Raw genomic sequence first — 54849 nt, forward strand, 5'->3', positions numbered from 1 at the left:
AGGACGCCACCGTGTACGCCCCCGCCGACGACGTGACCGGCCAGTCCCGGGACGGGGCGCCGGCCCGCTGAGCCCGCGCATCCCGGCGGGTTCGTAGGATGCGGGTCCGTGAGACACGGCCGTCGCACCGTCGTCGCATCGTCATCGCATAGCGGATGTATCAACGCCGACGGGCACTCTGGTCTCACACCGGAACGACGAAGGAGAGCACGATGAGCAACGCATACGAGGGATTCACGGCCGAGGAGCGGGCCGCGATGAAGGAGCACGCCAAGGAGCTGAAGGCGGCGGCGCGGCGCAGCCCGGCGGAGAAGGCGGCACAGGCGGAGCGGGACGTGCTTGCGAAGATCGCCGAGATGCAGGACGCGGACCGGGTCCTGGCCGAGCGCGTCCACGCCGTCATCGCGGCCAACGCCCCGGGCCTCGCGCCGAAGCTCTGGTACGGGATGCCCGCCTACGCGCTGGACGGCAAGATCGTCTGCCACTTCCAGCCTGCGGAGAAGTTCAAGACGCGCTACGCGACGTTCACCTTCAGCGACCAGGCGAAGCTGGACGAGGGCGCGATGTGGGCGACCTCCTTCGCCCTGATCGAGATGACGGACGAGGTGGAGGGGTGGATCGGCACCCTGCTGAAGCAGGCGGTGAGCTGAGGCACGCCAGCGTGCCGCCGCGCCCGCCTTCCACGTGCAGCGGCTCCCGTCTCCCGCGTGCAGCGGCTCCCGGCTCCTCTCCCGCGGCTCCTGCGGCTCCCGCGGTGAGCGGTGCCGCGCTCAGGCGGTCTTCCCCACTCCGGCCACCGGCTGACCGGCCAGGTAGACGGCCAGGGGGCGGCCCACCGCGGTGACGTCACGGGTCGGGTCGCCGTCGACCACCAGCAGGTCGGCGTCGTAGCCGGGCCGTATGCGGCCCTTGCGCCCGCCCACGCCGCAGGCCTCGGCGGCGGCCGAGGTCGCCGTGGTCAGGACCGCGCCCGCCGGCAGGCCGGAGCGGACGTACTCCTCGAGGGTGGCCGGCAGCAGCCCGTGCGGCTTGGCCGGGCCGATGCCCGCGTCCGAACCGGCCACCAGGCGCACGCCGCCCCGGTGAAGACGGGCGAGGGCCTCCTGCAGGACGGCCTCGGTGATGCCTGCGCGCTCGGCCATCGCCACGACCTGCGGCGGCACCACGACCCGCGGATCGGACCCCAGGGTCGCGCAGACCGCGACCCCGGACTCGGCCAGCTCGGCGAGCAGCGTGTCGTCGAGCCGGACGCCCTCAGGAGTGAGGCACGTGCAGTGCTCGATCCCGTCGACACCCGCCTCCAGCGCCTGCCGTACCGCCGTGAGCGCGTGGGCGTGGGCGGTGATCGGCAGGCCGAGGGCGTGCGCCTCGGCGACCGCCGCCCGCAGTTCCCCGTCGGTGAACTGCGGGCGCATCGTGTCGGTGCCGGGGGTCAGCACGCCACCACTCGCCATGATCTTCACGACGTCGGCGCCGCGATCGGCCCGTTGCCGTACGGCCGCGCGCAGCCCGCTCGCGCCCCGGGCCTGGCCGCCCATCGGCCAGCAGTGGCCGCCCTCGCTGGTGATCGGCGCACCGGCCGCCACGACCGCCGGCAGACCCGCTCCGGCATTCGGCCGCCAGGTCAGTACGGCGTCACGGTAGTCGCCCAGGTCGCGCACGGTGGTGACGCCCGCGGCCAGGTGGAGCCCCAGCGACGCCTCGATTGTGGCCTCCAGCTGCTCCCGCGTGGCCTCGGTGAGCCGGTCGAGCGCACCGGGACCGCTGTCGGCGCACAGGTGCACGTGCGCGTCGATGAGGCCGGGCAGCACGGTGCCGCCGGGCAGGTCGTGGACCGGCCACCCCTCCGGCGCCGCCGGTCCCGCCTGCACGCCGACGACGCGGTCCTCCTCCACCAGCACCACGGTGACCCCGTCGAGCAGCCGCTCCCCGTCGAACACCCGTTCCGCGCGAATCGCCAGAATGCTCACCCGGATCACCATAGGCAACGGCGGAAAGCCGCGAAGAAGGATGGGCCGACAGTGGCGATGATCACATGGCGCCGAGGCCGGCGGGCGTCATGGAAGCGACTGCGGTGAGTGGCGGGGTGGCACGCCCGCACCCGTCACCGCCGCCCGCCGAACTCCCAGTCGTGGACCTCGATGCCGGCGTACCGGTCCGGGGACAGGAGGGCGCGTGCCGCATCCGGGTCCGGCGCCCGGACCAGCAGCGCCGTACCCAGCCAGGTCGCGCCGTCGTCGGACAGCAACGGCCCGTACGCGATCAGCTCCTCCCGGCCGGGCGGCGGGACGAGGTCGGCGGCCTGCCCGGAGCCGAGGCCCAGAACCAGATACCGGTCGCCGCCGTCCCGGCCGCCGGGGAAATCCCACATGGTGCGCCCCAGCACGTTGCTCCACCGGCGCAACATCACGTCCCGGTACACACCCGCCTGATAGTTGGGCTCGTCGAAGACGAACGCACGGGCGGCGGCGAGATCCGGCAGGTCGACGATGTGCACACTGCCGGTGGCCGTGTCGCTGCCACGGCCGAAGGTCGGGCCACGAGCGATCATCTCCGCCGCGTACCGGTCCATGTAGGACCAGTGCTCTTCCAGCAGTTCCTCGCGCAGTGCCGCGGAACCGGGCCGATCGCGGTGATAACAGAAGAACTCCATGTCGACAGTACCTACCACGGACTGCCGCGTGGTGCCGGACGCCGGCAGCGGGGTGCCCCTGCTGCCGCGGAGAGACCCCTTCCCCGAATCCACCGGTTCGGCGGATGGGAAATTGTATCCATCGGGGTGACTCTGAATGGTTTACATTTAGGCGACCCTGTCCTGGACCAGAGGGGTGTCCTTATGGAGCCGGTTCGCTATCGTCCTTCCGTTTTCGTCCTGAGTCGGCTGATGGAAATCTCGGGTTACCTGCGTGACCTCGGAGAGTTCAATATCGGCCCGTTCATGGCCCCTCACATTCCGGAGAACATCCAGGTGGAGCTGAGTGGTATGGGCAACGAGGCCGGAGTCCGGCGGATGCTGAAAGCGATCCACGCGGAAAGCACGGACGGCAGCATACGGCTGTCCCGCCGACTCGGGCACGCTCTCGACGCACTCAAAACACTACAAAGCAAGGCCGATACGGACAATTCCGCAGCCGAGATCCTCCGCGAAAAGCGCAAATACGAATTCAACGAATTCCTGCCCGGCGGGGCCAAGACTCTCACCCTGGAGGAGATGCTCAGAGAGCTGAGCACACCGGACCTGCTGGGGGTGACCGCCTGCATGAACTTCCTGGGAGGACAGCTTCAGGATTACGTAGTGGAGCTGTACAACCGGCCTCCGCTCCCGAAGAAGTAGGCTCTGCTCCGAGTCCGGACCCGCTCCTGGCCGGGCGGGCCGTTCTCCGGAGCCGGAGGTGGGGCCGGCCGGGGCCGGCCCCGACGGGTCAGTGCCAGTCGCCGATCCGCACGTCCCGTGGCGCCGGTGCGCCCTCGCCCGTCTCCACCAGGGACTTCAGGCTCATCAGGAACGAGCCCCACTTGGTGCTGCAGTGGTGCATGAACTCCACCGGTTCCTTCCAGTCCCGGTGCTTGAACAGCACGATCGTGTAGTCGCCGTTCTGGTGCAGGTCCCAGTCGATCGTCGTCCCGATCCATTCCTCGGGGCCGTCGACCACCCGCCAGGCCACCCGCTCGGACGGCCGCAGCTCGACGACCTCCATGTCGAAGCCGCCGACCGGGAAACGGAACTCCAGGACGCCGCCGACGTCGCCGCCGCTCCCCTTCGTGTCGTCGGTCCACCAACCGGCCAGGCCCTCGACGGTCGTCAGCGCGTCGTACACCTTCTCCGGTGCCGGGGTCTTGATTCCGATCCTGTGCAGGATGTCCGCCATCTCGGCTCTCCTTGTTCTCGTCAGTCCTGTTGTGCGCGCTGAATCGCCTCGGCGATCCGCTTGATGCGCTGCAGCCGGGCGTCCCACGCCGACCCGACCGACGCCAGCTGGGCCACCGCGCGGGTGAGCTGGGCCTCCTCCACCCGGTAACGCTTCTCCCGGCCCGCCGGCGTCGCCCGTACCAGGCCGGCCCGGTCCAGGACGCCGAGGTGCTTGGCCACCGCCTGACGGGTGACCGGCAGATGCCGGCTCAGCGTGGTCGCGGTGCCGGCGCCCTCGATGAGCAGCAGATCGAGCATCCGGCGCCGGGTCGGGTCCCCGATCGCGGACCACAGGTCGTCGTCGACCGTCTCGGCCGCCGCGGTGCTCACGACCGCACCTGCAGTGTCGCGACGTACGGCGCCAGCCGCGGCAGATAGAAGTCCCAGCCGGTGACGTGCTCCCGGTACTGCTGCTCCAGGAGGGCGGCCTCCCAGCCCATCTCGCGGAAGCCGGTCTCGGTCATCTTGAGCAGCGTCCCCCCGCCCGACGGGGTCAGATCGAAGGTGACCAGCAGCGAGTTGCCCTCCACCGCGACCTCTCCGGCCGGGTGCGTCCAGCGGAAGGAGAACGTCCGCGGCGGTCGCGCGTCGACGACGGTGAAGGACACCACCGTCCCGTCGGCGTCGCGGTCACCGAAGACGATCTCGCCCGCCGACCCGGGCGCCGGCTCGTACCGGGCGTCGTCCGGCCACCATCGCCTGAGGTGGTCGGGACTGCTGACCACCGCGAAGACGATCTCCGGCGACGCCTCGATGTAGATCTCCCGCTCGATGGTTCCGAGCTCCATGACACCCTCCTGCAACCTTTGGTTGCATATCAGGCTATGCGACGGACCGCCATTGCGCAACCATCGGTTGCATTAAGTCGTGTCCTGGCTCACCGAACCCGTAGGAGAGGACCGGGAACCTCCGGGGTTACTCGCTGAGCGAGCGATCGATCGCCGTCGAGACCGCCAGGGGGACGGCTGGCCGTAGCCCCAGAAGTAGAGGGCCAGCGCGAGCGAGACGAACCCCGTCGCGGTCGATTCGGAGGCGTTCGGGATCTCGGCCGCGAACGCGACCCCGGCCACCACGACGAGCAGCGCCGTCAGCCACCAGGCCGGATGCCAGGGAAGGCGCAGCGGGCCGATCTTCTTCCAGCCGGCCTCCGTCTCGCCGTGCGTGCCCGTCGGCTTCCTCCCCGTCCCGTCACCCGTGCCTGCGCGGCCTGTCGTCACCTTGCCGGTCATGCAGCGATCATGGTGATGGCGTCTTGTGAACGGCTTGAGCCCGGCTGGGCCCGGCCTGCCCGCCCGTCAGGGTCTCGGCGAGTTCGGGCCACAGGAACGCCATCGTGGCCGATCCCTTGAGCAGCGCGTCGATGTCGGCCCGCTCGTCGCTGTCGTGCCAGCGGTCCTGGGGCAGGCCGGTGCCGAAGAAGATCACCGGCGCCCCCAGGGCGCCGGACAGCAGGCTGGCCGGGCCACTGCCGCCGTTGCGCATCCACCCGGCCACCGGGGCGCCGAAGCCGCGTTCCATCGCCCGGCCCAGCGCGTCCAGCGCCGGATGGTCCGGCGGGGTGCGGTACGGCTCCTGCGCCGCATCCAGCGAGATGCTCAGGGCATAGGCGACCTTGTCGCCGATCCGCTCGGCGACCCAGGTCTTCAACTGCTCGGCCGCCTCGGCCGCTTTCTGCTCCGGCACCAGCCGCAGGTTCACATCCACCGAGGCCACCGAGGGGATCGCGCCCCGCGAGGGCCCGTCGGGGTCGCCGCCGACGAAGGCGAGGATGTCCACCGCCGGGCGGGTCCAGACCCGCTCCAGCACGCTGTAGCCGTCCTCGCCGCCGACCGTGCGGGTCTCGGTGCGCTCCAGCCAGTCGGCGTCGCTGTAGGGCAGGGCGTTGATCGCATCCCGCTCCTGCGGCGACAGCTCGACCACCCGGTCGTAGAAGCCGGGCAGCGTCACCCGGCCGCGCTCGTCGTACAGCTGAGCCAGCAGCTTGCACAGCTCGGCGCAGGGATTGGGCGCCACCCCGGAGACGGCCCCGCTGTGGACGTCCCGGTACGGCCCGAACACCTCCAGCCTGGCACTGAGCATGCCGCGCAGCCCGGTGCAGAGCGCCGGCGCCTCCAGCGACCACAGCAGCGTGTCGGACAGCATGATCAGGTCGGCGCCGAGCTCGTCGCGGTGGTCGTCCAGCAGCGCGGCCAGATGCGGGGAGCCGATCTCCTCCTCGCCCTCCACCAGCAGCTTGAGGTTGACCGGCGGCGCGCCGAGGCCGCTGGTGGCCAGGTGGGCGCGCAGCCCCCACAGGTGGGCCAGCACCTGGCCCTTGGCGTCGGAGGCGCCGCGGCCGTACATCATGCCGTCGCGCACCTGCGGCTCGAACGGCAGCGACTCCCCCCAGACGTCGGCGCGTACGGCGCGCACGTCGTGGTGGCTGTAGATGAGCACGGTCGGCGCGCCCGGCGCGGCGCACCAGGCGGCGTACACCGCCGGGGCGCCGTCCTCGGTCTGCCACAGCTCCACCGAGGGGAAGCCGATCTCGCGCAGCCGGCCGGTCAGCCAGTTGGCCGAGCGCAGCATGTCCATGCCGTGCCCGGGTTCGGAGGAGACCGAGGCGATGCGCACCCAGTCACCGAGCTCGCGCAGGAACTCCTGGCGATGCCCGTCCAGGAACCGCCGTACCGCCCCGTCGCCGCCGTCTGCCGTCATAACGGCGAGGCTAGGCGGGCGGGCGCCGATCCCGTCCGGGCGACATGCCGTTTTGCCAGAGGATGGCGCCCCCGCGCGTTCACCGTCGGCCGTCCCGGACCTCGTGGCCGGCCCGAACCGCTGGGCCGGCTCGCCGATGGCCAGCTCCTCGCTTGACTTCATGTGTACATTGACCGGCACGGTGATGGCATGATCAAGACATCGATCGCGGTCACCCGCGTGGCCGGCTCCTGCGTGCTGCCGGAGACGAGACCGCGGCCGTCGCGTTCGGCGCGATGATGCGCGCCCTGCCCTCACCGGCCCTCGCGTTCGGCGCGATCTCGGTCGGCGGGCCGGGCGACCGGCTCCCCGTCACCCGAGGTGATCGGCTGGCCTGGGTCAACCGGCCGGACGGGCTGCTGGAGGCGGTTCGCTCGATGGACCTGCCCGACGCGCCGGGCGTCGCCTACCTCGCCGGTGAGGCGCGCACCTGCCAGGCCGTGCGGGGCCACCTGGTGAGCGAGCGCGGCTGGTCGCGCCGGGACGTCGTGGTGAAACCGTTCTGGGCACCGGGACGGCGCGGCATGGACTGACACCGGACGCCGCCGCCACCTCTCCGCGGCATCAGCGGATGCCGGTGACCGCGAAGGCCGGCGCGGGCGGAGGAGACAGCGGTGAGGAGCGGGGAGACCGAGGTGTTCGCGCTGTGGCAGGGCCGTGGAGCAACCGGGTGGCGTCACGCTGCGTCTACTGTATGTGTCGTATCGAAAGCACTGCGTGACATCGCGGGTCCTGGCTCTCGTCATCCTGGCCCTCGCCGCGGCGGGTTGCTCCGGCTCGGAGCCGGTCGCACCCGTTCCGACCACGGCGCCGGCCTCGTCCGCCGCGCCGCCGTCCTCCGTCCCGGCGCCCACCCCGGTCCCGGCCACCGGGCCGGGGTCGGCCTGCGAGGATCCGGACCTGCGTGCCTTCCTCGGCGAGGTCGCGCGGCACTCCGACGCGAGCGGCCTGAACGCCGACGCGCCGGTTTCCCGCTGGCTCACCCTCCTGCTCGACGCCGCTCCCGCCGCGGTCGAGCCGACGCTGGAGCACATCCAGCAGGGCATCGCGGCGGCGGAGGCCTACACCGGCGCCCGGGCGGGCAGTACGGAGGCCGCCGCCCAGGCCCGCAGGCTCCTGGCCGCGGCGGCCGGGCTGGCGCAGGTGTGCGGCCTGGCGGACGACTACGGCATCCCCGCTGCGGGGACGGCCTCGCCGACACCCTGACCGGCGTCAGGCATGTCGGCGAGGATCCCGGCCGGGCGGGGCGTGGTGAGGGTCCCGGTCCGGCGCCGGCCGGTGAAGGCGCCGCTCAGGCGCCCACGTAGGCCGCCAGGTGCTCGCCGGTGAGGGTGGAGCTGGCGGCGACGAGGTCGGCGGGCGTGCCCTCGAAGACGATCCGGCCGCCGTCGTGTCCGGCGCCGGGGCCGAGGTCGATGATCCAGTCGGCGTGCGCCATGACCGCCTGGTGGTGCTCGATGACGATGACCGACTTGCCGGAGTCGACGAGCCGGTCGAGCAGGCCGAGCAGCTGCTCGACGTCGGCGAGGTGAAGGCCGGTGGTCGGCTCGTCGAGGACGTAGACGCCGCCCTTGGCGGCCATGTGGGTGGCCAGCTTGAGGCGCTGCCGCTCGCCGCCGGACAGCGTGGTGAGCGGCTGGCCGAGGCTGAGATAGCCCAGGCCGACGTCGGCGAGCCGCTCCAGGACGGCGTGCGCGGCCGGTGTGCGCGCCGGGCCGGCGCCGAAGAACTCCCGGGCCTCGCTCACCGGCATCGCGAGCACCTCGCTGATGTCGCGGCCGCCGAGGTGGTACTCCAGCACCGACGCCTGGAACCGCTTGCCCTCGCAGTCCTCGCAGGTGGTGCTGACACCGGCCATCATCGCCAGGTCGGTGTAGATGACGCCGATGCCGTTGCAGGTGGGGCAGGCACCCTCGGAGTTGGCGCTGAACAGCGCCGGCTTGACGCCGTTGGCCTTGGCGAACGCCTTGCGGATCGGGTCGAGCAGGCCGGTGTAGGTGGCCGGGTTGCTCCGCCGCGAACCGCGGATCGCACCCTGGTCGACCGAGATCACTCCCGCTCCGGCGGGGACCGACCCGTGTATGAGGGAGCTCTTGCCGGAACCGGCGACCCCGGTGACCACGGTCAGCACCCCCAGCGGGACGTCGACGTCGACGTCGAGCAGGTTGTTCGCCGTCGCACCGCGGATCTCCAGCGTGCCGGTGGGCGTGCGCACCGTCTCCTTGAGGGCGGCCCGGTCGTCGAGGTGGCGGCCGGTGATGGTGCCGCCGGCCCGCAGGCCCTCGACGGTGCCCTCGAAGCAGACGGTGCCGCCCGCCGTACCGGCCCCGGGACCCAGGTCGACGACGTGGTCGGCGATCGCGATCGTCTCCGGCTTGTGCTCCACGACGAGCACGGTGTTGCCCTTGTCGCGCAGGCGCAGCAGCAGGTTGTTCATCCGCTGGATGTCATGGGGGTGCAGGCCGATGGTGGGTTCGTCGAAGACGTAGGTGACATCGGTGAGCGAGGAGCCCAGGTGGCGGATCATCTTGACGCGCTGCGCCTCGCCGCCCGACAGCGTGCCCGCCGGCCGTTCGAGGGAGAGGTAGCCCAGCCCGATCTCCGTGAACGAGTCGAGAGTCTGCTGCAGCGCGGTCAGCAGCGGCGCCACCGACGGCTCTTCGAGGCCGCGGACCCACTCGGCCAGGTCCCTGATCTCCATCGCGCACGCGTCGGCGATGCTGATCCCCTTGATCTTCGACGTCCGGGCGATGTCGCTGAGCCGGGTGCCGTCGCACTCGGGGCAGGTGGTGAAGGTGACCGCCCGGTCCACGAACTCCCGGATGTGCGGCTGCATCGCCTCCCGGTCCTTGGACAGGAACGACTTGTGGATCTTCGGGATCAGCCCTTCGTAGGTGAGGTTGACGCCCTCGACCTTGACCTTGGTCGGCTCCCGGTACAGGAAGTCGTGCATCTCCTTCCCCGTGAACTCGCGGATCGGCTTGTCCGGGTCGAAGAAGCCCGACTCGGCGTAGAGCCGTACGGTCCACCAGCTGTCCGACTTCCAGCCGGGGATGGTGAAGGCGCCCTCGGAGATCGACTTGGAGTCGTCGTAGAGCTGGGTGAGATCGATGTCGGAGACCGAGCCCCGGCCCTCGCATCGCGTGCACATGCCGCCGGTGCGGTTGAAGGTCTCCTTCACGGTCTTGGTGGCGGCGCCGCGTTCGACGGTGATCGCACCGCTCGCCCGGACCGAGGGGACGTTGAAGGCGAACGCGCTGGGCGGGCCGATGTGCGGCTGCCCGAGCCGGCTGAACAGGATGCGCAGCATCGCGTTGACGTCGGTGGCGGTGCCGACGGTGGAGCGGGGATCGGCGCCCATCCGCTGCTGGTCGACGATGATCGCGGTCGTCAGCCCTTCGAGTACGTCGACCTCGGGCCGCGCCAGCGTCGGCATGAACCCCTGCACGAAGGCGCTGTAGGTCTCGTTGATCAGCCGCTGCGACTCCGCGGCGATCGTGTCGAACACCAGCGAGCTCTTACCCGAGCCGGAGACGCCGGTGAACACCGTCAACCGGCGCTTGGGGATCTCGATGCTGACGTCCTTGAGGTTGTTCTCACGCGCGCCGTGCACCCGGATCACATCGTGGCTGTCGGCGACGTGCGGCGCAGGCGAGTGCGCGCCCGCCCTCGTGGTCGTGCTCATCGTGTCTCCATCTGCTAGGGATGCCCGTAAGAAGTGCTGGGATCATCATGGCCGCCCGGATTGATACATCCGCTATGCGCCCACGATGCACCGGTGATGAAGGGCTCAGCCGGGCGCATGCGATCAACCCGGGGACGGAGAGGACGAGCGCGATCAGGTGGGGGGTGCGGGGCGGGGCACCGTGATGCTCAGGGGGCCTCGCAGGTTGACGTGGTCCCGGTAGGGCGGCGGGTCCTGGAGGAGGGCCGGTTCGGGCAGGCGCCGGGTGAGGCGGGTCAGGGCCAGGCGGGCCTCCAGGCGGGCGAGCGGGGCGCCCAGGCAGAAGTGCGGGCCGAGTCCGAAAGCCAGGTGCTTGATCTCGGGACGGTGGGGGTCGAAGACGTCGGGATTCTCGGCCTCGGCGGGGTCGCGGTGCGCGGCGGCCAGCAGGAGGACCACGGTGGCGCCCCGGCGGAGCCGTACGCCGGGCAGCTCCACGTCCTCGGTGGTCACCCGGGCGGTGATGTGCACGGGCGGGTCGTAGCGCAGGGTCTCCTCCACCACCGCCTCCGCGAGGGCGGGGTTCTCCCGCAGCGCGGCGAAGTGGGCCGGGTGGCGCAGCAGGGCGAGCGCGCCGTTGGCGATCAGGTTCACGGTCGTCTCGTGCCCGGCCACCAGGAGCAGGGCGACGATGGAGACGAGCTCGTCGTGGCTGAGGGAGTCACCGCCCTCCCGGACCGCGATCAGCTCGGAGACCAGGTCGTCGCCCGGGTCCGCCTGGCGGCTCGCGATCAGCTCGTTCAGATAGACGTTCAGGGCGAGCAGGCCGTTCAGGGACTCCTCCGACGGCCCGGCCCCGAACCCGTCGATCAGCCGGGTCAGCCGGGACGACCACTCGCGTACCTGCTCGTGGTCGGCCGCCGGGACGCCGAGCGTCTCGCAGATCACCGTCATGGGCAGCGGGTAGGCGAGATCCTCGACGATGTCGAACGGCCGGTCCCGCTCGGCGGCGCGGTCCAGCAGCCCGTCGACCAGCTCCCCGATCCGCCCCGAGAGCCGGGCGATCCGCCGCGCCGTGAACGCCGCCGAGACCAGCCGCCGCAGTCGCGTGTGGTCCGGGGGATCGAGCGAGAGGAACCAGCGCTGCCCCACCGAGGACGGCGCGCCGGGCGGCATCAGCTCGGCCAGCCTCCGGTCGCGCCCGCGCTGGCTGCTCATCCGCGGGTCCCGCAGCACCGCCTCGCACTCGCGATAGGAGGAGATCACGGCTCCCGGCGTCTCCCAGACGGGCAGGTCCAGCATCGCGGGTCCCAGATCCCGGATGCGGGCGTAGACGGGGTAGGGGTCGGGGCGCGCCGCCGGTTCGATCAAGGCTCCGATCAGTTCCAGGAGGGTGTGGTCCCGCGTGGTGGCCGTCATGCCCGCTCCCGCCTGTAGAACTTTGTTCCGCCCCATAGTGCGGTGGATCCCGGCGAACCTCAAGACTCCGGCGACCCTCGAGACTCCGGTGAACCTCGGGGCTTCGATGAGCGGCGCAGTCATCCTGGCGGGTGACTCCAGGACGGCGCACTCCTTGTACGGTCCTGCGCATGTTCCACCAGAATTACGACGTACTGCCGCGGCACGTGCTCTGCGTGCTCGGCTCCGGCCTGGATCCGCGCACGGTGGAGGAGGTCGTCGGCGAGGCCGGCGGGCCCGGCTTCATCGTCGACCGCGAAGCCTTCCGGCGGGTCCACGATCCTCGGATGCCCAGGTCGTTCGAGGCCTGTCTGATGAACGACTCCTTCGAGGAGTCCGACGAGGAGGCCGTGCGCACCCACGACTCCGTGGTGTACGTGCTCTCGCCGCCGATGCCGCAGCACATCGCGTTCAACCCGCGGCGGAGCGTGATCATCGGGGAGGAGCACGGCTACAAGCTGCCCGGAGGGGCGTGGAACGAGGTGCTCGACGTCTCGCGGCGGACGCTGGCGGTGGCGGGCGCGCTGCTGCGCTCCGGCGCCACGGCCGTGAAGAACGAGAGCAGCGGCCTGACCCACGGCCGGGACCGGTGGCTCTTCCTGGCGGATGGGGCGGCCGGGGCGACGGACTGGATGGAGCTGGCGGTCGTCCTGTTCGAAGCCTGGGTCAAACGGCCGATCTCCTCCGCGAACCTGCTCCGCAGCTGCGGCATGCACCTGCTGGGCGCGCCCGACGTGGAGCTCGAAGTCGACTGGCCCGACCCGCGGCGGCCGTCCGGCCGGCAGGTCGACGACGCCGTGGAGCTGATGGACAACCTGGCGCTCTACCTGCTGACCGAGGACCGGGCAATGACGATCGTCGACGGCGAAGGGTTCCGGCTGTCTCCCGACGGCCCGCGATGGGTGCTGAGGAGGCACCCGTGCCACGACGACGAGGAGAGCTTCTTCCACAACCCGTACGGCTACTGGCGCCTGACCCCCGACGGTCTCCTCAGCCCAGGGCACGGTCCAGGTTGAACGCCGCGCTGATCAGGCTCAGATGGGTGAACGCCTGGGGGAAGTTGCCCTGCTGCTCGCCGGTTCGGCTGATCTCCTCCGCGTACAGGCCCAGGTGGTTGGCGTAGGTGAGCATCTTCTCGAAGGCCAGCCGCGCCTCGTCGAGCCGCCCGGCCCGGGTCAGCGCCTCGACGTACCAGAACGAGCAGATCGAGAAGGTCCCCTCCTCGCCCCGCAGCCCGTCCGGGCTCGCCCGGGGGTCGTAGCGGTAGACCAGGGAGTCGGCGACCAGCTCCGCGGCGAGCGCGTCCAGGGTGGACAGCCACTTGGGGTCGGTGGGCGCCACGAACTTGGCCAGGGGCATCAGCAGGACGGCGGCGTCCAGCACGTCGCCGTCCTGGTGCTGGACGAAGGCCTGGCGGGAGGCGGACCAGCCGCGGGTCATGACGCGCCGGTAGATCGTGTCGCGGACCCGCAGCCAGCGCGGCAGGTCCGCGGGCAGGCCGCGCCGGTTGGCCATGCGGACGGCCCGCTCGACGGCCACCCAGCACATCACCTGCGAGGACAGGAATCTCCTGCGCCCGCCGCGGGTCTCCCAGATGCCCTCGTCCGCCTGGTCCCAGTTGTCGCAGACCCAGTCCGTCAGCGCGCACACGTCGTCCCACTGGTCGCTGGAGATGGGCTGCGCCCATTTGTCGTAGAGGTAGATCGAGTCGATCAGCGCGCCGTAGATGTCGAGCTGCAGCTGACCGGCGGCGGCGTTGCCGATCCGCACCGGGGCCGAGCCCAGGTGGCCCTGCAGATGCTCCAGCTCCCGCTCGGGCAGCTCGGTCCGGCCGTCGATGCCGTACATGATCTGCAGCGGACCGGACGGGCCGCCGGCCCCCGGGCTGACGCGCCGGGTCAGGAAACGCATGAACGCCCCGGCCTCCCCGGCGAACCCGAGCCGCAGCAGCGCGTAGACGCAGAACGCGGCGTCGCGGATCCACACGTAGCGGTAGTCCCAGTTGCGCTCGCCGCCGATCTGCTCGGGCAGGCTGGTGGTGGGCGCGGCCACGATCGCCCCGGTCGGCGCGTAGGTGAGCAGCTTCAGCGTCAGCGCGGAGCGGTGCACCATCTCCCGCCACCGGCCGCGGTAGCGGGAGGCGGACAGCCATCGCCGCCAGTACGCCACCGTCGCCGCGAACTGGTCCTCGGCCTCCGCGCGGGGGCACCCGCGCGGTGCCACCTCGCCGCCGACCCGGTCGAGCGCGAACACCGCCGAGTCGCCCTCGCCGAGCTTGAACTCCGCCCGCACGTCCGCGCCGTCGTGTTCGAGGGGCACCGTGGCGGTCAGCGCGAGCGTCAGGCCCGCGGACTCGAAGACCGCCATGTCACCGGCCGCGCGCAGCGTGTGCGGCTCGGCCCCGTACCCGAACCTCGGCGCCACCCGGGCCCGGAACGACATCGTCCCGCGCACGCACAGCACGCGCCGGATCAGCCGGTGCCGGCCGGCCTCGCCGTCGTCCTGCGCGCCCTCGCCGTCGTCCTGCGCGCCCTCGCCGGACACCGGCATGAAGTCCTGGATCTCGCCGACGCCCTCCTCGGTGAAGAACCTCGTGATCAGCACATTGGTGTCGGGGAAGTAGAACTGCTTGGTCCTCGCCGTCGCGGTCGCGCCCAGTTCGAAGCAGCCGCCCCGCCCGGCGTCCAGGATGGACGCGAAGACGCTCGGCGCGTCGAAGGACGGGCAGCAGTACCAGTCGATCGTGCCGTCGGTGCCCACCAGGGCCACCGTCCGCAGGTCGCCGATCAGGCCGTGATCGGCGACCGGCAGGTAACGCCCGTCCCGCCCCGCGGTTCCCGGTTCCCCGGTCGCCTCCGCCATGACAGCCTCCGTCCGGATGCGGACCCGTCACTCCACCCTAGACGCGCCCGCCGCGGCGGAGGCGGGCACGCAACGCCGGGCCGTGACCTGCCGGGCTGCGGCTCACCTGGCCACGGTGGCGGGGTCGGCCCATCCGGTGACGGGCTGGGCCGGCCGCCCGGCCGCGGTGTCCAGGCGCCGCATCAGCATGCGGGCGATCGCGTACACCAGGTCGGGCTCGTGGGTCAGGACGAAGTCCACGCCGCCGTCCGGGGCGGGTCGTACACACAGCGCGGCCGCGGTGTGCGGGCCGACCACGGCCAGGACCGTCTCGGCGGCGGACGGGCCGCCGGCGGGCGCCACCGCCATCCGCACCGGGTGCGGGGCGGCGGCGATCGGCCCGGGGCCGACGACGCCGGTGAAGGCCACCCCGCCGGCCAGCGACGCCAGACGGGGCAGCCAGGCCCGGCCGGCCGCCGGGTCGGGGTACGCGCCGAGCACCACCGCGTGCGAGCCGGCTTCGGCCGCCATCGACAGCAGGTAGCCGGTGAGACCGTCGATCATCGGCTGATCCCCGGTCCGGCTGTGGTTGCGCACCGCGGCCATGCTGAACGGGGTCCCCTCGGGCAGGTGCAGGTCCGGCCGGGGAGAGCGCAGCCGGGCGTGGCGGTCCATCGGCCGGCCGGCGATCGCGCCGAGCGGGCCGGGCCGTCCGAACAGCCAGCCCTGCCCCCAGCGGGCGCCGAGCGCCCGCGCGTTCACCGCGTCCTGCTCGGTCTCGATGCCCTCGGCGAGCACCACCGCCCCGGTGCGCTCGGCGTGGGCGCCGACTGTCGCGGCGGTCGCGACGGTGCCCGGCGCGTACGGGTCGCGCAGCAGGTGCATGTCCAGCTTGATCACTTCAGGCTCGATGAGCGGCAGGAAGGCCAGCGACAGCGGATCGGCGCCGACGTCGTCCAGGGCGAGCGCCCCGTCGGTCCGCTGCACGGCGGCGGCGATGTCCAGCAGCGCCGCCGGGTGGTCGGCCAGGGCCCGCTCGGTGAACTCCAGCACGGCCCGGTACGGTCGCTCGGAGAGCACCACGGCCATCAGCTCGGGGGTGAAGGGCTGGTTCAGCGCGGCCGGTTCGGCGTTGAAGAACAGCAGCGGCGGCACCTCCTCCCCGGAGTCCCGGGCGATCTCCATGGCCCGGGTGGCGCACAGCTGGTCCAGCGGCGGCATCACCCCGGCCCGGACGGCCGCCGCGAACAGGGCGTCCGGGAACTCCAGCGGCGAGCCGGCCGGGCCGCGGGCCAGCGCCTCGACGGCGACGACGTTCCCCGTGGCGAGGTCGACGATCGGCTGGTACAGCGGGAAGACCGCGCGCTCGGCGAGCACCCGGCGGATGAGCACGGCCGGGTCGTCGTGCTCGTTCCGTCCGGCGCTCCGGTCTTTCGGCGCCATGCCACCCCGCCCATCGCACGAGTCCTGATCTTGACAGAACATCTATCGGCGCCGCGCGGCCGGACTTTAAGGATCCGGCGGGCTACTCGTCCCGGACGCCGGAAGCGACCTCCACGGCCGTGTAGCGGCGTAGGTCGTCACCGGTGAGCGGCGCGCCGGGAAGGGCGTGCTCAGGACCGGCGCGCAGGCCGTTCAGCATGATCTCCACCACGCGGGCCATGGCCTGCTCATGGGGCATGCTCTGCGGCGTGTAGACGTTCAGGGTCATCAGCAGGGCGATGTCGCCGGGGCCGATGTCGCCGCGCAGGGTCCCGTCCGCCTGCGCCTGCTCGGTCATCCGCAGGACGGCGGCGATCACCCGCTGCCGCATCTCGTGCAGGTCGGGACCGAGCCGCAGCCGCTGGTGCAGATGCGGCTCCAGCTTCGCCGGCAACGCGCCCAGCTGGATCTCGACGGAGGCGCGCAGGAAGCGGCACAACGCGTGCCAGGCGTCGGGCTCTTCCAGCAGGGCGGTCTCGGCCAGGTCCGCCAGGCGGCGGAGGCTCTCTTCGCCGACGGCGCGCAGCAGGGCGTCCCGGTCGGGGAAACGGCGGTACAGCGTGCCGACGCCGACACCCGCCTGACGTGCCACCTCCTCCAGCGGCACGTCGACGCCCTGCTCCAGGAACAGCTTCTGGGCGGCCGCGAGGATCAGGTCCCGGTTGCGGCGCGCGTCGGCGCGCAACTCCGTCTTCTCCGCAGGTCTGTGCGCCTCCACTGTTCCTCCAACCAACAACTGGACGATTTCCCTCCGCTTAGGATATCGTCAAATAAGCGGAGGAAATTCATCCACTTAGGGAGGCGTCATGAGCGGACGGACAGTGCTGATCTCCGGGGCCGGCGTCGGCGGGCCGACGCTGGCCTACTGGCTGGCCCGGTACGGCTTCCGCGTCACCGTCGTCGAGTGCGCCCGCGGGCTGCGTTCCAGCGGGAACCCGGTGGACGTCAGAGGACCCGCCGTGAACGTCGCCGAACGCATGGGCATCGCGTCCCGCCTCCGGGAGGCCGCCACCGGCACGACGGGGCTCAGTTTCGTCGACGCCTCGGGCAGACGGGTCGGCCGGATGGACATGCGCGCCGTACAGCAGGCGGGCGAGGTCGAACTGCCGCGCGGCGACCTAGCCTCGATCCTGTACGAGGCCGGCCGTGAGCACGCCGAGTTCCTCTTCGACGACTCCATCGCGACCCTGGAGCAGGACGGGAACGGGGTCGAGGTCACCTTCGAGCGCGCCGCGCCCCGCCGCTTCGACGTGGTGGTCGGAGCCGACGGCCTGCACTCGACGACGCGCCGGCTGGCCTTCGGGACGGAAGACGGACTCGTGCGCCACATGGGTCTCTACGTCGCCACGACACCGCTCGGCGGCGAGGCCGGATCCGGCCGGGACGTCCTCATGCACAACACGCCCGGCAAGGCGGTCGCCGTCAGCCCCACACCCAGCGGTGACCTGGCGTTCTTCCTCTACCGCAGCCCCGCCGAGCCCGGCTTCGACCACCGCGACACCGAGCAGCACAAGCGGCTGCTGACCGGGGCGTTCGCCGAGGTGTCCTGGCGGGCGCCCGAGCTGCTGGAGCGCGTGCGCGCCGCCGGGGACCTCTACTTCGACTCGGTCAGCCAGGTGCGCCTGCCCCGCTGGTGGAACGGCCGGGTCGCGCTCCTGGGCGACGCCGCGTCGTGCGTGTCGCTGTTCGGCGACGGCTCCACCCTGGCCATGGCGGGGGCGTTCACCCTGGCCGGGGAGCTGGCGTCCGCGCCGGACGACCCGCGGGCGGCCTTGCGCCGCTACGAGGCCGCGCACCGGCGCCTGGTGGACCCCAAGCAGCGCAACATCGGGCAGGCGTCGGCGCTCATCGTCCCCGCGACCCGGGGCGGCATCCTGATGCGGAACCTGGCCACCCGCCTGTGGCCCGCGGTGGCCGTCGCCGCGCGACTGCGGAGCACCCTCGGCGGGCCCCCGGCGGCACCGCGGGAGCTCCTGCCGGGATGACCCGGGACGACCGGCGTCATCCGGCGGAGCCGGACGGGGGACGCCTGGCCAGATAGGAGTAGTAGGCACAGGCGGCGAAGAAGGTGCCCTGCTCGGCCGTACGCCGCTGCTCGGCCAGCCAGGCCTCGACCCGTACGGCGGGCAGCAGCTTCTCCCGGGCCACCAGCGGAGCGAAGGCTTCGGCCAGGCCGAGGAAGAAGGCGCCGGTGGAGATCTCGGCGCGCAGGTGGGCCCGGCTCCAGACCACCTCCAGATCCAGGGCGTCCAGCAGCGCGGGCATGGCCCGCATGACGCGGGGCTGGCTGACGACCACCGCCAGCAGCGCCGCCTCCATCTCCCGGCCCAGCCGGTCGTCGGAGCAGCCGAAGGTCAGGGACGCGTAGTCGCCGTCGAAGACCGCGATCGTCCCGCCCGGCCGGACGACGCGCCCGGCCTCCGCCAGCACCCGCCCGGGGGCGGCGACGTGACTGATCAGGGTGTGCGCGATGACGGCGTCGACGGAGGCCTCGGGCAGATCGAGGGCGTGCGCGTCCCCGAGGCGGAAATCGATGCGCTCCAGCACGCCGTCGGCCGCGGCCAGCTCCCGCGCCGCCCTCAGCAGCACCGGGCTCTGGTCGACGGCGATCACGTGCCCGGTGAAATTGCCCCGGCGCGCCAGAGCCCGGGCGACCAGCCCGGTGCCGCAGCCGATCTCCGCGACGACCTCGACCGTCTCCGGCCCCAGCGCCGCGAGGTACTCCTCGCGGTAGCCGGTGAAGGCCGGATCGGCTCCCCGGGCCTCCAGCCGGTCGACGAACCGCTGCAAGGTCGCCTCGTCCTGCTCGTTGATGAACTGCATCGCGTCGCGCGGGGCCATGGGTGCCTCCTCACACTCCGGAGCGGCTGCCGGCCGCGATCGCCGGGCGGCCGGATGCCGGGCCTGCCCCCATGCTCCTCCGCCGCGGTCGCAGGGGCACCCCTGCGGGGACGGCGGTACGGCGGTCGCGGCGGGCGGCTACGCGCGGCCGGCGCTGATCATGAGGGTGCGGCCGTGCGGCCCGCCGTACCAGAAACGCCATCCGAGATCGCGTACCTCCAGGTCGGTGGCGCCCAGCCCGCGCAGGACCACGGTGTAGTCGTCGACGTGCCGGAAGTCGGCGAGCCGCAGCCGGCCGCCCGGCCGGAGCACCCTGAACGCCTCGGCCACCGCTCTGGCCCGGCCCTCGGCGTCGGGGATGTTGTGCACGGCCAGGCTGGAGACCACCAGATCGTACGATCCGTCGCCGAACGGCAGGTCGCGCATGTCGCCGGTGACCAGCTCGATCCGGTCCGCCACGCCCTCGGCGCGGGCGTTGGCCAGGGTGGCGTCCGTGCTGTTGCCCGACTGGTCGCCGGTCCACAGGTCGATCCCCGTGGCGCTTCCCGCAGGCACCCGCCGGGCGGCCTTGAGCAGGACGAGACCGCGGCCGCAGCCCAGGTCGAGCACCCGCTCGTCGCCGCCCAGGCCCAGCCTGTCGAGCTCGTCGTCCCACACGCGGAACTTGCCGCGCAACGTGGTGTGCGCGAACAGCGCCGCCCCGGCGACCAGCATGAGACCGCCCGCCAGGAGGATCACCGCCAGAACGGTCCATCCGGCGGCGAAGCAGACGGCGGCGAGCGCCGACTCCGCCAGCCCTCCGGCGAGCAGCCCGGCCAGCACCGGGGGAGCGTCCAGCCCGTAGCGCGCACGCACACCACATTCCTACCGGCGCCGCCGGCCGCGTGCAATCCGCACGGGCCGGCGACGCCGGTGATCACTGTGCACCTGCGGAGCGGCTGGAGATCACCTCAGGCCGGCGTCGACGGCGGTGGTCAGGGTGCCGGTGTCGCCGGACATCTCCCAGATCATCACGCCGAGCAGGCCCTTCTGCCGTACCCACGCGGTCTTGCGGGCGATCGACCAGGTGTCGTCGAAGGTCCACCACTGGCCGCCGTTGCCGGTGAAGCAGTAGGTGGCCACCGCCTGCTCGTCGTGCCGTACGGTGCACCCCGGCACGCTCGCCACGAGATTGCTGTATCCGCGGGTGCCCGCCTCCTCCTGGAACTGGCCGGGGGCGGCGCCGGTGGCCGACTGCCATTCGCCGTACCTGCCGCCGTCGGCGACGCCCTGCCAGCCGCGCCCGTAGTAGGCGAGGCCAACGGTGATCTTCCTCGGGTTCACCCCGGCGTCCAGATACTCCTTGACCGCGTTCTCGACGCTGAAGTGGAAGGAGTACGGATCATCGGCGTCGGCGTACAGGTTGCCCTGGTGACCGGTCCGGTTCGGCTCCCAGGAGTTGTCGCTGCCCGAGCCGTGGAAGTCGTAGCCCTGGACGTTGAAGATGTCCATGTGCCTGGCGACCTCGGCCAGCTCCCAGCCCGCCGCGATCTTGGCGGGGTCCGCCGGGGTGAAGGCGGTCAGCTGGTAGCGCTTGCCGGTCTCCTCGGTCAGCGCGTCGAGCTGCCGGCGGAACTCGGCGATCAGCAGCGTGTTGTTCCGCTTGTCGGCGGTGCTGACGTGGTTGCCCGGGTGCCCCTCGGCCCCCGGCCACTCCCAGTCCAGGTCGATGCCGTCGAAGATCCCGGCGGCGGTGCCCGGCCCGCCCGCGCCGTTGTACACCGGCAGGTTGCCCTTGATGTAGACGTCGATGCAGGAGCTGACGAACTTGCGCCGGGCGGCGTCGGTGGCGGCCACGTCGGAGAAGTACTTCGAGTAGGTCCAGCCGCCCAGGGAGATCAGCACCTTCAGGTGGGGGTGCTTGGCCTTGAGCTTGCGGAGCTGGTTGTAGTTGCCGCGCAGCTTCTCCCAGCCGGTGTCGCCGACCCCGTCCACGGACTGCGCCGCGCTCATCGGCCGGCCGTAGTCGGCGTCCGCGTCGCCCGCTCCGTCTCCCTGGTCGGGGTCCTGCGGGTTGGAGGAGGTGCCCTTGGTGACCCCGTGCAGGCAGGTCAGGTTGACCGGGTCGATGTTGCCGAAGGCGTAGTTGATGTGGGTCAGCTTCGCCGCGGCCCCGGTGGTGTCGAGGTTGCGCACGAAGTACTGGCGGCCGTAGATGCCCCACTGCACGAAGTAGCCGACCCTGGCGTAGCCGTCGCCGACGATGTCGGCGGTGCTCGCCTTCAGCTCGTTGCTCGGCGGTGAGACGTTGTCGTACAGATCGCGGGCCCGCACGGTGAAGGTGTACTCGGTGGACGGCGAGAGCCCGTTGACCGTGGCCGTGGTGCCGGGCACGGTCGTCTTGAGGGTCCCGCCGATATAGACGTCGTAGCCTGCGACGCCCTTGTCGTCGGTGGACGCCGTCCAGGCGAGCGAGACGCTCGCCGGGGTTCTGCCGGTGCTGCGCAGGCCCGTCGGCGCGGTGGGCGGCTGCGGGTCCTCACCGGGGTCGTTGGTCCTGACCTTCAGCGCCGGGCCGGCCGGGGAGGTGTTCCCCTTGCGGTCCTTCGCCTTGACGCTGAAGGTGTACTCCGTGTTCGGGGTCAGACCGGTGAGGGTGGTGCTCGTCCCGGTGACCGTGGCGGCGAGCGCGGTGCCGTTGTAGACCTCGTAGCCGGTGACCGGGAGGCTGCCCGGGGCCGAGGCGTCCCAGGCCAGCGAGACGGTCTTGGTGGTCTTGACCGGGGAGCGCAGGTTCCCCGGCGCGGCGGGCGGCGTGTCCGCCGATCCGTCGCACCGGACGTCGTTGATCCGGCAGTTCTCCGGCTCGGCGGACGCGCTGAGGGTGAAGGCCGGGCTGTACGGCTCGGTCGATCCGCCCGCGGGCACGGTGGTGTTGTAGTGGGCGGGAGTGAGTGTGACCTGGCGGCCGCTCTGGCTCAGCGTCGCGTGCTGGGCCCCGCTCGCGGTGATCCCCGCGGGCAGGTCGAAGGTGATCGACCAGCCGTTGAGGGCGGCGGTGGTGTTGTTGGCGACCGTGAACCCGCCCCGGGTCCCGCTGCCGGTGTAGGTGGCGGTGACCGGCGCGGGCGGGGGCGGGGGATCGCCGCTCCCGTCGCAGCTGGCGTTGTTGATCGTGCAGCCCGTCGGCTGGGACGGGGAGCTGAGGGTGAAGACGGGGCTGTACGGCTCGGTGTTCCCGCCCGCCCGCACGGTGTTGATGTAGAACGCGGGGGTCAGCTTGACCCGCGTCCCGTTCTGCGTGGTGGTGGCGTTCTGCGGATTGCCGACGGTGACCCCGGCGGGCAGGTCGAAGGTGATCGACCAGCCGGTGACCGCGGTGGTGCCGGGGTTGCTCACCACGAACTTGCCCTGGCTGCCGGTCAGGGTGAACACGGCGGTCAGACGGGCGGCGGCCGCGGCGGGGGCGGCGGTCAGGGCCACCACCAGGAGGAGGGCGAACAGGATGGGGGGTGTACGGCGCATGTGGAAACCTTTCTATTAGGAAAGTTTCCTAACAATTGGCCGGATCGTAACCCTGCCCTCACACGTCAGCAAGGCCCAATCACCGCTTGCGGATACGCCGGTGACAGAGCGAGGTGAGCCGGGCCGGGCGGCGGCCCCGCGGCGTCCGCGTCCGGCCCGGTGGGTGCCGGGCCGGACGGCGGCCGGTCAGCTCAGGCGGAACCGGGCGACCAGCTGGGTCAGGTCGGCCGACATCTTCGCCAGCGCCTCGGCGGCCTGACGGGAGGCCGTCACCCCTTCGGTGGTCTGCTGGGCGGCGCCGGCCACCGCGGTCATGGTGCCGGCGATGTCGGTGACGCCCAGGGCGGCGTTGGAGACGCTGCGGCTGATCTCGCCGGTGGTGGCGGTCTGCTCCTCCACCGCCGCGGCGATGGTGGTCTGGTAGCTGCTGATGGTGCCGATGATGGTGGAGATCTTCTCGATCGCCCCGACCGCGTCGGCGGTGTCGGCCTGGATGGTCTCGATCCGCTTGGCGATGTCCTCGGTGGCCTTGGCGGTCTCCTGGGCCAGTTCCTTGACCTCGGAGGCGACCACGGCGAAGCCCTTGCCGGCGTCGCCGGCGCGGGCGGCCTCGATGGTGGCGTTCAGCGCCAGCAGGTTGGTCTGCTCGGCGATGGAGGTGATCACTTTGAGGATGTTGCCGATCTCGGCGGAGGAGACGCCCAGCTTGCCGACCACCGCGGTGGTCTGCTCGGCGGAGGCGACCGCCTCGATGGCCACGCTGGCCGCGTCGGAGGCACCTGCGGAGATCTCGGCGATGGAGGCGCCCATCTGCTCGGAGGCGGCGGCCAGGGTGTTGACGTGCTCGGTGACCTCGCGGGCGGCCTCGCTGGCGGTGGCGGCCTGGGCGGCGGTGCCGTCGGCGGTGCCGGCCAGCTGGTCGCTGACGGTCTCCAGCTCGTGGGAGGAGGCGTCCAGCACGGTGGCGTTGGCGTGGATGACGCCGATGGCCTGGTGCATGTTGTCGGTGGCCCGGGACAGGGCGGTCGCCATGGCGCCGACCTCGTCGCGGCGATCGAGCTCGGCGCGCTGGGTCAGGTCTCCGTGGGAGATGGCGTCCAGCACGGCGGTGACCCGGCGCAGCGGGCCCACCACGCCACGGGCCACCAGCCAGGCCAGGGCGAGCCCGGCGGCCAGGCCGACCCCGCCGATGACGCTGACCCGGGTGACGACGTCACCGACGGTGTCGTGGGCGTCGGCGACGCTGGCGACGGCGGTCTTCGACTGGAGGGCGCGCAGGTCGGCGACGCCCTCGGCGATGCGGTCGTCGATCGGCTTGATCGCGTTGTAGCCCTTCCAGAAGCCGGCCAGGTCGCGGGCGTCGGCGGCGGGGATGATCTGCCCGTCGCGGATCTTCACGTACGCGGTCCAGTCGGCGTACAGGCGCTGCCAGGCGGCCTTGTCGGCCGTGACCGCGGCGAAGGCCGCGGCGTTCCCGGCGATGCTCGCGTCGGCCTCGCGCAGGGCTTCGGCGTTCTCCAGCCGGTGCTGATCGTCGGACATGTAGTAGTTGAGCATGAGATAGCGCACCCGCAGCATGTCACTGTGGATCAGGCCCAGGGTCTCGATCGGACGCACGCCGTGCCGGTAGATCTCCTCGGCCTTGTCGCCCGAGGTGCTGAGCCCGCTGACGCTGACGGCCAGTACGAGCAGGCACGCGGCGGCGACCGCCGCGACGGCGGACATGATCTTCGTGGTGAGCGGCAGGTCCCGGCCACGGGCGGTCAGCGACCGCCGCGCGGACGGGCTCGGCACCGGAGTGGTGGAGGGCGACATGGCGTTCCTTCACGGTGAGGAGAACGAGGCAGGGGAATCCGGGGTGGCGCCCTTCACATCGGCCGCCGCCGGCCGATCCTGAGCAGTCGGCCCGCCGGGGCCCGGGGGGCACCGGCGGTATGGGCAGGGGAAAGGGGTGACAGTACGCTGAGGCCCGGAAGCGTGAGGACGCGGGAGATCTCAGGCGAACCGGTGATGGGAGGATCGGTGCGTCAGGTCAAGGACGTGCAGCTGGGTGATCACCTGTGTCTGGCGTTCGCGCACGAGGCCGAGCAGCGTGAGGTGGCCTGTGCTTTCGTCGTCGCCGGGCTGGCCCGTGGCGAGCGGGTGCTGTGTCTCACCGACGGGCCCGGTGTCGATCGGGTGGGGCGCTGGTTGCGGGAGGCCGGTGTCGACGTCACGGCGGCGACGGCGGACGGGCAGCTGGGCGTCCGGGCGGCCGAGGACAGTTACCTGGCCGGTGACCGGTTCGATCCGGACGCGATGATCGCGGCGTTGCGCAGCGAGGCCGACGCCAGCCTGAGGGCCGGTTTCACCGGGTTCCGCGTCAGCGGCGAGATGAGCTGGGCCCTTCGCGAGGTGGCCGGGGCCGGCCGCCTGGAGGAGTACGAACGGCGCGTCACCGCCCTGTTCGACGAGGGCATGTCGGCGGCGATCTGCCAGTACGACACCCGGGTGTTCCCCGCCGAGCGACTGCGGGCCCTGATCGGCTGCCACCCCGAACGGGTCCAGCCGGACGCGCTGCTGCAGGACGGGCCGTTGCGGATCACGCCGGGCGTCGATCCCGGCGGGCAGCCGGTGCTGCGCGTCTCCGGCATGATCGACCGCAGCACCACGACCGCCTGGAGCACCGCGCTGCGCACGGTGACCGGTGGACAGGGCGATGTGCGCATCGACATGAGCGAGCTGGAGTTCATCGACGTGGCGGGCCTGCGCACGCTGGCGGACGCGGCCGCCGCCCTGCCGGCCGGGCGGTGCCTGCACGTTCTGCAACTGGCGCCGGCCCTGAGGGAGGTCATCCGCATGGTGGGCTGGGACCGGACCCGCGGTCTGGTCATCGAGGGACGGTGATCCGCTCGTGAGAACCACGGACGCTCGGCGCCCCCCGGCCGAGCCGGAGCTGCGGCACCACGCGCTGATCTACGACAGCGACGAGGCGTTCCTGGCGGCCACCACCGGTTTCTGCCTGGACGGGCTGGCCGGTGGGGACAGGGTGCTGGTGGTGACCGGCGAGGCCAACATCGGACTGCTCACCGGCAGCCTGGGCCCGGCCGCCGCCGACGTGGAGTTCGTCACCACCCGCAAGTGGTACGGCACTCCGGGCCGGACGCTGGCCGCCTATGCCCGCTACGTCGACACCCACCGGGAGCACCACCCGCGCGTGCGCGTCGTCGGAGAGCCGCTCTGGGAGGGCCGCAGCCCGGCCGAGGAGGCCGAGTGGACCCGGTACGAGTCGGTGATCAACGCCGCGTTCGCCGGCAGCCCGGCCTGGATCATATGCCCCTACGACGAGCGGGTGCTGCCGGAGCGGGTGGTGGCCGACGCCCGCCGTACCCACCCCGGCCTGCTGTCCGGCTCCATCGAGCGGACCAGCGACGCCTACACCGACCCGGCCGCGTTCATGCACGCCGCCGACCACCTGCCGCTGCCGTCACCGCCCGCCGGGGCGGTGACGGAGATCCGTTTCGACGCCGATCTCAGGCGGATGCGGCGGCAGGTGGGCGCCCGCGCGGTGGCGCTCGGCCTGCCGGAGGAGCAGATCGGCCGGTTGCTGCTGGCCGTCCACGAGGTCGCCGCCAACGCCGTGCAGCACGGTGGAGGGCACGGCCGGATCCGGTTGTGGGCCGACCGGGACGGCGTCGGCTGCGACGTCATCGCCCCCGGCCGGATACACACCCCGCTGGTCGGCTATCTGCCGCCCGACTCCGGGGCGGCCCACGGCCACGGTCTGTGGGTGGTGCGCCAGCTGTGCGACCTGCTGGAGATCCGCAGCGGGCCGCGGGGCACCCAGGTCCGCCTGCGTCTCACCCGCACCTGACGACCGGCGCGGTCGCCGGGCGCGGGCGGGTGAGAGACGCTACCTGGTCCGGACCAGCTTCGGGGCGCTCACCCTGCTCGGCGCGCCCGTCCTGGCGACGGTCACCCAGCGGTAGTAGGTCGGCTTGAGGACGCTGGTGCGGTAGGCCACCGTGCCGGCGCCGCCGGTCGTGCGGGCCGCGACCGTGACCCAGCGGGAGGTGCCCCGCACCTGCTTCTGCAGCAGGACCGGCCAGCGGGGCAGGGCCGTGCCGCGCTGGTCCGTGACGACCGCGGAGACGGTGAACGCCTGCCGCGTCTTCACCTTCGACGCCGGCGCGATGATGCGCACCGCCGTCGGCCGGGCGGGCGCCGGCGGTGCGGTCACCTGCAGGTATCGCACCCCGCTGCCGACGGCGGCCTCATCCGCGTCGCCGGCGGTCCGCCACCGCACGCCCATCGGCCGGGTGGCCACGATCGTCGCCCACGCCCGGCCGGACTCGTCGGTGACCGCGGCCCCGACGACCACCGGGTCGCCGCCGTCGCCGTAGTCGGCCGTGAGCTCGACCAGCCGGTCCGCGAGCGGTGTGCCGTCGGTGCCGGTGACCACCGTCGAGTAGGTGACCTGGGCGCCCTTGACCGCCGAGGCGGGCCCGGCGATGGTCAGCTCGCCCACCGGCACCGGGGGATCGGGGGTCTGCGAGGCCGCGTTGACGACCTCCACGGTCGCCCCGCCGGCGTCCTGGGCCAGCACGCGGACGGTGACGTCGCCCTCCGCGGAGGTGAACGTCGCCCCCTGCGGCAGCGCCGACCTGTTGACGTAGTCGTTCACCTCGGGTGTCGGGTCCAGGAGCAGGCTCGCCCGGGTGCCGTACGGCCCGCCGGCCGGACGGCCGCGGTAGACCTGGACGCCGTAGTGGTAGAACTGGCTCGCGGTCGCGTCCCGGCCCGCCCGCGTGCGGTACTGCAGATAGTAGGAGACCTGCTCGTCGACCGGGATCCGCACCGCGGGCCGCCCGGCGATCCCCGCCGACAGCGGCGGGACGGTCACCGTGCTCGTCGTCTCCCGCGCGACCGTGGTGAACGCCTCCGGGCTCAGGCCGAGCTGGTCGAGCTGCACGGCGTTCAGGTTCCCGAGGGATCCGTCGTCGATCCCCATGACGTCGATGAAGTCGCCGTACTCCAGCCGCGTGCACTCCGGGTCGTCGGGGAACACGCCGTCGTCGCGGAAGGCGGAGTCCTGCCGGGTGTCGCAGCTGAGCGAGTCGGAATGCTCCAGGCCGAGGTTGTGGCCGAACTCGTGGGCGAACACCTCCGTGCGCGGATCGGCCGCGGCGACGTAGGCGTAGCCGCCGTCGGCGTAGTTGTCGCCGATCGTGCCCAGGCCGTGCGAGCACCCGAGGGCGGCGGCCGTGCCGGGCAGGATGAGCAGCAGGTGGGAGCCGACCGGCACCCCCGCGCTCAGCTGGCCGAACTTCGAGCGCGCCTCGTTCCACAGTGCGAACGGCTGGTCGCAGGTGTAGGAGCTGGAGTACTCCGCCGCCGAGGCCGCGAGGCTGAAGCGGACCTTCCCGCCCGTCTGATCGGACCAGAAGCCGTCGGTCTCGGCGATCCGGCCGGTGACCTGGGAGAGCGAGGGCGCCGGGTCGTCGGACGCCGTACCGGCGGGGTTGGCGAACGCGACGTACACCTGGTGCCGGGCCACCGCCGGGGAGGACACCTCCGCGGGCGCGATGTCGAGGACCTCGGTGACCTGATAGTCGCCCGAAGGGGCCTGCGCCACCTCGACCGTCACCTCGGTGCTCGGCGGGAGGGGCTCGCCGGCCAGGGGGAGCAGGCCCTCCCCGGTGTCGAGGACCTGCGTGACCTCCGCGGGGGCCTCCTCGCGGTTCTCCGTCACCACGGCCCTGACGGTGCCGGTGACCGCCTCGCCGGCCGGTCCCTGCGGCGAGGCGGCGGCCACGGCGGCGTGGGCGGGGGTGAGGAGGCCGACGGCCAGCAGCCCGGCCACCAGGGCGCCCCGCACCGAACGCTTCGCGGGTCGTCGCCCGACGGCCCCGCGCTCCCGCGACCGGTGAGATGCGGCCGGAACGATCCTGGGGTCGGCCACCCTGCGCCTCCTGCTGCCACCCGATGAGATACGTCGATCCCTGGATCGGCGGCCGGAGGCGGAACCTGAGCGTTTCGGGTGACATCACCCGCCGGCGGTGTCGGCCTCCCAGCGCAGCAGGTCTCCCGGCTGGCATTGGAGCACCTCGCAGAGCGCGGCGAGCGTGGAGAAGCGCACCGCCTTGGCCCGGCCGTTCTTGAGCACCGCCAGGTTGGCGGGCGTGATGCCGACGCGGTCGGCGAGCTCGCCCACCGACATCTTCCGCTTGGCCAGCATCACGTCGATGTCTACGGTGATCGGCATCAGATCACCTCGTCCAGCTCGGCCTGCATCTGCGCCGCCTCGGCGTCGCGCGCGACGGCCTGGGCCAGCAGCATCCGCATCACGAGCACGACGAGCGCGCCCCCCAGGACCGCCAGGGCGGCCCCGCAGATCAGCAGGACGATGCCCGGCGGGACGGGTTCGCCCGGCGCCAGCAGGACCGCGAGCGAGAACACCACGAGGGCGGCGGCCACGAGCGAACCGATCACGATGTCCACGTACCGGAAGGCGGCGTGGGAGAACACGGTCCCGCGCCGCACCATCGTCACCAGCCGCCACACGCAGACCAGGATGACCTGGCCCGCCAGGACGCCCAGCACGATGATCAGCAGGAACGGGAAGCGCAGATAGGCGTACTCCGGTCTGAGATCCTCCATGTCGCTCGCCAGCAGCGGCACCATCACCGCCTGCACGAACACCGAACCGGCGAACAGCAGTGCGAGCACGATGCGCAGCGCGTGCACCGTCAGCTTTCCCATGACGACTCCTCGATCGATTAACGATTAAAATATATCGATAATCGATAGGCGCGGCAAGGCGGATCCGGTGAAAGCGGATGACAGGAGGGCGACGGCGGCGCACTGTGAGGACATCGCGTGGCGCGTCCCGCGCCGCCCCGCCTCCGGGAAGTCCTCATGATCGACGCAGTCACTGTCGAGCGGTACGGCCTGCCCGGCCATCTGAGATCGGTGCCCGACGAGATCGACGCCGTCGGCCTGCCCGTCACCGGCGTCCTGCCGCCGGAGCTGACCGGCCGTTACGTCCGCAACGGCCCCAACGCGCTGCCGGGCCAGAGCACCGGGCTCTTCCAGGCCGGGCCGGGGATGCTGCACGGGGTACGGCTGCGCGAGGGCCGGGCCGAGTGGTACCGCAACCGGTGGGTGCGCACGGGCGCCTTCCACGGCCGTCCGTTCGTCGGCCCCGCCGGGATCGACCGGACGGCTGTGTCCGCCAACACGCACGTGGTCCACCACGCCGACCGCATCTTCGCGCTGGTCGAGGTCGGCCTGCCGTACGAGGTCACACCCGACCTCGGCACGGTCGGCCCCTGCGACTTCGGCGGGCGCCTGACCACCGCGATGACCGCCCACCCCAAACGCGATCCGGCCACCGGCGAGCTGCACTTCTTCGGGTACGGCATGTTCCCGCCGTACCTGACCTACCACCGCCTGGACGCCAAGGGGGAGCTCGTGCACAGCCGGGAGGTGGCGGTGGCGGCGGGCACCATGATGCACGACTTCGCGATCACCGAGCACTACGCCCTCTGGCTCGACCTGCCGGTCACCTTCCGGCTCGAACCGGCCGGCCGGGGCGGCATGCCGTACGGCTGGGACGAGGGCCACGGCGCCCGGCTGGGCCTGATGCGCCGCGACGTGCCGGACGCGCCGGTGCACTGGTTCGAGATCGAGCCGTGCTTCGTCTTCCACGTGGGCAACGCCTATGAGGACGACTCCGGCCGGGTCGTGCTCGACGCCGTGCGCTACTCCCCGGAGGAGTTCACCTCGCTGTGGAGCCTGCTGACCCGCAGCGGCGCCCTGACCGGCGCGGGAGCGGTGGCCGGCCGGGCCCTGCTGCACCGCTGGACCCTCGACCCGGCGACCGGCGGCGTCACCGAGGAGGCGCTGGACAGCCAGGAGGTGGAGTTCCCCACCCTCGACGACGAGCGGATCGGGCGGCGGGCCCGCTATCTGTACACCGTCACCGGCACCGATCCGCGCAGCGTCGGCAGGTGCGCGATCGTCAAGTACGACCTGGTCTCCGGCACGGCCGACCGCCACGACCTCGACGCCGACACGGTGATCGGCGAGGCCGTGTTCGTCGCCTCGGGCGACGGGCGGCGCGGGGAGGACGACGGCTGGCTCGTCTCGGTCACCACCCGCCGCGACGGGAGCGCCTCAAGGCTGATCGTGCTCGACGCCGCCGACCTGCCCGCCGGGCCGGTGGCCGCGGTGGAGCTGCCCCGCGCGGTCCCGACCGGCTTCCACGGCTCCTGGTTCCCCGACCCCGGACCGACCTGACCGGCCGGTGAGCGCGGCGGTGAGTTTGCGCATGGCCGACGCCGCCGACCGGCTCGCGGTGGGCCCGAGCGCGGTGAGGCTCGCTATCAGGGCGGCGATCTCCTGGAGGTCGAAGGCGATGGGGCCGATGTGATCGCGGTGGCCGATGAGGACGCCGCCGTTGCGGCCGGCGGTGACCTCGACGGGGACCCCCGACAGACGCAGGCGTTCGACGTCGCGGGCGATGGTGCGCTCGGAGACGCCGAAGTCGCGCGCGAGCGCCGCGAAGGTGATCCGGTGCGCGCTGGCGTGCAGCCGTTCGATCAGGTGCTGCTGGCGCTCGACGCGGCGGATCGTCAGGTGGTTGTCCCGCGAGGCCGCCGGCTGCGTGGACGGGCTCATGGAGAAGATCGTAACCATGACACAGGCGTGTCGGGGTTCGTGGTTAGCGTGGCGGACATGAGTGCACGCGACATCGTGGAGGAGTTCTTCGACCGCTACGCCCGCGCCCTGCTCGCCCGGGACGCGAAGGCCGTGGCCGGCATGTACGCGGTGCCGTCGCTGATCCTGTTCCCCGGGCGTTCCGTCGCCGTGTCCGGCGCCGGGCAGACCGAGGAGTTCTTCGCCGGGGCCTGGGGCCAGTACGACGGCGTGCAGGACACCGCGACCGACATCACGCTCCTGGCCGAGACGGGGCACAGCCTCTGGGCCGACGTCACCTGGCGCCACGGCGACGGGACCGCCGAACGGCTGCTCTACCAGCTCGTCGAGACCGGAGGGCGATGGCAGATCGCCGTGCTGACCCCTCTCGGCCGGTGACGGGGTCGCCGCGTCGTTCAGGGACGGCGTGTCGCTCGGGGACGCCGCGTCACTCGGGGGCGTCGAACAGCGAGGGCCGTCGCGGCTCCGCGGCCGGTACGGGCACCTGGACGGCGGCGAAGGTTCCGGTGTGGTGGTCCTCCAGCCGGGACATCAGCGCGGCGTCCTCCCGCATCTCCTTCTCCGAGGGGGCCAGGAAGGTGGCCAGCAGCAGGCCCAGGGTGATCAGGCTGACCGCGACCAGGATCGGCAGCAGGAAGTCGATCCCCCGCGCGCCCGGGATCGGGGCCGCCGAGTCCGACAGCCGCACCTCCATGGCGAGCATGCCGGTGTAGTGCATGCCGCAGACCGCGACGCCCATGATCAGCGCGGCGCCGGCGGTGGCGGGCACGCCGCGCACCCGCAGGGTGAACCAGAGCGCCACCGTGGCGGCGACGATCGCGATCGCCACCGAGGCGCCGACGATCACCGGGTCGTAGGAGACGTGCGCCTGCATGTTCATGGCCGCCATGCCGAGATAGTGCATGCCGGCCACGCCCAGACCGGTGAGCAGGCCGCCGCCGAGGAGCGGGCCGGCCTTCAGTCCGCCGTAGGAGACCAGGAAGAGCCCCAGGCCGACCACGACGATCGCCAGGACCGCCGAGCCGGCGGTGAGGGGCACGTCGTAACGGATCTGCGCACCGTCGACGGAGAAGCCCATCATGGCGACGAAGTGCATCACCCAGATGCCGGTGCCGCCGATGGACAGCGCGGCGCCGACGAGCCAGCGCATCCGCGCGGATCCCTCGGACGCCCGCGCGCGGGTGGTGAGCATGAGACCGAGCATGCAGCCCACGCCCGACATGAGGTAGGCCAGGACGGGGGTGAGCAGACCGGAGGAGAAGTGATCGACGTGAGACATGTGCCAGTTCTTCGTGAGAGGGGGAACCGGGGAATTATTGCAGCTAGAGCGGTATGCGCCGACCGGCGGAGCCGGTTCGCGGCCGGGACGGGCGCTCCGCGATCACGTCGTGGCGGTCCCGTCGGCGCCGGTGGCCGGGCCACCGCGGGCCCGGTGCCCGCCGGCGCCGGCCGGGGACTGTGAGAGATGTCTCGCCGCTCCCCGGGGCGGAGACGCCTATCCTACGCCCGGATGATCGGCGCCGTCGTTTCTCGTCCTTTCTCCCGATGGGCAGGGCGACCGGCCCGCTTGACAATCGAATCGGCTCGCACACCAGAGCCGCGTACCCCGGGAGCCGTCGCACCCGCCACCCGCAGCCCGGACCGGGCACCACCGCCGGGATGACCGGCCTTCCGCGCGGACTCCGACGCCCGGCCCGGGACCCGACGATTGGAGACCGTGTGCGAAGGAAGGTCCCCCTGCTCGCTGCGATCCTGCTCGCCGCCACCGCCCTGCTTCCCCTCGCCCCCGCCGGGGCCGCCACCGGTGCCGGGAACAGGGGGACCCCGGGCGGAGGCGGGATCACCTGGACCCCCTGTCCCGAGGACCCGGCCGTCGAGTGCGGCGAACTGGCGGTCCCGGTCGACTGGGCCGCTCCGGGCGGCCCGACCGTCGAGATCGCCCTGGCCCGGCGCAAGGCCGCCGATCCCGCGGCCCGGATCGGCGCCATGCTGATCAACCCGGGCGGCCCCGGCGGTTCCGGCGTGGACTTCGCCCTGGCCGGCGCCGACTACTTCAGCCAGGAGATCACCCGCCGTTTCGACCTCGTCGGCTTCGACCCGCGCGGGGTGGCCCGCAGCCACCCCGTCGTGTGCTCGGCCGACCTGCTCGCCCGCGCGCCGTACCCGATCATGAAAAACCAGGCCGACTTCGACGGATGGCTGGCCTACAACCGGCAGCTGCGCGAGGACTGCCGGGCCCGCACCGGACCCCTCTACGACCACGTGGACACCCTCAGCGTGGTGCGTGACATGGACGCCGTCCGCGCCGCCCTGGGCGAGCGGAAGCTGACCTACTACGGCCGCTCGTACGGCACGCTGATCGGGCAGCTGTACGCCGAGACCTTCCCGCACCGGGTCCGCGCCCTGGCCCTGGACGGCAACATGGACCACAGCCTGGGCACCCGGGCCTTCCTGGACACCGAGAGCGCCGCCGCGCAGGACTCCTTCGACGAGTTCGCCGCCTGGTGCGGGCGGGACGCGGGCTGCGCGCTGCACGGCAGGGACCTGCGGGCCTTCTGGGCCGGCCTGCTCGCCCGGGCCGAACGGGGCGAGCTGCGCTTCCCGGGAGTCCCGCAGGAGGTACCGCCGCTGACCCAGCTGGACCTGATCAGCCTCGCCTTCGGCCATTTCTACGGCCCCGACTGGGCGCGGCTGGCCGAGCTGCTCGTCGCCATCGACACCGGCGCCGAGCCGCCCACCGGGATCCCGTCCCGGCCCGCGGCGCGGAGCGAGGAGGTGGGCGAGTTCCCGTCCCAGGTGTTCTGCCTGGACTATCGCCTGCCGATCCGCGACCACCGGGAGTACGCCGCCCTCCTGCGTCGCTCGGCGAAGATCGCGCCCGACATGCGCTACAACCCGCTGGCCTTCAGCATGACCGCGGTCTGCCTGGGCCAGCCGGCCCCGATCCCCGACCCCCAGCATCGGCTGCGGGTCCACGGCGCCGCGCCGCTGCTGCTGGGCAACGCGCTGCACGACCCGGCCACCGGGTACGACTGGGCGCTCGGCACGGCCCGGCAGCTCGGCCGTCAGGCGGTGCTGCTGACCTACGAGGGCTGGGGCCACGGCATCTACAACCGCAGTGAGTGCACCCTCGGTGCCTTCGACGGCTATCTGGTCGCACTCACCCTGCCCGCCCGCGGCACCCGCTGCCCGGCCGTACCGCCCGCCGAGGCGAAGGCCCGGCAGAGGTCGTGGCCGGGGCCGTCCGGGCCGCTGCCGGACCTGCCCGGCTGGAGCCTGTCGCCGCGCCCGGCGCACGCCGGATGAGCGGGAGGGGTCCCGCCCGATCGGGATGATCGGACGGGACCCCGTCACCCGGATCCCGCGCGGGACGCCGTCGCGGGCCCGGTCGGAGCACACGCCGTACGCCGTCGCGGGCCCGGTCAGAGCAGGCGGCGGATGTCGCCGTAGGCCCGGTAGAACCCGCCCCGGCCGGAGGAGCGCACGCCCTCGACGAGATAGCGGGCGCCCGCCTCGCGCACGTTCTTGGGGAACTGCACGTTCCATCCGGACTCGTAGCCCTCGCTGATCACCCGGACCCGCAGGCGTCCGCTCTCCTGGAAGCACTCCACGACGACCCCGCCGTCAACCTGCGCCTCCGGCGAGACGATCTCCACCGTCGCGGCCGGCTCCACCGCGGCCAGGCCGGCGGCGGCCTTGACGTCCACCGGCTCGGGAACGGTGCCCTCCTGCGCCGCCCTGATCGCCGCCTCGGTGGCGTCGATGCAGGCCAGGGTGCCGTCGGTGGTGACGATGTAGAGACGGTCGTCGAGGTACTGCATGGAGAAGGCCGAGCCGCAGCCGGTGGCGAGCTTCCACAGGCGCGTGCCGTCGGCGTCGAAGCAGTAGACGGAGGAGTGGTTGTCCCCGGCGAAGACGTAACGGCCACCGGGGGCGGTGGCGCAGGAGAAGACGGTGGCGTCGCACCGGTAGACCGCCTCGGTGCGGCCGTCGGACTTGCGCAGCCGGTGCACGGCGCCGCGCGAGGTGCCCGCGTAGACCGAGTCGGCCTCCTGCCAGCCGAACAGCACCGCGCCCTGCACCCCGCTCTGCCAGACGGGGGCGCCGTCGGCGGCGTCGTAGCGGGCCACGCCCGCGGAGTGGCCGTGGTAGACGGCCTCGTCGTCGCAGCGGACCATCCAGGCGGAGTCGCCCTGGCCGGTGCGCGCCCACTGGAACTCGTCCTCGTGGTCGATGGTGGTGATCCGCCCGGCCCGGTCGGACACGCCGAGCACGCCGTCGTGGATGTCGAGCCAGTAGATGTCGACGTCCTCGGCGATCTCGTAGGCGACCCGGGGGACCTTCCCGCTGAGGTCGTAGACCTTGCCGTCGTCGGCGCCGGCGTAGATCCAGAAGTCGTCGGCGACGATGCACTTGACGCCGTCGGGCAGCCGGAAGCGGCCGGTCACCGTGCCGTCGTGGGTGAGGGTGTAGACGTCGCCCCGCTGGTTGCCCACCCAGCAGCGCTCGGCGTCGACGAAGATGCCGAACGCCGCCGCGCCGCTGGCGAAGCGCCACAGCACGGGCGCCTGGCGGGCGGTGGAGCGGGAGCTGACGATGCTGCGCCGGGTGACCGGCCGGGCCTGCCGCGCGCCCCGGACCGCGCTCTCGTACCCCTTGCGGACCTTCTCGCCGACCTTCTTGGCCGCGGCGGCCGCAGCCTTCTCCGGGGTGGTGAAGGAGGAGGTCTTGGTCTGCCCGGACTCCCCGATCCGGCCGTAGGTGATCGTCACCTGCGTCCCGTCGAGCACGACCTCGTAGAACTTGTGCGAGCCGCCGCCGTCCTCGGACAGCTCAAGGTACGTGCTCTGCGACGCCATCTTCCGCCTCTTCCCTCGATCGGTTTTCGGGGGAGCGTACGGCAGGTAGACGACAAATCGCGATATGCCTCATCTGTCACAGAGGTAGCGTCATCCTGTGACGGTAGAGGCCTACCGCGGAGGTAGGGTCGTCAAGTCACCGTTCCGGCATGACGCGGCGCACCCCCTCCGGAGGCCACAGTCGTCCCCATGAAACGACGTCTTCGCATCACAGCCTTCATGACCGTCCTCGCCGCGACGGTGATCACCGGTCCGGCGCACGCCGGAGCCGTGGTGGGCGGCACCGTCGACATCACGGTGACCCCCTCGGGATTCACCGCGCCGGAGACCGTCCGCGCCGGCGCCCTCACCCTCAACGTGCGCTCGCAGGACCCGCAGGGCGCCTGGATCGGGCTGGTACGGCTGCGCCCGGGAGTGGGGCTCGAACAGTATCTTGAGCATCTCAGGCAGGCGATGGACGACGACCCGGCCACCTCGGTCGCCGGCGGCCGGGCGGTCGCCGAGGACGTGGTCATGCTGGGCGGGGCGGCCGCCGGGCACGTGCCCGCGGCGGTGACCACGGTCGTCGCACCGGGCCGGTACCACCTGGTCGACTTCCGCGACGTCCAGGAGCCGGACTTCGCCCGGCGCGTCCGGTCCCTGCGGGTCGTCGGTCCCGCCGCCGGGGCGCGGACGCCGTCCCCGGCACCCGCGGTGATCAAGGCGACGGACTCCGGCTTCGTGGCGCCCCGCCGGCTCGTCTCGGGGTCGCCGGTGCTGGTGGTCAACAGGTCGAGCCAGTTCAACGAGGCCATGCTGATGCCGGTGCGCCCCGGCACGACTCCGGCCGACCTGGACGCGTTCTTCGCCGGGACCGGCGGCTACCCGTTCACCGCGGGACCGACCGGGGTGGTGCCGATGTCGCCTTCGCGCGCCGCGCTCCTGACCACCGCGCTGCCCCCCGGTGAGTACGCGCTGGTCACCTGGGTCCGCAACCTGCGCACCGGCCGGATGCTGGCGCAGGAGGGCATGCGCGAACTGGTGAACATCATTCCCGCCGACGGTTCGACTCCGTGATGGAGGCCCGGTTGTCCCGGATCATGTCAGTGCCCGTACCACGCGTCCCCGCCGCCGACGTCGCGATCGGCGCGGGCATGGCCGTACTCGTGCTGGCCGCCGGGGTGACCGGGCTCGGCCCGCTCGGCCCGGCCGGAGCGCTGGACGCCGGCGCGGTCGTCCTGGCCGGTGCGATCGCCGCGGTGCTGAGCGTACGGCGCAGCGCACCGTTCACGGTGCTGCTGGCCGCCAACGCGATCACCGCCGCGTGGTACTTCCTGGACTATCCCGGCCGCCTGGCCACACTCGCGGCGTTGATCGCCTGCTACACGCTGGCGGCCGAGCGCGGGCGGTGGTGGGGCGCGGCGGGCTGGGCGATCACCGCCGCGGTCTCGACGGTCGTGGTGCACACGACCTTCGACGTGCGGTGGTTCGACGACCGGGCCGTCAACGCCCTGTCCCTGGAACTGGCCGCCGTCGCCCTGGGCGCCTCGGTGCACTATCACCGGGCGGCGGCGGCCGGCGCCCGCGAGCGGGCCGAACAGGCCGCCGAGGCCCGCGCCGGACGGGCCCGCGCACGCGCGGCCGAGCAGCGCCTCGAGATCGCCCGCGAACTGCACGACGTCCTCGGCCACACCATGGCCACGATCAGCGTGCAGGCCGGGGTGGCGGCACACCTGATGGACCGACGCCCCGACCAGGTGGCGCACGCGCTGACCACCATCAAGACGATCAGCGACGAAGGCCTGGCCGAGGTGCAGATCCTGCTCGGGGCGCTGCGCGTCGAGGACAAGACGCCGTCGCACGGCGGTCTGGCCCACATGGACAGGCTGCTGGACGTCACCCGGGCGACCGGCACACCGGTGGAGCTGACCGTCCGGGGCGAGCGCAGGCCGTTGCCCGCGCCGGTCGACCTGGCCGCCTTCCGGATCGTCCAGGAGTCGCTGACCAACGTGCGCAGGCACGCACGCGCCGCCTGCGTCCAGGTGCGGCTCGGCTACGGTGAGGACATGCTGGAGATCGTGGTGCGCAACGACGGCGTCGCCGAGGCCGGCCCGCCGACGCCGGCCGGCGGCAGCGGGATCGGCGGCATGCGCGCCCGGGCGGCCGCCCTGGGCGGGACGCTGAGCGCGGCCCCGGGCCCGGACGGGCAGTTCGAGGTGCGGTGCTCGCTGCCCGTCGGCGGGATCTCCTGATGTCCGGGCCGATCCGCGTGCTCATCGCCGACGACCAGTCGCTCGTGCGGGCGGGGTTCCGGATGCTCATCGACTCCGAACCGGACATGGAGGTGGTCGGTGAGGCCGCGGACGGGGCCGCCGCGGCGGAACTGGCCCGCGGCACCCGGCCGGACGTGGTCCTCATGGACATCCAGATGCCCGGCACCGACGGCCTGGAGGGCATCCGCCGGATCGTGGCGGACGCCGGCCTGGAGGCCGTGCGGATCCTGATCCTGACCACCTTCGACGACGACGCCTACGCGATCGAGGGCATCAACGCCGGCGCCGCCGGATTCCTGCTGAAGACCACCGATCCGGCCCAGCTGCTGCACGGGATCCGGGTGGTCGCCGGCGGGGAGGAACTGCTCGCGCCCGGCCTGGCGCGCCGGCTGATCGCCAGGTTCGCCCTCCCGTCGGGCGCGGCCGGCGACACCGTGTTCGACCGGCTCACCGCCCGCGAGCGCGAGGTGGTGGAGCTGGTCGCGCAGGGCCTGGACAACGAGGAGATCTCGCAGCGGCTGCACATCAGCATGGCGACCACCAAGACGCACGTGAGCCGGGCGCTCGGCAAACTCGACGCGCGGGACCGCGCCCAGCTCGTCTCGCTCGCCTACCGGCACGGCCTGGTCCGGCCGCCCGGGACGCGCTGACGGCGTCAGTAGGGCAGATAGTAGCTGAGCACGTCGGCGGTGAGCGGCGGGAAGAGCGCCTCGAACAGCTCGGCGTCGGGCCCGGGATAGACGTCGGGCCGGATCCGGGTCAGCCCGGTGATCCCGTGCGGGCCGAACAGCAGGGCGGGCAGATAGTCGGGGGCCACTCCGGCGCCGCCCTCGGCCCCGGGACCCTGCATCGGGCCGCCGGCGGTGACCGGGCCCAGGCCGTCGGCGTGGACGGGGATGCGGTAGTGCGCGCCGAAGGTGGAGACGACGACGTCGCGGCCGGTGCGGTCGATCCCGGCCGAGGCCAGGCGGTGCCACAGCACCGGGCGCAGCCGCTCCAGCAGCGCCACCGCATCCGGGATGCGGACGTAGTACTGCTCGGCCTGCGTCCGCGGCTCGTCGGGGACGAACTCCCGCCACGCCGCCGCGGTCACCGTGCCCGCCCGCTCGACGACCCGCACCTGCTCGCCGGGCGCCAGGGCCGCGACGCCGCGCAGCAGCTCCCGGGCGGCCGCCTCGTCGCGCGCGGCGGCATCGGCCAGGAGGATCCCGTCGTCCGGGGGAGTGGTGCGCCCGGTGGCGACGACCTCGCCGCCGCGCTCCACCACCCAGCTGCTGCTCGCCTCGTGGGCCAGCAGCCACCGCAGGCGCGCCGCCGAATGGGGCACGGCCACGTCGAACCGGCTCTGCGCCGCCTCCTGCAGCGCCGCCACCGCCGGCAGGTCCGAGGGCCGGGCGGCCCGCAGCGCCGGGATCCCGTCACCGTCCGGTACGGCGCGCACGACCGGCGTGGGCGGGATGTCGACGGCGTACGCGTACCCGAACAACCGGTAGAAGTACGGGATCCCGATCATCACCTGCACGACGTGGCCCCGGGCGGCGGATCGCTCGTGGGCCCATCCCATGAGCGCCCGAACGAGCCCGCGCCCCTCGTACTCCCGGTCGGTGGCGACCAGCTCGACCTGGCCGGCGGGGAACCGGACGCCGGCGACGCGCACTTCCTCGTCGAGGAGCGTCGCGGTGGAGACGATCCGGTCGCCGTCGGCCACCACGGCGCAGGACGGCCAGCCGGCGTCGGGGTCCGTCATGACCAGCCGGTGGTCGAGGGCGTCGGCGGGTTCACCCCGCTCGGCCAGGAGCGCACCGATCTGTTCCAGGTCCGCCGGTCGCGCCTGCCTCAGGATGAGGCCGTCGGCCAGTGCGGTGGGCGGGAAAACGGCGGTCTCGGTCACGCAGGGACTATTCCACCCCCCGGTGCGACCGTCCATCGATTTTCGTCGGTGAGGGCGGCCCGGCCGGTATCGGGAGCCAGTACCGGAAGTCAGTACCGGAAGGAGGCGACGATCTCCTGCAGGGCGCCGGACATGCCGGCCAGCTCGGTCGAGGCCCGCCGGGTGGCGTCGGCCTCGCCGGTCGTGGCGGAGGCCGTCTGCGCCACATCGGCGATGGAACCGGCGATCCGCTGGGATCCGCCGGCCAGTTCGGCGACGCTGCGGTTGATCTCCTTGCTGGTGGCCGACTGCTCCTCCACCGCGGCGGCGATGGTCGACTGGATCTCCGACACGCGCTCCACGACCCGGGAGATCTCGGTGATGGCCTGGGTGGCCCGGCCGGTCTCGTCCTGGATGGAAGCGATCTTGGAGATGATGTCCTCGGAGGCGCGGGCCGTCTCCTGGGCCAGGTCCTTGACCTCGCCCGCGACGACCGCGAAGCCCTTGCCCGCCTCGCCGGCGCGCGCGGCCTCGATGGTGGCGTTGAGCGCCAGCAGGTTGGTCTGCTCGGCGATCGAGGTGATCGTCTTGACGATCTGGCCGATCTCCGCGCTGGCCTCGGACAGGTGCCCGACGGTGCGGGAGGTGGTCCGGGCGCTGGTGACGGCCTCGGCCGCCACGCTCGCCGCCGCGGAGGTGCCGCGGGCGATCTCGTCGATGGCGGCGTTCATCTCCTCGGCCGCCGCGGCCAGGGTGGTGACGTGGCTGGAGACCTCGGCGGCCGACTCCGACACCTCCGCGGCCTTGCCGCTGGTGCCGGAGGCCTGGGAGTCCAGGCGCTGCGCGAGCGAGGACAGCTGCCGGCCGGCGGCGGTGAGGGTCTCGGTACGCTCGCCGACACCGGTCAGCGCCTCGCGCATCGCGCCGCCGGCCTGGTTGAAGGCCACGGCCATCTCCGCGATCTCGTCGCGTCCCTCCTCCGGCAGGGTGTGCGACAGGTCGCGCCGGGCCAGGGTGCGCAGCCCGTCGGCGACCTGCCGGGCCGGGCGCACCACGCTGGCGGTGATGAGGAAGGTCAGCCCGACGGCGACGACCAGCGCCAGGCCCACGCCGATCAGCAGGAGCGTGCGCGTCCGCTCCGCGGCGTCCTCGGCCTCGGCCTGGGCGGCGTCGGCGCGGGACTTCACCGAGTCGATGAGCTCGGTCGTCGACTCCATGATCTCGTAGTAGGCGTTGTAGCCCTCGCCGATGATGAGGGCGTTGCCCTCCTTGGTCCCCGCGGCGCTGTCCTTGCGGAACAGGGCCACGACCTGGGTGTCGTAGTCGAGGAAGGTGCGGAAGCTGGAGGTGATCTTCTCGAACAGCGCCTTCTCGCCCGGCGACAGATAGTCGGCGTGCACGGCCGCCAGATCCTTCTCCAGCGCCGCGGCCGAGTCCAGGAAGCCCTTGCGGTTGGGCGAGTCGTCCGCGGTCGCGGCCGTGCCCCCGATGAAGGGCACGTCCCAGGCGTAGGCGACCTGCCATCCGCTGACGTCGGCGTCGCGGAACTTCAGCTCCATCACCTCGCGGGTGAGGACCTGCATCTCACCCACCCGCTCGGTCAGCCGGCGCTGGGTGTCGGACTGGCCGATCCCGATCGCGGCCATGCCCGACAGCAGGACGCACAGGACCGCGAAGGCGGCGAGGAGCCGGGTGCGGAGGCGCACCGCGCGCATCAGGGAGATCATGATGGACCTTTCGAATAAGGGTGACGTCTCCCACATCGGCGGTGCGCAGGACGGCCGAAGAAGACCGAATCCCGCTCGGGGTTCTCTGCCGTAAAACTTCGGTTAACGGAATTCCAGCGGCGGCCATCGCCTCGGCCCGCCGCCGCCTCCGGTGCCGCAGGGCCTCTCCGTCCGGCGGAACAGAATAAAATTCGATACAGTCACGGGTATGGCGCAGGGAACGGACATCCTTGACGATCTCGCCGCCGAGTACCGGCGGCTCGACGCCGTGCTGGCGGCCCTGACCCCGCAGATGTGGGCGCGCCCGTCCGCCGCGAGCGGGTGGAGCGTCTGCGACGTGGTCCTGCACCTGGCCCAGACCGAGGAGTTCGTCCTCACGTCCATCGCCGGGGAACGCGGCGCCGCCGGAGACGGTGACACGACCGGGGACGGTGACGCCGCCGGAGGACCCGGAGACCGCGGCTCGGCCGGGGACGGTGACGCCGCCGGGGAGCGTGGCGCTTTCACCCGGCCGGGCGGTGTCACGATGGACGCGCTCGCCGGCCAGTGGGTCGCCCAAGAGCGTGACACCCCGCCCGACCTGGTGCTCGACCGATGGCGCAAGGCCACCGCCGCGACACCCGCCGCCCTGGCCGGCTGCGCGCCCGGCGACCGGCTGCCGTGGGCCACCGTCCCGCTGTCCCCGCGCACGCTCGCCACGACCCGGCTGGCCGAGCACTGGGCCCACGCCCTGGACATCACCGTCCCGCTCGGCATCGACTATCCCGACACCGCGCGGCTGTGGCACATCGCCCGGCTGGCGCAGCGCACCCTGCCCTACGCGTTCGCGGTGGCCGGTGAGGAGGGCGGCCCGGTACGGTGCGAGCTCACCGGCCCCGGCGGGGAGCCGTGGCGGTTCGGCGACCCGGAGGCCCCCTCCCTGATCAGCGGGTCCGCGGCCGAGTTCTGCCGGGTCGGCGCGCGCAGGCTGGCACCCCGGGACACCGGCCTGCGGGCCACCGGCCCCCACGCGGCCGCCGCCCTCCGGGTCCTGCGCAACTACGCGGCCTAGAGGACGTCATCTGTCATGCGGACGGCGGATAGAAGCTGTTCGGAACCTCGTCGGTGAGCTCCGGATCGAACGGGCCTCGTGTCACCACTCGAACGAGCCGATGGAACCAGTCCTCGAACGACAGCGTCGCCGGCTGGTTGAACGCGTCCGGCACCCACAGCCCGGTGTCGACGAACTTGGCCAGATCACATCCGAAGTCGTTGCTCTCGGACATGATCGGCAGCTCGCCCTCGCGGCCTTCGACGTCGGAACCCGTATAGAAGCACCAGTGGCCGGCCTCCGCCCGGTAGCCCGCGGTGGCGAAGGCCACGAGGAAGGTCGTGTGGATCTCCTCGTCGTCGTACAGCGTGCCGCCGGGCATGAACGCGTGCCCCCGTGCCACCTCCTGCGGCGGGAAGATGTTGACCGGCTGGTACACCGCCCGGCCGCCGTCGCCCTGATACTCGATGCGCAGATGCGAGCAGGCCCGGAGGAACTCGCGGTAGCTGCGGGGAACGGGGAAGTCCTCGGGCCGGAACGGCACCGACAGCTCGTACGGGTATCGATCGGCGATGAGATCCGGCAGGCGGTCGATCTCCTCGTCGGTGAGCGGCGGGCCCTCGACCAGCCGTACCCCCGGTTGCCGCGTCGACCACCCCCGCAGGGCCGCCAGATCGTCATGGATCATGGTGGGGATGCTATCGACGCGGGGCCGGGATATTGCAGTCGACGCCGCCGTCCGGCAGACCTATCGTGGTGTCCGTGGAGTGCTTCGCCGCCTGGCGTATCCGCCGCTGAGGGCCGGCTCACCGCCGACATCGGGCCGTGAGCGGGCCGACCGACGCCCTTTTTCCGTTCGGTATCAAGCCCTCAGCCTGAAAGGCGCACTTCCATGCTCATCCGCTCATTCGTTCAGCACGACCTGGCGCGGCTCATCGAGCTGACCATCGAGACGTTCGGGCCGTTCTACGAGGACCACTTCCGCCCCCTGGTGGGCGAGGTCGTCTTCGCCAACCAGCACGGCGACTGGCGCGGCGACTATCGCGAGCAGGTCGCCGGACTCCACGACCCGGCTCGGCACAAGTACGTCGCGGTCGCCGAGATCGACGGCGCCGTCGCCGGGTACGTGGCCTGGAGCGTCGACCCGGCTCGCAGGAACGGGGCCGTCACGCACCTCGCCGTCTCCGCCGGGCACCGGCGGCACCACGCGGGCACCACGCTGTGCGAGCACGCCTTCGGTGAGATGCGCTCCCTCGGAGCCGAGGTGGTCGAGATCGGCACCGGCGGCGACGCCTTCCACGCGCCCGCCAGAGCTCTCTACGAGAGGCTCGGGTGCACCCTGCTCCCGATCGCCGTCTACTACAAGACGCTCTGACCGGACTCCTGCGGGACGGGCCTGCACCGCCCGTCCCGCAGGAGCGGGCGGTGGACCGGCGGGCCGGCGGTCAGCCGTCGAGGACGGCCAGGTCGAGACGGCGCAGGCGGTCGGGGTCGGCGAGGACGTCGATGGTGACGATCCGGCCACCGGTGATGGTGAAGCCGATGACCGCCACCGGTTTTCCCCCGGCGACGGTGACGAGCCCGGCGGCCCCGTTCACCAGCGCCGGCCGGGCGGAGCGGCCGAGCCGCCGGAAGGTGAGCGCCTGCCCGGCCACGGCCGCCGCGCCGCGGACCTTCCGCAGCCCGCCCGCCGGTACGGCGCCGCGATCGGCGCGCAGTACGACCTCGGGGTCGAGGACGGCCACCAGCGCGTCGAAGTCGCCGCCGCGCGCGGCGGCGAGGAAGGCGTCGACGACCGCGCGCTGGCGGGCGAGATCCGGTTCGGGGGCCGGGACCGACCCCTGCACCCTGCGGCGTGCCCGGCTGGCCAGCTGCCGGGTCGCGACGGGGGAGCGCCCCACGATCGGCGCGATCTCCTCGAAGGGCAGGGCGAACATGTCGTGCAGCACGAACGCCAGCCGCTCGGCGGGGGCCAGCGTTTCGAGCACCACGAGCAGCGCGATGCCGACCGCGTCCGCCACCAGGACCTCGTGCTCGGGATCGCTCCCGGGGTCACGGCCGACGATCGGGTCGGGCAGGCGCGCGCCCGGCGGCTCGTCCAGGGGATCCTCGCGCCGCGTGGCGCGCGAGCGGAGCATGTCCAGGCACACCCGCCCGACGACCGTGGTCAGCCAGCCGGCCAGGTTCTGCACGCCGCCGGTGCCGGAACGGCTGAGCCGCAGCCACGCCTCCTGCACGGCGTCGTCGGCCTCGCTCAGCGAGCCGAGCATCCGGTAGGCCACCGCCCGCAGCTGAGGCCGGTGCGTCTCGAACCGCTCGGCCAGGAAGTCGTCTCCGCCCATCGGTCACATCCTCTCGCTGTGTTTCGTCATAACGGTGACGAACCGGACCCGGCAGATGTGACGGGACGGCCACGGCTCACAGGAGGGAGACGGCGGATGAAACTCGCGATCTTCGCGGCGACCGGCGGTATCGGCAGGCAGCTCCTCGACCAGGCCGTCGCCGCGGGCCACGATGTCACGGCGGTCGTACGGAACCCCCGCAAACTGCCGTTCACGCGGGCACGCGTCGTCGCCGTCGACCTGGAGGCCGCCGACCCGCGGGCGCTGCGGACCGCGCTCGAGGGAGCCGACGCGGTCCTGTCCGGTCTCGGCCCGCGGGCGAGGTCCGAGGCCGGAGTCGCAGAGCGGGGCACCCGGGCCGTCGTCTCGGCGATGCAGGCGAACGAGGTGCGCCGCCTCGTCGTGGTCAGCGCCGCGCCGATCGGCACGGTGCCCTCGCCCGGCCGCCCGCGCCCTCCCCGGCACGACCCGGGCGACGGGTTCCTGGTCAGAACCCTGGCCTATCCGCTGGTCAAGGCGATCCTGCGTGAGCACTACGCCGATCTCGCACGGATGGAGGACCTCCTGCGCGACAGCGGGCTGGACTGGACCGTCGTACGGCCGCCGCGGCTCACCGACAGGCCGCTCACCGGCGCCTACCGGACGGCCTACGGCCGGAACCTGCGCCGCGGCCTGTTCGTCTCCCGCGCCGACGTGGCCCACTGCATGCTCCACGCCCTCGACCGGCCCGAGACGATCAAGCAGACCATCGGCATCGCCGACTAGAGACCGGCCGGAGCCGGTCCCGGAGCGCCTCAGATCGCGGCCAGGTCCGCGGTGACGCTCGCCGCCGGGGCGGGCCGTACCCGGGTCCAGGAGGTTCCGGCCCACAGGTGCAGGGTCTCGGCGTCCCCCTGCGCCGCCGCGGCCCTGCGCAGCGGCGCCGTCAGGTGGTGCACCTGCGGGTAGGCGGCGGGGGCCAGGCCGGAGTACTCCGTCATGAACCGGTTGACCAGGCCGCGCGCGGGACGTCCGGTGAAGGCCCTGGTCACGCCGGTCCGGGTGAAGCGCGGGTCGGTCAGCGCCGCGCGGTGGACCGCACCGGTGCCGCTCTCGGGGCACAGCAGGAAGGCGGTGCCCGCCGCCGCCGCGACCGCTCCCGCCGACAGGACCCGGGAGACGTCGGACGCCGAGGCGATGCCGCCGGCCGCGATGAGCGGGAGCCGGGACACCTCGCGTATCCGGGACAGCAGGGTGTCCAGGTCCGCCGCCTCGTCGTCGTTGTTGGCGAACGAGCCCCGATGCCCGCCCGCCTCCCGTCCCTGGACCCACAATGCGTCGGCGGACGCGGCCAGCCTGGCCTCGGCCGGCGAGGTCACCGTGACCACCACGGCGGCGCCCCTGCTCCGCAACGCCCGGATGAGCGCCTCTTCGGGACAGCCGAAGGTGAAACTCACCAGCGCGGGCGGGGCCGCGAGCAGATCCTCGATCTTGGCTGCGAAGTCGTCGTCACCGCCGTGCGGGACCCCCGGTTCGGTGCCGAGCCGCCGCGCCTCTCCCTCGACGACCCGCGCGTAGGCGTCGAGCTCGGCCGGGTCGGCCTCGTCGGCGGTGGGCATGAACACGTTCACCCCGAAGGGACGGGGCGTGAGCCCGCGCGTCCGCTCGATCTCCTGCCGCATCCGCGCGGCCGTCTTGTATCCGGCCGCGAGGAACCCCAGTCCTCCGGCGCCGGACACGGAGGCGGCCAGTTCGGGGGTGGACGCCCCGCCGGCCATCGGCGCCTGGATGACCGGCAGACCGGGCAGCCACGGCATCGGGTCGGGCATCGGTCGCTCCTCTCCACGGCCCGGGCCGTACCCCGGGCGGATACGCGCTCGGTGTGGTCTGTGGGAGTATGCCCGGTGCGGTCGCCTCCTCAGGGAATCGGGGCGGATCCCCCGGGAAAGGACGGTGGCCACCATGCCGCAGGACCGGCGTGCCGGCCTTCCGGCTGCCCGTACGGCGGGCGGCTCTCCCGGCGCGTCCGTCGCCCGGGCGGTCGCCGACGTCTCGTCGATCGGCGGCTACTTCCACCTCGGCATCGGGCCGTCCTCCGGCGCCGGGCCGTGTTCGGAGGCCGGGTCGTCCTCCGGCGTCGAGTCGCCTTCCGGCACCGGGTCGTCCTCCGGCTCCGGAGCGGCGGACGGCGGCTGGCGTCCCCTGGCCGACCTGCTCACCGGCCCGGCCGTGCTGGAGGACATGATCATCGATGTGGCCGCGAGGCTGGGCACCGGCGAGATCCGGGTGGCCGCCTCCATCTGCTTCCAGGGACTCGCCGCCCGTCTGTGGTCACCCGCCGTCGGCGCCGTGGTGGCCCACGGCCTGCTCGTCGGCCTGGACCCGGAGTCCGTGCACTGGCGGGCGGACGCCGGCGGGCCGCTGCCGTTGCGCCTGTCCCGCCCGGCCGGGCGGTGGTTCCCGGATCCCGCGGCGGCCGCCGGGCCGCTGTACCGCACGGTGGTCACCGGGCTGCTCGAACCGCTCGCCGGCACCGTCCGGCGGATCGTGAGGATCGCTCCGGGTCTGCTGTGGGGCAACGCGGCCTCCGCCCTGGTGGGCGCCGCCGGGGTCATGGCCCTCCAGCGGCCCGGGACGGCCGCCGCCGCCGCGGCGCTGGCCCGTGACCTGCTCGGCCGGGGACCGCTGCGCGGGACCGGCGAGCCGTCCGAGCCCGCCGCGGGCCGGTTGCTCTTCGTCCGGCGCAGCTGCTGCCTGTACTACCGCCTGCCCGGCGGCGGCATGTGCGGCGACTGCGCGTTGCTCGACCCCGCCAGGCGGCGCGCGCAGCGGGCACGCGCCGTGAACGACTCCCGAGGAGCCTGATGAACCACACTCTCACCCGGGGTCCGGCCCCGCTGGAGCGCGCCGGCGGGGCCGTACACGCATGAGCAGGATCACCGTCTGCCGCGGCTGCTGCTGCGGCACCTCCCGCACGGTGCCCGGGCTCGATCACGACGGGCAGCTCCACCGCCTGTCGCAGGTCGCCGAGACGCGGGTGACCGACTGCCTGAAGGTGTGCGAGCGGGCCAACGTCGTCGTCGTGCAGCCCTCACCGGCCGGACGCGCCGCCGGCGGCCGGCCGGTCTGGCTGGGCCTGGTCAACCAGCCGGACGCGGCCGACGACATCGCGGCCTGGATCCGCGCCGGCGGCCCCGGTCTCGCGCCGATCCCCGACATCCTCACCCTCTACGCCTTCACGCCGGCTCCCGCGGCGCGACGGCGAGGGGGCGGGCGGTCAGGAGGGCCCCGGAGGGCGGGGTAGGTTGACGTCGGCCTCGGCGGCGAGCTGGTCCTCCACCACCGCGCACCAGCGGTGCCACTGCTCCAGCCGTTGGTGCTCGTCCACATCGCCGGCCCCTGCCTGACTGAGCCTGCGATGATTGTCGGCCGCGCGTTCATGGGCCTCCACCAGTGCGTGGTGGCCGTGGCGGGCCAGGGCCTCGGCCATGGCGCCGCCCATGGCCATCTCGTTCGGAGTCCGGCTACAGCGCTGCTCGGAAGACGAAGCGCCGGTCTCGAAGTGATCTGCGGTGTCGTCCATGCACGCTCACCTGCCCAAAGCGATGCAGATATAGCACGAGTCAAAGTGATTTCGGCCGGGCTGTGGGCCCCGGCCGGGCTCCGGCAGACGGGCGATCCGGGGCCCGGCCAGGGGTGAAGGGGTCAGCCGCCGATCTTGCCCACTCCGGCGCCCGCGGTGACGATCGCCTTCACGGAGGCCGGATCGTCGAGGGTGTAGGAGTAGTAGGCCGAGGCCTCCTGCACGCTGCCGCTGCAGTCGGGCGCGCCCGAGTCCTCGGCGAACACGTTGCCGCGCGCCACGCACCTGCCGGCCGGACCGGCGTAGGAGTTCGTCACCGGCTCCTCGACCCGCTCGAAGTAGTTGCCCTCGACCAGGCAGCCGGCATCGGCCTGGCAGGCCACTCCGGTGTCGGTGTTGTACACGTAGTAGTTGTTGAACACGTGCACCGGCTCGCCGAACCGCACGCGCGGGTTGCGCTGCGGGGTGCGGTCGAACCAGTTGTGGTGGTAGGTGACCTTCAGCCGGCCGGTGTCCTGTGCGGCGTTGCCGTCGTCATGGCCGAGCAGCATGTTCTTGGTGTGGTCGTGCGTGCGGTTCCACGACACGGTGATGTACGACGAGCCGCGTTTGATGTCCACCAGGCCGTCGTAGCCGCAGCACAGGTCGTTGTGGTCGATCCAGACGTGGTGGGAGAACATCTGCACGTTGATCGCGTCGTCGGTCGCGCCGCGGAAGGTCAGGTTGCGGATGACGACGTTGCGCACCGCGTCGGCGGGCGGCGAGGTGACCGCGTTGTCGGCCGGCAGACCGATGTTGAACCCGCCGCCGCTGATGCCGGCGTCGGAGCCGATGCCGGCGATCGTCTTGTCCGAGGTGACGTCGTGCATCCCCGCCGGGACCGCGATCATCCCGCGCACGCAGATGTTCAGGGGGCCGCTCCGGCCGATCGCGGAGATCAGCTCGCCGGCCGTGTCGACCTCGACGGTCGGCCCGCCCGCGCCTCCCGTGGTGCCGTTGCGGCCCCAGGCGTTCACCGAGGCGAAGCCGCGGGGCGAGCCGGAGGCGGCGCAGGAGCCCGGGGGCAGCGTGACCGTGGGGGTGACGGTCGGGGTGACGGTCGGGGTGACGGTGGGGGAGGGCGGCGGCCCGGTCGGCCCGGCGACGTCGGTCACCAGCACGTCGTCGAAGGAGGCGCTCGCGTAGTAACCGGCCAGGCCCGCCCTGCCGGAGGCGATGGAGGCGTCCGTGGCCGAGACGACCTCCGCGCCGCCGACGAAGCCGCGCAGCGTCGTGCCGAACGCCTCCAGCCTGAGGGTGTACCACGTGCCCGCGGTCACCGTCGCCGGTGCCGAGTCGAGGATCACCGGGGCGCCGCCGGTCCGCTTGCCCAGGACCACCGAGCCCGCGTTGCTCAGTCCGAGGAAGTAGTAACCGCTGGTGCTCTGCGCCCTGGCCGCCACCGCGACGTACCGGCCGGCGCCGTTGAAGGCGATCGGCTTCACCCGTGCCTGCACCGCCTGGTCCGCCCAGCCGGCGCCGGCCAGGGCCCGGGCGTCCGCGCTGGTGCCGGACTGCCGGTAGGCCCGGGAGCCGTCGGCGACCACGGACCAGCTGCCGCCGGACCTGGACCAGCCGCCGGCGTCGCCGTCCTCGAAGTCGTCGCCGAACAGCGTGGCGGCGAACGCGCTGGACACCGGCGCCAGCGTCAGCGCCGCGAACAGCATGGCCGCGACGGCCGCCGTGAACGCGGCGAGCAGCGCGACGGCTCCGCGCTCTCTCCTTCTTCGCACTGTGGAACCTCCCGTTCCGCCGGTGCGTCCGGCCGTGCGCGAGCCCGGCCGGACGCTCTGGTACGAAGTCAGGGAAAGCGCTGTCCGGGTCTTCCGCACTTGTACGCCTCAGGGCGTGGCGGGTCAAGAACCCCGTTCGCGACCGCATCGCCGCCGACGCTGGGGAGTGGTCGTCCTCGCAGGTGGCAGCGGTGGTCTGGGATCGGTGAATCGCCGGAGGGGAAGGGGTCGGCCGTCTCTCCGGAGTCAAGACGGGATTTTCTGGGGACTTCACTGTTGACTGGCATGGGTTGTTAAAGTACGTTCGCGCTAGTCAAGGAAAGCGCTTTCCCCTTTTCCCGGTGAGAAGAGTTCTCCCGTGAGAAAGAGGCGGTGCCCCGCCGTCGTCGCCGTGTGCGGCGACCACGGCCGGAGGGCCGCGGGTCGAACAGCCATGGACCGAAGCGTCGTGGCCGGACCGCCATGGAACGGCCGCGGCATGTACGGCGAACGCCCAGAAAGCAGAGCGATCCATGACATCCAGATCATCCGTTTCGCCATCGGCAGGCCGAGCAGGACTCGCGGCGCCCCGGACCCCGTACCGCCACCGGCCGGCGGTGACGCTGACCGGTGGCGTGACTGCCCTGGTCGCGCTCCTCGCCGGGTCCGCGGTCCCCGCCGCCCGCGCCGCCGTACAGCAGGCCCCCGTCGCCCATGCCGCCGTACACGAGGCCGCCGCCACGGCTCGTCTCTCGGCCGACGGTCCCGTCGGCTTCGCCTCCGTCGACGCCCTGGGCCGCGACGGGACCACCGGCGGTGCCGGCGGGCCCACCGTGACCGTCACCACGGCCGCCGGACTGAAGGACTACGCCGGGCGGCGCGGGCCGTACATCATCCGGGTCTCCGGGCGGATCACGGTCGACGACATGATCACCGTGGTCGCCGACAAGAGCATCCTCGGGGTGGGATCGACCGCGGAGATCACCGGCGGCGGCCTCCAGCTCGGCTCGACGACCCGCCCGGGCAACAACGTGATCATCCGGAACATCAGGTTCACCGACGCCTCGGACGACTCCGTCAGCGTCACCAACAAGGCGCACCACGTGTGGATCGACCACAACGACTTCTCCGGCGGCCACGACGGCCTGCTCGACATCAAGCGGGAGTCGGACTTCGTCACGGTCTCGTGGAACCGCTTCCACCACCACAGCAAGACGCTGCTGCTCGGCCACTCCGACACCTACACCGCCGACATCGGCAAGCTCCGGGTGACCTACCACCACAACTTCTTCGACGGCACCGACCAGCGCCACCCCCGGGTGCGCTTCGCCGAGCCGGTGCACGTCCTCAACAACTACTACCGCGACAACGCCCTGTACGGCGTGGCCTCGACGGAGAACGCCGGGGTGCTGGTGGAGGGCAACCACTTCGAGAACGTCGCCCACCCCGTCTACGTCGGCTACGACAAGAGCGGCCCCGGCCGGGTCGTCGAGCGCGGCAACCGCTACGTGAACTCCGGCACGCCCCAGACGGCCAGCACGGTCGTCGAGCCGCGCACCTACTACGCCTACACCGTCGACGACCCCGGCAGCGTCCCGGCGATCGTCACCGCCGGGGCGGGCGTCGGCAAGATCGGCCTCTGAGCGCACCCCGCGGGATCGGTCTCACCGGTCCCCTCCTCGGCGGGACCGATCTCCCCTCCCCGGCCGCCGTCCCGGCCACCCCTGCGGCCCGCGTCCGCCCGCCGTACCGCCAGGAAAGACCGCTCCGCACCACGAGATCACCCTCTCCCGGCGGGGCGCCCCCATCCGAAAGGCAGGCCCATGCTCCGGACCGTCACCGTCAGAACGACCCGTCGCACCATCCACCCGGCCGCCCGGCCGACCGGTCCTGCCACCCGTCCGATCGGCCGCAACGGCACCACCGGGGGCGCCGGCGGGCGCACGGTCACCGCCACCACCGCCGGGGAGTTCCTGGAGTACATCGACAGCAAGGAGACCCTCGTCATCCGGGTGGCGGGCACCATCGCCATCACCAGCAAGCAGGGCGTACGGCCCGACAAGACCATCATCGGCGTCGGCACCTCCGGCCACATCACCGGCGGCGGCCTGGACTTCTACCGCTCCCACAACGTGATCGTGCGCAACCTCCGCTTCACCGGCGCCGAGGACGACGCCGTCAACGTCGGCCGCGAGTCGCACCACATCTGGATCGACCACAACACCTTCTCCGGCGCGGTCGACGGCTCCATCGACGTGGTGCGCGGCGCCGACTACGTCACCGTGTCGTGGAACCACTTCGACCACTCCGACAAGAGCATGCTGATCAGCCACTCCGACGGCGCCGCGGGCACCGACGCCGGGCGGCTCAAGGTGACCATCCACCACAACTTCTTCGACAACAGCCGCCAGCGCCATCCCCGCGTCCGGTTCGGCGAGCCGGTCCACGTCTTCAACAACTACTTCCTGGGCAACGAGCTGTACGGCGTGGCCTCGACGGAGAACGCCGGGGTGCTGGTGGAGGGCAACTACTTCCAGGACGTGCCCCATCCGCTCTTCTCGGCGAGCGGCTACGCCGACAGCGGGCCCGGCCGGGCCGTGCGGCGCGACAACGTCTTCGTGAACTCCGGCGTCCCCGAGACGGCGGGCAGCGTCGTCGAGCCGCGCACCTACTACTCGTACACGCTCGACGACCCGGCGGGCGTGCCGGCGGCGGTTCGGGCCGGCGCCGGCGTCGGCCCGCGGTGGGGCACGCTCTGATCCGGCCCGTGGTCACCGTTCCCCGACGAGAGCGGGTGGGAGCGGGTGGGATCCGCCGCCGGCGGCCGGTCCGCAGGGGTGCCCGGTCGCCGGCGGTCACACGGTGCGCAGGAAGTCCTCGAGGATCTCGTCGAAGACCTCCGGGCGCTCCATGTTGGGATAGTGGGCGGTCGCCTCGATCGAGGCCACGCGGCCGTCGGCGACGACGCGGGTCAGGCGTTCGGCCATGCCGATGTGGTCGGGGGAGTCGAGGGCGCCGTTGACGGCCAGCACGGGAACGCCGATCCCGGCGGCCCGCTCCCAGGTGTCGCGCACCGGGACGACCGGGTTGGCCTCGTCGGCGGTGTGCTTGGACATGGTGGCCCTGGCCATCCGGCGCAGGCGGCCGTCGACCTCGGGATCGAGGTCGTCCAGGGTGCGGTGCGGGCCGGCGGCGAAGGCCATGAACTCCTCGATCGAGGCCTCCAGGTCGCCGGCGGCCATCGCCGCGTGCCAGGCGGTCAGAGCCCGCGTGGTCCAGGGGTCGGTGAAGTACGGCTCGCTGGTGCCGGCGCCGCTGACGACCACGGCGCCCACCAGGCCGGGATGCTCCAGCGCGGTGTCGACCGCGGTGGAGGCCCCCATGGAGACTCCGACCAGGACCGCGGGCCCGGTGCCGAGGTGTCCCAGCAGCGCGGCCACGTCGTCGGCGGGCCGGTACGGTCCGGTGGCGTTGGGGGAGCGGCCGTGACCGCGGGCGTCGGGCGCGATGACGCGATGGCGCGAGGAGAGGGTCCGGATCTGGTCCTCCCACATGCCGTGGTCCACGAAGCCGCCGTGCAGCAGGACGATCGGCCGGCCGGTGCCGGTGTCGAGCCAGAACAGATCAGTCATGACAACTAAGGTGTCATTATTTGCACAGAATGACAACCTAGGTGTCATCATGGTGGGGTGAGTGAGACAGACCGGGGCCCGGTGCCCGCAGAACCGGCCGACCGGCTCATCGAGGTGTTCGACCTGGTGGGCCCGCTGTACCGGCGCGCCCAGCGCAAGGTGGAGCAGGAGGCGCCGATCGAGGGCCTGTCGGTGGGGGTGCGGGCCGTGCTCAACATGCTCCGCGAGCACGGGCCCATGACCGTCCCCCAGATGGGCCGGGCCCAGGCGCTGAGCCGCCAGTTCGTGCAGCGCATGGTCAACGACGCGACCGCGCAGGACCTGGTCGGGGCCGTCCCCAACCCGGCGCACAAGAGGTCCTCGCTCATCCGCCTGACCCCGCGGGGCCGGGCCGCCATCACCGCCGTGATCGACCGCGAGCGCGCGGTGCTGCGCCAGATCGACGGCGAACTCACCGAGGCCGAGATCGCCGCCTGCGTCCACGTGCTCTCGCGTCTCCTGCGTCTCCTCGACGACGTCGACGTGGACTGAACCGGCCGGGCGCGCTCACCCGGCACCCGCGCCCAGCCCGGCCCGGACCGGATCGAGATCGGCCCGGCCGGACGTTCTCGGAATCGGGTGGTGCCGCGCGGAAAGGAAAGAAAGGCCGGTCCCCTCGGGGGACCGGCCTCTTCTCTGTTCGGGTGTC

The 54849-nt window shown here is 72.5% G+C and carries 51 protein-coding genes and 1 pseudogene; 22 read left to right on the forward strand and 30 right to left on the reverse strand.

What is annotated here, in order from left to right:
- Positions 1-212: 212 nt before the first annotated feature.
- Positions 213-650: an iron chaperone gene (locus tag Pta02_RS35365; protein ID WP_203879378.1), complete on the forward strand. Its 438-nt coding sequence runs from the start codon at positions 213-215 to the stop codon at positions 648-650.
- A gap of 120 nt (positions 651-770) precedes the next feature.
- Here Pta02_RS35365 and Pta02_RS35370 read toward each other — a convergent pair whose 3' ends face one another.
- Both Pta02_RS35370 and Pta02_RS35375 read right to left on the reverse strand, forming a co-directional pair.
- The gene (locus Pta02_RS35370; protein ID WP_203879379.1) at positions 771-1970 is read right to left on the reverse strand and encodes a metal-dependent hydrolase family protein; all 1200 of its coding nucleotides are present in this window, start codon (positions 1968-1970) and stop codon (positions 771-773) included.
- A 134-nt stretch (positions 1971-2104) separates the two neighbouring features.
- Positions 2105-2653, reverse strand: a complete 549-nt coding sequence (locus tag Pta02_RS35375; RefSeq protein ID WP_203879380.1) for a YciI family protein — start codon at positions 2651-2653, stop codon at positions 2105-2107.
- Positions 2654-2836: 183 nt separating this feature from the next.
- Here Pta02_RS35375 and Pta02_RS35380 point away from each other — a divergent pair, with 183 nt between their 5' ends.
- Positions 2837-3334: a hypothetical protein gene (locus tag Pta02_RS35380; protein ID WP_203879381.1), complete on the forward strand. Its 498-nt coding sequence runs from the start codon at positions 2837-2839 to the stop codon at positions 3332-3334.
- Positions 3335-3422: 88 nt separating this feature from the next.
- On the opposite strand, the gene Pta02_RS35385 is transcribed toward Pta02_RS35380, so the two are convergent.
- The 5 genes from Pta02_RS35385 to Pta02_RS35405 all read right to left on the reverse strand — a co-directional run bounded on the left by Pta02_RS35385 (position 3423) and on the right by Pta02_RS35405 (position 6607).
- Positions 3423-3869 carry an SRPBCC family protein gene (locus Pta02_RS35385; protein WP_203879382.1) on the reverse strand — a complete coding sequence of 149 codons (447 nt, stop codon included), beginning with the start codon at positions 3867-3869 and terminating at the stop codon, positions 3423-3425.
- 20 nt (positions 3870-3889) lie between these two features.
- Positions 3890-4240, reverse strand: a complete 351-nt coding sequence (locus tag Pta02_RS35390) for an ArsR/SmtB family transcription factor (RefSeq protein ID WP_203879383.1) — start codon at positions 4238-4240, stop codon at positions 3890-3892.
- Positions 4237-4698: an SRPBCC family protein gene (locus Pta02_RS35395; protein WP_203879384.1), complete on the reverse strand. Its 462-nt coding sequence runs from the start codon at positions 4696-4698 to the stop codon at positions 4237-4239. Before Pta02_RS35395 ends, Pta02_RS35390 begins: the two co-directional genes overlap by 4 nt.
- Before the next feature lie 72 nt (positions 4699-4770).
- Positions 4771-5139, reverse strand: a complete 369-nt coding sequence (locus tag Pta02_RS35400; RefSeq protein WP_203879385.1) for a hypothetical protein — start codon at positions 5137-5139, stop codon at positions 4771-4773.
- 7 nt (positions 5140-5146) lie between these two features.
- Positions 5147-6607: a M20/M25/M40 family metallo-hydrolase gene (locus Pta02_RS35405; RefSeq protein ID WP_203879386.1), complete on the reverse strand. Its 1461-nt coding sequence runs from the start codon at positions 6605-6607 to the stop codon at positions 5147-5149.
- A 230-nt stretch (positions 6608-6837) separates the two neighbouring features.
- Here Pta02_RS35405 and Pta02_RS35410 point away from each other — a divergent pair, with 230 nt between their 5' ends.
- Together Pta02_RS35410 and Pta02_RS35415 are read left to right on the forward strand one after the other, a co-directional pair.
- A complete protein-coding gene (locus Pta02_RS35410; protein WP_275423643.1) occupies positions 6838-7179 on the forward strand; it encodes a siderophore-interacting protein in 342 nt (113 codons plus the stop codon).
- A gap of 184 nt (positions 7180-7363) precedes the next feature.
- Positions 7364-7852, forward strand: coding sequence for a hypothetical protein (locus Pta02_RS35415; RefSeq protein WP_203879388.1), 489 nt, complete (start codon positions 7364-7366; stop codon positions 7850-7852).
- Between the two features lie 85 nt (positions 7853-7937).
- Here Pta02_RS35415 and Pta02_RS35420 read toward each other — a convergent pair whose 3' ends face one another.
- On the reverse strand, positions 7938-10331 hold the full coding sequence (locus Pta02_RS35420; RefSeq protein ID WP_203879389.1) for an ATP-binding cassette domain-containing protein: 2394 nt from the start codon (positions 10329-10331) through the stop codon (positions 7938-7940).
- Positions 10332-10484: 153 nt separating this feature from the next.
- A complete protein-coding gene (locus Pta02_RS35425) occupies positions 10485-11729 on the reverse strand; it encodes a cytochrome P450 (protein WP_203879390.1) in 1245 nt (414 codons plus the stop codon).
- Positions 11730-11899: 170 nt separating this feature from the next.
- Between Pta02_RS35425 and Pta02_RS35430 the strand changes: the two genes are divergently transcribed.
- Positions 11900-12784 (forward strand): hypothetical protein, encoded by an 885-nt coding sequence (locus Pta02_RS35430; RefSeq protein WP_203879391.1) that lies wholly within the window; start codon positions 11900-11902, stop codon positions 12782-12784.
- Here Pta02_RS35430 and Pta02_RS35435 read toward each other — a convergent pair.
- The 3 genes from Pta02_RS35435 to Pta02_RS35445 all read right to left on the reverse strand — a co-directional run bounded on the left by Pta02_RS35435 (position 12759) and on the right by Pta02_RS35445 (position 16809).
- Entirely contained in the window at positions 12759-14630 is a 1872-nt protein-coding gene (locus Pta02_RS35435) for a glycoside hydrolase family 15 protein (RefSeq protein ID WP_203879392.1), read from the reverse strand. The two genes, Pta02_RS35430 and Pta02_RS35435, sit on opposite strands and share 26 nt — an antisense overlap.
- Positions 14631-14732: 102 nt before the next feature.
- Positions 14733-16052 (reverse strand): EAL domain-containing protein, encoded by a 1320-nt coding sequence (locus Pta02_RS35440; RefSeq protein WP_203879393.1) that lies wholly within the window; start codon positions 16050-16052, stop codon positions 14733-14735.
- Between the two features lie 82 nt (positions 16053-16134).
- A complete protein-coding gene (locus Pta02_RS35445; RefSeq protein WP_203879394.1) occupies positions 16135-16809 on the reverse strand; it encodes a TetR/AcrR family transcriptional regulator in 675 nt (224 codons plus the stop codon).
- An 88-nt stretch (positions 16810-16897) separates the two neighbouring features.
- Here Pta02_RS35445 and Pta02_RS35450 point away from each other — a divergent pair, with 88 nt between their 5' ends.
- Entirely contained in the window at positions 16898-18076 is a 1179-nt protein-coding gene (locus tag Pta02_RS35450) for an FAD-dependent monooxygenase (RefSeq protein WP_203879395.1), read from the forward strand.
- Positions 18077-18092: 16 nt separating this feature from the next.
- Here the strand turns inward: Pta02_RS35450 and Pta02_RS35455 are convergent, their stop codons facing one another.
- From Pta02_RS35455 to Pta02_RS35470, 4 genes are all read right to left on the reverse strand, one after another.
- Positions 18093-18932: a methyltransferase domain-containing protein gene (locus Pta02_RS35455; RefSeq protein ID WP_203879396.1), complete on the reverse strand. Its 840-nt coding sequence runs from the start codon at positions 18930-18932 to the stop codon at positions 18093-18095.
- A gap of 138 nt (positions 18933-19070) precedes the next feature.
- The gene (locus Pta02_RS35460; RefSeq protein WP_203879397.1) at positions 19071-19787 is read right to left on the reverse strand and encodes a class I SAM-dependent methyltransferase; all 717 of its coding nucleotides are present in this window, start codon (positions 19785-19787) and stop codon (positions 19071-19073) included.
- A 90-nt stretch (positions 19788-19877) separates the two neighbouring features.
- A complete protein-coding gene (locus Pta02_RS35465) occupies positions 19878-22436 on the reverse strand; it encodes a glycosyl hydrolase family 18 protein (RefSeq protein ID WP_203879398.1) in 2559 nt (852 codons plus the stop codon).
- Between the two features lie 186 nt (positions 22437-22622).
- Positions 22623-24251, reverse strand: coding sequence for a methyl-accepting chemotaxis protein (locus Pta02_RS35470; RefSeq protein WP_203879399.1), 1629 nt, complete (start codon positions 24249-24251; stop codon positions 22623-22625).
- 207 nt (positions 24252-24458) lie between these two features.
- On the opposite strand from Pta02_RS35470, the gene Pta02_RS35475 reads away from it, so the two are divergent.
- Both Pta02_RS35475 and Pta02_RS35480 read left to right on the forward strand, forming a co-directional pair.
- Complete coding sequence (locus Pta02_RS35475) at positions 24459-25322, forward strand: MEDS domain-containing protein (RefSeq protein WP_203879400.1); 864 nt, start codon at positions 24459-24461, stop codon at positions 25320-25322.
- 7 nt (positions 25323-25329) lie between these two features.
- Positions 25330-26289, forward strand: a complete 960-nt coding sequence (locus Pta02_RS35480; RefSeq protein ID WP_203879401.1) for an anti-sigma factor RsbA family regulatory protein — start codon at positions 25330-25332, stop codon at positions 26287-26289.
- 39 nt (positions 26290-26328) lie between these two features.
- Here the strand turns inward: Pta02_RS35480 and Pta02_RS35485 are convergent, their stop codons facing one another.
- The 3 genes from Pta02_RS35485 to Pta02_RS35495 form a co-directional block, all read right to left on the reverse strand.
- Positions 26329-28293 carry a zinc metalloprotease gene (locus Pta02_RS35485; RefSeq protein ID WP_203879402.1) on the reverse strand — a complete coding sequence of 655 codons (1965 nt, stop codon included), beginning with the start codon at positions 28291-28293 and terminating at the stop codon, positions 26329-26331.
- Between the two features lie 168 nt (positions 28294-28461).
- Positions 28462-28680, reverse strand: coding sequence for a helix-turn-helix domain-containing protein (locus Pta02_RS35490; protein WP_203879403.1), 219 nt, complete (start codon positions 28678-28680; stop codon positions 28462-28464).
- Positions 28680-29177, reverse strand: coding sequence for a DUF2975 domain-containing protein (locus Pta02_RS35495; protein WP_203879404.1), 498 nt, complete (start codon positions 29175-29177; stop codon positions 28680-28682). The genes Pta02_RS35490 and Pta02_RS35495 overlap by 1 nt, the downstream gene beginning before the upstream one ends.
- 156 nt (positions 29178-29333) lie before the next feature.
- On the opposite strand from Pta02_RS35495, the gene Pta02_RS35500 reads away from it, so the two are divergent.
- Positions 29334-30716 (forward strand): carotenoid oxygenase family protein, encoded by a 1383-nt coding sequence (locus tag Pta02_RS35500; protein WP_203879405.1) that lies wholly within the window; start codon positions 29334-29336, stop codon positions 30714-30716.
- An 18-nt stretch (positions 30717-30734) separates the two neighbouring features.
- Here the strand turns inward: Pta02_RS35500 and Pta02_RS41625 are convergent.
- Positions 30735-31115 (reverse strand): annotated as a pseudogene (locus tag Pta02_RS41625) (helix-turn-helix transcriptional regulator); the annotation flags it as partial.
- Between the two features lie 39 nt (positions 31116-31154).
- On the opposite strand from Pta02_RS41625, the gene Pta02_RS35505 reads away from it, so the two are divergent.
- Entirely contained in the window at positions 31155-31514 is a 360-nt protein-coding gene (locus Pta02_RS35505; RefSeq protein WP_203879406.1) for a Cif family virulence factor, read from the forward strand.
- 49 nt (positions 31515-31563) lie between these two features.
- Here Pta02_RS35505 and Pta02_RS35510 read toward each other — a convergent pair whose 3' ends face one another.
- Positions 31564-32415 (reverse strand): MHYT domain-containing protein, encoded by an 852-nt coding sequence (locus tag Pta02_RS35510; RefSeq protein WP_203879407.1) that lies wholly within the window; start codon positions 32413-32415, stop codon positions 31564-31566.
- A 440-nt stretch (positions 32416-32855) separates the two neighbouring features.
- On the opposite strand from Pta02_RS35510, the gene Pta02_RS35515 reads away from it, so the two are divergent.
- Positions 32856-34442, forward strand: a complete 1587-nt coding sequence (locus Pta02_RS35515) for an alpha/beta hydrolase (protein WP_239131487.1) — start codon at positions 32856-32858, stop codon at positions 34440-34442.
- 116 nt (positions 34443-34558) lie between these two features.
- On the opposite strand, the gene Pta02_RS35520 is transcribed toward Pta02_RS35515, so the two are convergent.
- A complete protein-coding gene (locus Pta02_RS35520; RefSeq protein WP_203879409.1) occupies positions 34559-35995 on the reverse strand; it encodes a WGR domain-containing protein in 1437 nt (478 codons plus the stop codon).
- 189 nt (positions 35996-36184) lie between these two features.
- Here Pta02_RS35520 and Pta02_RS35525 point away from each other — a divergent pair, with 189 nt between their 5' ends.
- The 3 genes from Pta02_RS35525 to Pta02_RS35535 are packed head-to-tail and all read left to right on the forward strand — an operon-like array spanning position 36185 to position 38897.
- A complete protein-coding gene (locus Pta02_RS35525; RefSeq protein ID WP_203879410.1) occupies positions 36185-37051 on the forward strand; it encodes a hypothetical protein in 867 nt (288 codons plus the stop codon).
- A 29-nt stretch (positions 37052-37080) separates the two neighbouring features.
- On the forward strand, positions 37081-38226 hold the full coding sequence (locus Pta02_RS35530) for a sensor histidine kinase (RefSeq protein ID WP_203879411.1): 1146 nt from the start codon (positions 37081-37083) through the stop codon (positions 38224-38226).
- Positions 38226-38897, forward strand: coding sequence for a response regulator transcription factor (locus tag Pta02_RS35535; RefSeq protein WP_203879412.1), 672 nt, complete (start codon positions 38226-38228; stop codon positions 38895-38897). The genes Pta02_RS35530 and Pta02_RS35535 overlap by 1 nt, the downstream gene beginning before the upstream one ends.
- A gap of 5 nt (positions 38898-38902) precedes the next feature.
- Here Pta02_RS35535 and Pta02_RS35540 read toward each other — a convergent pair whose 3' ends face one another.
- Positions 38903-40138, reverse strand: a complete 1236-nt coding sequence (locus Pta02_RS35540; protein WP_239131488.1) for a GNAT family N-acetyltransferase — start codon at positions 40136-40138, stop codon at positions 38903-38905.
- A gap of 89 nt (positions 40139-40227) precedes the next feature.
- On the reverse strand, positions 40228-41832 hold the full coding sequence (locus Pta02_RS35545) for a methyl-accepting chemotaxis protein (RefSeq protein WP_203879414.1): 1605 nt from the start codon (positions 41830-41832) through the stop codon (positions 40228-40230).
- Positions 41833-42052: 220 nt separating this feature from the next.
- Between Pta02_RS35545 and Pta02_RS35550 the strand changes: the two genes are divergently transcribed.
- The gene (locus tag Pta02_RS35550; RefSeq protein WP_203879415.1) at positions 42053-42895 is read left to right on the forward strand and encodes a maleylpyruvate isomerase family mycothiol-dependent enzyme; all 843 of its coding nucleotides are present in this window, start codon (positions 42053-42055) and stop codon (positions 42893-42895) included.
- A 13-nt stretch (positions 42896-42908) separates the two neighbouring features.
- Here Pta02_RS35550 and Pta02_RS35555 read toward each other — a convergent pair whose 3' ends face one another.
- On the reverse strand, positions 42909-43562 hold the full coding sequence (locus tag Pta02_RS35555) for a hypothetical protein (RefSeq protein WP_203879416.1): 654 nt from the start codon (positions 43560-43562) through the stop codon (positions 42909-42911).
- 204 nt (positions 43563-43766) lie between these two features.
- Here Pta02_RS35555 and Pta02_RS35560 point away from each other — a divergent pair, with 204 nt between their 5' ends.
- Positions 43767-44249 carry a GNAT family N-acetyltransferase gene (locus Pta02_RS35560; RefSeq protein ID WP_203879417.1) on the forward strand — a complete coding sequence of 161 codons (483 nt, stop codon included), beginning with the start codon at positions 43767-43769 and terminating at the stop codon, positions 44247-44249.
- Between the two features lie 70 nt (positions 44250-44319).
- Here Pta02_RS35560 and Pta02_RS35565 read toward each other — a convergent pair whose 3' ends face one another.
- Positions 44320-45216 (reverse strand): sigma-70 family RNA polymerase sigma factor, encoded by an 897-nt coding sequence (locus Pta02_RS35565; protein WP_203879418.1) that lies wholly within the window; start codon positions 45214-45216, stop codon positions 44320-44322.
- Positions 45217-45312: 96 nt separating this feature from the next.
- On the opposite strand from Pta02_RS35565, the gene Pta02_RS35570 reads away from it, so the two are divergent.
- Positions 45313-45981, forward strand: a complete 669-nt coding sequence (locus tag Pta02_RS35570) for an NAD(P)-dependent oxidoreductase (protein ID WP_203879419.1) — start codon at positions 45313-45315, stop codon at positions 45979-45981.
- Positions 45982-46010: 29 nt separating this feature from the next.
- On the opposite strand, the gene Pta02_RS35575 is transcribed toward Pta02_RS35570, so the two are convergent.
- The gene (locus Pta02_RS35575; RefSeq protein WP_239131489.1) at positions 46011-47024 is read right to left on the reverse strand and encodes a nitronate monooxygenase; all 1014 of its coding nucleotides are present in this window, start codon (positions 47022-47024) and stop codon (positions 46011-46013) included.
- Positions 47025-47157: 133 nt separating this feature from the next.
- Between Pta02_RS35575 and Pta02_RS35580 the strand changes: the two genes are divergently transcribed.
- The gene (locus tag Pta02_RS35580) at positions 47158-48060 is read left to right on the forward strand and encodes a (2Fe-2S)-binding protein (RefSeq protein ID WP_239131490.1); all 903 of its coding nucleotides are present in this window, start codon (positions 47158-47160) and stop codon (positions 48058-48060) included.
- Between the two features lie 61 nt (positions 48061-48121).
- Positions 48122-48499 (forward strand): hypothetical protein, encoded by a 378-nt coding sequence (locus Pta02_RS35585; protein ID WP_203879421.1) that lies wholly within the window; start codon positions 48122-48124, stop codon positions 48497-48499.
- On the opposite strand, the gene Pta02_RS35590 is transcribed toward Pta02_RS35585, so the two are convergent.
- Together Pta02_RS35590 and Pta02_RS35595 are read right to left on the reverse strand one after the other, a co-directional pair.
- Complete coding sequence (locus tag Pta02_RS35590) at positions 48473-48697, reverse strand: hypothetical protein (protein WP_203879422.1); 225 nt, start codon at positions 48695-48697, stop codon at positions 48473-48475. The two genes, Pta02_RS35585 and Pta02_RS35590, sit on opposite strands and share 27 nt — an antisense overlap.
- Positions 48698-48900: 203 nt before the next feature.
- Positions 48901-50550 carry a pectate lyase family protein gene (locus Pta02_RS35595; RefSeq protein ID WP_203879423.1) on the reverse strand — a complete coding sequence of 550 codons (1650 nt, stop codon included), beginning with the start codon at positions 50548-50550 and terminating at the stop codon, positions 48901-48903.
- Between the two features lie 614 nt (positions 50551-51164).
- On the opposite strand from Pta02_RS35595, the gene Pta02_RS35600 reads away from it, so the two are divergent.
- Positions 51165-52172, forward strand: coding sequence for a pectate lyase family protein (locus tag Pta02_RS35600; RefSeq protein ID WP_203879424.1), 1008 nt, complete (start codon positions 51165-51167; stop codon positions 52170-52172).
- Positions 52173-52352: 180 nt separating this feature from the next.
- Complete coding sequence (locus tag Pta02_RS35605; RefSeq protein WP_203879425.1) at positions 52353-53288, forward strand: pectate lyase family protein; 936 nt, start codon at positions 52353-52355, stop codon at positions 53286-53288.
- Positions 53289-53384: 96 nt separating this feature from the next.
- On the opposite strand, the gene Pta02_RS35610 is transcribed toward Pta02_RS35605, so the two are convergent.
- Positions 53385-54161: an alpha/beta fold hydrolase gene (locus Pta02_RS35610; protein WP_203879426.1), complete on the reverse strand. Its 777-nt coding sequence runs from the start codon at positions 54159-54161 to the stop codon at positions 53385-53387.
- A gap of 57 nt (positions 54162-54218) precedes the next feature.
- On the opposite strand from Pta02_RS35610, the gene Pta02_RS35615 reads away from it, so the two are divergent.
- Positions 54219-54692, forward strand: a complete 474-nt coding sequence (locus Pta02_RS35615; RefSeq protein WP_203879427.1) for a MarR family winged helix-turn-helix transcriptional regulator — start codon at positions 54219-54221, stop codon at positions 54690-54692.
- Positions 54693-54849: the final 157 nt, after the last annotated feature.

This window comes from Paraplanobispora takensis (assembly GCF_016863195.1).
Classification (GTDB): Bacteria; Actinomycetota; Actinomycetes; order Streptosporangiales; family Streptosporangiaceae; genus Planobispora; species Planobispora takensis.

Bases quoted from the DNA above. Each gene is read 5' to 3' on its own strand.
- Pta02_RS35365 (WP_203879378.1), top strand. From the start codon at position 213: ATGAGCAACGCATACGAGGGATTCACGGCCGAGGAGCGGGCCGCGATG.
- Pta02_RS35375 (WP_203879380.1), bottom strand. From the start codon at position 2,653: ATGGAGTTCTTCTGTTATCACCGCGATCGGCCCGGTTCCGCGGCACTG.
- Pta02_RS35380 (WP_203879381.1), top strand. From the start codon at position 2,837: ATGGAGCCGGTTCGCTATCGTCCTTCCGTTTTCGTCCTGAGTCGGCTG.
- Pta02_RS35385 (WP_203879382.1), bottom strand. From the start codon at position 3,869: ATGGCGGACATCCTGCACAGGATCGGAATCAAGACCCCGGCACCGGAG.
- Pta02_RS35395 (WP_203879384.1), bottom strand. From the start codon at position 4,698: ATGGAGCTCGGAACCATCGAGCGGGAGATCTACATCGAGGCGTCGCCG.
- Pta02_RS35400 (WP_203879385.1), bottom strand. From the start codon at position 5,139: ATGACCGGCAAGGTGACGACAGGCCGCGCAGGCACGGGTGACGGGACG.
- Pta02_RS35405 (WP_203879386.1), bottom strand. From the start codon at position 6,607: ATGACGGCAGACGGCGGCGACGGGGCGGTACGGCGGTTCCTGGACGGG.
- Pta02_RS35420 (WP_203879389.1), bottom strand. From the start codon at position 10,331: ATGAGCACGACCACGAGGGCGGGCGCGCACTCGCCTGCGCCGCACGTC.
- Pta02_RS35425 (WP_203879390.1), bottom strand. From the start codon at position 11,729: ATGACGGCCACCACGCGGGACCACACCCTCCTGGAACTGATCGGAGCC.
- Pta02_RS35430 (WP_203879391.1), top strand. From the start codon at position 11,900: ATGTTCCACCAGAATTACGACGTACTGCCGCGGCACGTGCTCTGCGTG.
- Pta02_RS35435 (WP_203879392.1), bottom strand. From the start codon at position 14,630: ATGGCGGAGGCGACCGGGGAACCGGGAACCGCGGGGCGGGACGGGCGT.
- Pta02_RS35440 (WP_203879393.1), bottom strand. From the start codon at position 16,052: ATGGCGCCGAAAGACCGGAGCGCCGGACGGAACGAGCACGACGACCCG.
- Pta02_RS35450 (WP_203879395.1), top strand. From the start codon at position 16,898: ATGAGCGGACGGACAGTGCTGATCTCCGGGGCCGGCGTCGGCGGGCCG.
- Pta02_RS35455 (WP_203879396.1), bottom strand. From the start codon at position 18,932: ATGGCCCCGCGCGACGCGATGCAGTTCATCAACGAGCAGGACGAGGCG.
- Pta02_RS35465 (WP_203879398.1), bottom strand. From the start codon at position 22,436: ATGCGCCGTACACCCCCCATCCTGTTCGCCCTCCTCCTGGTGGTGGCC.
- Pta02_RS35470 (WP_203879399.1), bottom strand. From the start codon at position 24,251: ATGTCGCCCTCCACCACTCCGGTGCCGAGCCCGTCCGCGCGGCGGTCG.
- Pta02_RS35490 (WP_203879403.1), bottom strand. From the start codon at position 28,680: ATGCCGATCACCGTAGACATCGACGTGATGCTGGCCAAGCGGAAGATG.
- Pta02_RS35495 (WP_203879404.1), bottom strand. From the start codon at position 29,177: ATGGGAAAGCTGACGGTGCACGCGCTGCGCATCGTGCTCGCACTGCTG.
- Pta02_RS35500 (WP_203879405.1), top strand. From the start codon at position 29,334: ATGATCGACGCAGTCACTGTCGAGCGGTACGGCCTGCCCGGCCATCTG.
- Pta02_RS35505 (WP_203879406.1), top strand. From the start codon at position 31,155: ATGAGTGCACGCGACATCGTGGAGGAGTTCTTCGACCGCTACGCCCGC.
- Pta02_RS35510 (WP_203879407.1), bottom strand. From the start codon at position 32,415: ATGTCTCACGTCGATCACTTCTCCTCCGGTCTGCTCACCCCCGTCCTG.
- Pta02_RS35520 (WP_203879409.1), bottom strand. From the start codon at position 35,995: ATGGCGTCGCAGAGCACGTACCTTGAGCTGTCCGAGGACGGCGGCGGC.
- Pta02_RS35525 (WP_203879410.1), top strand. From the start codon at position 36,185: ATGAAACGACGTCTTCGCATCACAGCCTTCATGACCGTCCTCGCCGCG.
- Pta02_RS35535 (WP_203879412.1), top strand. From the start codon at position 38,226: ATGTCCGGGCCGATCCGCGTGCTCATCGCCGACGACCAGTCGCTCGTG.
- Pta02_RS35545 (WP_203879414.1), bottom strand. From the start codon at position 41,832: ATGCGCGCGGTGCGCCTCCGCACCCGGCTCCTCGCCGCCTTCGCGGTC.
- Pta02_RS35550 (WP_203879415.1), top strand. From the start codon at position 42,053: ATGGCGCAGGGAACGGACATCCTTGACGATCTCGCCGCCGAGTACCGG.
- Pta02_RS35555 (WP_203879416.1), bottom strand. From the start codon at position 43,562: ATGATCCATGACGATCTGGCGGCCCTGCGGGGGTGGTCGACGCGGCAA.
- Pta02_RS35560 (WP_203879417.1), top strand. From the start codon at position 43,767: ATGCTCATCCGCTCATTCGTTCAGCACGACCTGGCGCGGCTCATCGAG.
- Pta02_RS35565 (WP_203879418.1), bottom strand. From the start codon at position 45,216: ATGGGCGGAGACGACTTCCTGGCCGAGCGGTTCGAGACGCACCGGCCT.
- Pta02_RS35570 (WP_203879419.1), top strand. From the start codon at position 45,313: ATGAAACTCGCGATCTTCGCGGCGACCGGCGGTATCGGCAGGCAGCTC.
- Pta02_RS35575 (WP_239131489.1), bottom strand. From the start codon at position 47,024: ATGCCCGACCCGATGCCGTGGCTGCCCGGTCTGCCGGTCATCCAGGCG.
- Pta02_RS35580 (WP_239131490.1), top strand. From the start codon at position 47,158: ATGCCGCAGGACCGGCGTGCCGGCCTTCCGGCTGCCCGTACGGCGGGC.
- Pta02_RS35585 (WP_203879421.1), top strand. From the start codon at position 48,122: ATGAGCAGGATCACCGTCTGCCGCGGCTGCTGCTGCGGCACCTCCCGC.
- Pta02_RS35590 (WP_203879422.1), bottom strand. From the start codon at position 48,697: ATGGGCGGCGCCATGGCCGAGGCCCTGGCCCGCCACGGCCACCACGCA.
- Pta02_RS35605 (WP_203879425.1), top strand. From the start codon at position 52,353: ATGCTCCGGACCGTCACCGTCAGAACGACCCGTCGCACCATCCACCCG.
- Pta02_RS35610 (WP_203879426.1), bottom strand. From the start codon at position 54,161: ATGACTGATCTGTTCTGGCTCGACACCGGCACCGGCCGGCCGATCGTC.